The following is a 57,671-nucleotide window of genomic DNA, read 5'->3' as shown; positions in this document are numbered from 1 at the left end:
CGGCCGGCCGGGGCCGCCATCCGCGTCGCGGTTCGATACCGTGCCCGAACCGATCACCGTGCCGGCCGACAGCGGCCGCGTCTTGGCGGCATGGGCGACCAGATCGGCCAGGCTGAACGTCGCGTCCACGCCCGCCTCGGCCCGGCCGAACGGCTGGCCGTTGTAGTCGATCAGCAGCGGGCGATGCACGCGCCCGTCCGCCCATGCCCCTTCCAGCTCGTCGGGCGTGACCGCGACGGGCGAAAAGGCCGAAGGCGGCTTCGACTGGAAGAAGCCGAAGCCCTTGGCCAGCTCGGCCGGGACCAGGTTGCGCAACGACACGTCGTTGCACAGCATCACCAGCTTGATGTGGCCCAGCGCCTCGGCCGCGCCGACGCCCATCGGCACATCGTCGGTGATCACCGCGATCTCGCCTTCCATGTCGCAGCCCCAGACTTCGTCGCGCAGCGGGATCGGGTCGCGCGGGCCGAGGAACGCGTCGGAGCCGCCCTGGTACATCAGCGGATCTTCGTGGAAGCTGGCCGGCAGTTCGGCCCCGCGCGCTTTGCGCACCAGCGCGACATGGTTGATGTAGGCGCTGCCATCGGCCCACTGATAGGCGCGCGGCAGCGGCGAGGCGGCATCGTGCTCGTGGAAGCGGATGCAGGGCACCGCCTCGTGCTCGACATCGCGGTAAAGCGCTTCCAGCCGGGGCGCGACATTCTCCCAGTCGTCGAGCGCGGCCTGCAGGGTCGGCGCGATGTTGTCGGCCGCGCAATAGCGCGTGATGTCGCGCGAGACGACGACAAGGCGGCCGTCACGGCCGGATTTGAGGCTGGCCAGTTTCATGCGGGGGCTCCTTGGGTCGGGCTGTCGGGCTGGTTGTCGGGATGGGCGGCGATGAAGGCGGGATGGGCGAGGCACGCCGCCTCGATCCGGCCCAGGCACGGCATGGCCGACATATCGAAGGCGAAACGCCGCGCGTTGTAGAGCTGGGGCACCAGCACCGCTTCGAACAGGCCGGGCGCGCCGAACGGGAAATCGCCCGCATCGCGCCCCGCCACGCGCGCCGCGACTTTGGCCTCGACCGGGCCGAGCGTGCGGGCGAGCCAGTGGCGATACCAGGTGTCGATCTCGGCCTGCGAATGGCCCAGCTCGCGTTTCAGGTATTGCAGTACCGGCAGGTTCAGCGGCGCGTGCAGTTCGGTGGCGATGGCATAGGCCAGCTCGCGCACGGCGAAGCGATCCTCGATATCGGCGGGCAGCAGCGGGCGATCGGGATAGCGATCGTCCAGCCATTCCATGATCGCCAGCGATTGCGCGTGGACCTGGCCATCCGTTTCCAGCGCGGGCACGCCGCCGAAGGGATTGAGCGCGCGATAGGCATCGCCGCGCTGCTCGGCCACTTTCAGGTCCACCGGCACGATCGCGTAGTCGAGGCCCTTGAGATTGAGCGCGATGCGCACGCGATAGCTGGTCGAGCTGCGGTAATAGGCATGAAGGCGCATGTCAGCTTTCCCTTGCGATCGTTTCGTGCAGCCAGGCCGCGTGGCGCGGCGCCCGGCGCGTGCGGGCCCATTCCTCCAGCATGTCGTCGGCCACTTCCTTCAGCATCCGCATCTGGTCCGCCGTGCCGAAATCCCAGGCCAGTTCCAGCCGGTGGCCATTGGGATCGAAGAAATAGATCGACTTGAACACGCCGTGATGCGTCGGTCCCACCACATCCAGCCCGCGCGCCTCGGCCCGCGCCTTGGCGGCGAGCAGGCTGGCCTCGTCCGCCACCTTGAAGGCGATGTGCTGCACCCAGGCCGGCGTCGCCGCGTCGCGCCCCATCGCCGGCGCATTGGGCAGTTCGAAGAAGGCGAGCACGTTGCCGCCCCCGGCATCGAGGAACACATGCATGTAAGGATCGGGCTCCCCGGTGGAAGGCACGCGATCCTCGGCGATGGCGAGCTTGAAGTCCATGCCCAGCACGTCGCGATAGAAATCGACCGTCTCCTTCGCGTCCTTGCAGCGATAGGCGACGTGGTGAATGCCCGAAAGGGCGGGGGCTGCCGGTTCCATTGTCATCCTCTTGGCGGGTATCCTGCCTTCAGCCTGCCGGCGCGTCCACCCGCAACACGCCGCGCCGCACCTGATCGCGTTCCATGCTTTCGAACAGCGCCTTGAAATTGCCCTCGCCAAAGCCTTCGTCGCCCTTGCGCTGGATGAATTCGAAGAACACCGGGCCGATCGTCGCTTCGGCGAAGATCTGCAGCAGCAGCCGCTGCGTGCCGCCTTGGGTGCTGCCGTCGAGCAGGATGCCGCGCGCCTGCAGATCGCCCACCGGCTGGCCGTGGCCGGGCAGGCGCTCGTCCAGCATCTCGTAATAGGTTGCCGGCGGCGCGGTCATGAACGGCACGCCCGAGCGCTTGAGGCTGTCCCATGTCGCCAGGAGATCATCGCAGATCAGCGCGATGTGCTGGATGCCCTCGCCATTGAACTGGCGCAGGAATTCCTCGATCTGGCCCCCCTTCTTCATATTGGCGCCGCCTTCGCCCTCTTCGTTGAGCGGAATGCGGATCTTGCCGTCGGGCGCGGTCAGCGCTTTCGAGGTCAGGCCGGTATATTCGCCCTTGATGTCGAAATAGCGGATCTCGCGGAAGTTGAAGAGCTTCTCGTAATAATCGGCCCAATAGGCCATGCGCCCGCCATAGACGTTGTGCGTCAGGTGATCGATCAGCTTCAGCCCCGCGCCCGCCGGATGGCGATCGACGCCGGGCAGGTATGCGAAGTCGATATCGTAGATCGACAAAGCCCTGTCGCCGTCACGCTCGTAGCGGTCGATCAGGTAGATGATCGAATTGCCGATGCCGCGAATGCCGGGCAGGCGCAGTTCCATCGGCCCGGTCTCGACCGAGACCGGCTCGGCCGAACGCGCCAGCAGCTCGGCATAGGCGCGATGCGCGTCGTGCACGCGAAAGCCCATGCCGCAGGCGCTGGGGCCATGCTCGCGGCTGAAGAACCAGGCCGGCGAACGCGGCTCGTAATTGGTGATGAAGTTGATCCCGCCCTGCCGCCACAGCTCGACATCCTTCGAACGGTGGCGCGCGATCCGGGCAAAGCCCATCGCCGCGAACACCGGCTCCAGCACGCCCTTTTCGGGCGCGGAGAATTCGACGAACTCGAATCCGTCAAGGCCGATCGGGTTTTCGAACAGGTCGGTCATGCAATGGGGTCTCCGGTGGTGGCGCGAGGGGTGTAAGGGGTTTCGCCCGGCTGCAGCGCGCCGGCGGCAAGCGCCGGCCGATCGCGCCAGGCTTCGTAGATCGGCCCGAAATCGAGCCCGCCCAGCCCGTCGATCAGCTGGTCGAGGCTTGCGAGCACGAAGTAGTTCTTCTGGAAGCTGTCGATGCTGTAGGCGGTGCGCATGATCCGCACCGGATCGAACGGCAGGCGCAGGACATCCGCGTCGGTCACGCTGTAGACCGTTTCGCCGGCCGAGGAGACGATCCCGGCGCCGAACACCTTCAGCCCGCCCCCCTGATCGAGCAGGCCGAACTCGATCGTGTACCAGTAGATCCGCGCCAGCATGTCGAGCGCGCCCATCGCCATCGCCCGCTCGCCCGCCCGGCCGTAAAGCTCCAGGAAATCGGCGATCGCCGGGTTCAGCAGCATCGGCACGTGGCCGAAGAAATCGTGGAACACGTCGGGCTCGACCAGATAGGCGAACTCGTGCTCCTCGCGCAGCCAGCGCGTCACCGGAAAGCGGCGGTGCGCCAGATGATCGAAGAACACCGCATCGGGGATATAGCCCGGCACCGCGACCAGGCGCCAGCCGGTCGCCGGGCCCAGCACGGCATTGGCATCCTCGAACCGGGGAATCGCATCGGCGCAATCGAGCCGTCGCAGCCCCTCGATGAACTGCGGCGCGGCATGGCGCCGGGCCAGCCGGCTCTGCGCGGCGTAAAGCCGGCGCCAGCGATCGTGCATTTCGGGGGCATAGGCAGGCCAGTCCTGCGCGACGGTGAAGTCGGCGGCGGCGCCTTCGTACTCTCCCCGAAGGCCGCTGGTGCTGGTTTCGGTGCGCGGCGTCTTCATGCCATGGGATATACCACGGCGGCCACTTCAGTTCCGTGCGTTTCGTGCCGGCGCAATCGGTGCTATTGGCGGATTCCACCACGGATAAGCCAAAGGACGCGCGTTTCATGCCGCTTGACGAATTCGATCGCGGAATCATCTCGTCGTTGCAGGAAGACGCGCGGATGCCGGTGGCCGCCATCGCCGATCGCGTGGCGCTTTCGCCCACCCCGGTCAGCCGGCGGATCAAGCGGCTGGAGGACGACGGGATCATCCGCGGCTATGCGCCCGTGCTCGATCCCCGCAAGCTGGGCTTCGAGCTGGACGCCTATGTGCTGATCAACCTGGCCGCGCACAGCGACGACAATATCGAACGCTTCGAAAGCGCGATCCAGGCCAACCCTTATGTGATCGCCTGCCATGCCGTGACCGGCGACATGGACTATCTGGTCCACGTGATCGCCCGCGACGTGGAGCACCTGAGCGAGATCACGCTGAAATCGCTGGTGCGCATCCCCGGCGTGCGCGATGTGAAATCGATCATCGTGCTGGAAACGATCAAGGAAAAGCGCGCATTGCCGCTGGACTGAAGGGTGTTCGGGGATGCGCCTGCCTGCGCGCTTCCAGACCGGCCCTCAGATCCCCGGCACGGTCCCCGCGCGCAGATAGCTGCGGTCCAGCTCGTCCAGCCGGGTCACGCCCAGCATGGCCATGGCCACGTCGATCTCGTTGGCCAGCAGCGCCAGCGCATGCGCGGCGCCCGCCTGTCCGCCGGCCGCGCAGCCATACAGCGTGGCGCGGCCGATCAGCACGGCTTTCGCGCCCACCGCCAGCGCCTTGATCACGTCCGCGCCGCGCCGCACGCCGCTGTCGAACAGCACGGTCATGTCCTTGCCCACGGCATCGACCACGCCGGCCAGCATGGCGATCGCCGGCGGCGCGGAATCGAAGTTGCGCCCGCCGTGATTGGATACGGCGATGCCATCCACCCCGTGGTCGAGCGCTATGCGCGCGTCCTCTGGCGAGAGCACGCCCTTGAGCACCAGCTTGCCCGGCCAGCGGCGGCGCAGCTCGGCCACGTCCGCCCAGCAGACCGAGGCCGAATTGGCCACCCGGCTGACCGTGCCGGTCAGCTTGCCGCCCACTTCGGGCGGGTAATTGGCGAACTGCGGCAGCCCGCCTTCCAGGTAATAGCGGCAGATCACCGAAAGCAGCCACGCCGGCCGCCGCAGGAAATCGCCCACCAGCACCGCGTTGGGCCGGATCGGGTTGGCCATGCCGGCGCGCTTGTTGAATTCGCGCAGCGGCCACATCGGCGTATCAACCGTCAGCACGATCACCTCGGCCCCGTTGTCGCGCGCGGCATCCACCACTTGCCACGAAAGGTCGCGCCGTTCCCACAGGTACATCTGCATCCAGTGCCCGCTGGTGGCGACCCGGGCGATATCGGCGAAGCTGGTGGTGGAACTGGTGGTCTGGGTAAAGGGAATGCCCGCCCCGGCCGCGGCGGCGGCGATCGCCCGCTCGCCGCGATAGGACAGCAGATCGGAAACCCCGGTGGGCGCGATCACCAGCGGCAGCGGCTGCCTGCGCCCGAACAGCTCGACCTCGCCCGACCGGCGCGACACGTCGCGCAAGGTGCGCGGCACGAGCTGCGCCGCCTGCAACGCGGCCACGTTGCGGTGGATCAGCAGGTCATCCTCGGTCCCGCGCTCGATGAACTCGAAGATGGCGCGCGGCAGGCGGCGGCGCGCCAGCTCGCGCATCTGGGCGATATTGTGCGCGCGTCGGGCGATCGTTGCCAAGGTTCAGGCCAGCTCCAGGTTTTCCGCGAAAGTCCTGCCTTCGTACTCGGTGCGGAACACGCCGCGCTTTTGCAGGATCGGCACGACTTCGTCGACGAAGGCCTCGATCGAGCTGGGCATGACGTTGGGCGTCATGTTGTAGCCATGGCAGCCGGTCTCGCGCCAGATCGATTCGAGCTGGTCGGCCACCTGCTCGGGCGTGCCGACCAGTTGCGGCATCCCGACCGCGAGGCCCCACTTGATCGCCACTTCGCGCAAGGTGAACGGCCGGTCGCCCAGCACCGAGGTGAAAGCCTTCATCAGCCCCTGCGAGGCATTGGTCGCCTGCTCCTGCATCGGCTTGTCGAGATCGATGCCGGCGAAATCCACGCCCATCGTGCCCGAAAGCCGCGCCAGGCAGCCATCCAGCGGCAGGCGATCGACCAGATCGTCCAGGTTCCGGCGCGCTTCTTCCTCGGTCCCGCCCAGGATCGGCTGCACGCCGAACAGCACGCCCGGCGCCTTGCGGCCCAGCGACGCGGCGGCATCCTGAAGCTGGCCCATGTAGCGCTTCATCCCCGGCAGGTTCGGCTGGATCGAGAAGACCACGTCGCCATGCTCGATCCCGAATCGCAGCCCGCGCCCGGACGTGCCCGCCTGGAACAGCACCGGCCGCCTCTGCGCCGAGGGCAGCACCGGGCCGACCGTCTCGCAATTGAAGAACTCGCCGTGGTAATCGACGAAGGCCACCTTGTCGGGATCGGCGAACACGCCGCTTTCCCGGTCGGCGATGATCGCGCCCTCGCCGATCGAGCCCCACAGGCGATAGCAGATCTCCATGAACTCGTCGGCCGCGTCATAGCGGCGATCGTGCTCCATCACCTCGCTATAGCCCAGCGCGCGGTGCTCGCCGCGCAAGTGGCCGGTCACGATGTTCCAGCCGACCCGCCCGCCCGACAGATAGTCGATGGTCGAAAGCTGGCGCACGATCGACCACGGCTTGTATGCGGTGGTCGACATCGTCGCGGCCAGGCCCAGGTTCTCGGTCGAGGCGGCAAGCGCCGACAGCAGCACCACCGGATCGTGCGAGGGCCAGCACACGCCATACTTCACCGCGTCCTCGTGGCTGTCGCGATAGCGGTCGAACACGCCGGGGGTATCGGCGAAGAACAGCCCGTCGAACTTGCCGCGCTCCAGCGTGCGCGCCAGATCCTGCCATTTCCTGAGGTCGCCCAGCGCATCCAGGCGATTGTCGCCCGGCGCCGCCCAGCTCAGCACGGTGTGGTTGATCGGCGAATGGATCTGGAAGCTGACGAGATGGATCTGCTTGCTCATGGCGTGCCTTCGGCCTTTTTTCAGGTTTCCTCTGGCTTTCGCCTTTGTCCTTTTGCCGGCGAGCCGACAAGCCCCATTCTGTAAAAATGTATCCAATCCAGTGGACGACGTGCACCAGGGCACCCGGCGCTGTCCTACAACCCCCGACCTGAGGCATATTCGCGCGGCTCCATCCTCGAAAGGCCCGCCGATGATCGACAAGAAGCCCCGCAAGCGCAAACGCGGCACCCTGCCCGCGTTCACCCCCGTGCCCCGCCGCTGCCAGCGCCACGATGGCTGGACGCCCGATCGCCAGCGCCGCTTCATCGAGGCGCTGGCGGACCTGGGCAGCGTCGATGCCGCCGCGCGCGCGGTGAACATGTCCCCCGAAGGCGCCTATCTCCTGCGCCGCCATCCCGAAGCAGGCGAGTTCCGCAAGGCGTGGGAAGCCGCGCTGGCGCTGGGCGTGCAGCGGCTGGAAGACATCGCCATGGACCGCGCGCTCAACGGCGTGGACGTGCCGATCTACCACTTCGGCGCCGTGGTCGGCACGCGCCGCGTCTACAACGACCGGCTGCTGATGTTCATGCTGCGCAACCGCGCGCCCAAGCGCTTCGCCGCCGACAGCCTCGCCAACCTCAACGCGGTGGAACGCGGCAACCTCGAACGGCTCAAGGCCCAATGGCGCAAGGAATGGGAAGCCGAACGCGCCGCCGAAGACAAGGTCCGCGCCGAACAGGCGCTGGAAACGCTGGACGCCAAGCTCGACCTGATCGTCCAGCGCCGCCGCGAGGCCGAGCAACGCCAGATCGGCTGGGACGGCGAGGGAGGGGAGGAATAGGCGGCGCGTCACGCGGCCCGCCATCGTTCCACACTCACGCGGCCCTGACAAACGCGACGACGCAAAATACCCTGCCCCCGTCAAATGCGTCCTCGCCATTCACAGATGACTGCCGCGTAGAGTTGCGACGGATAGCCGGACAGGCAACATCCGCGCTCCTGATCTTCGCTTTACAAAATGGCATATTGACTTAAACGTGAAACCATTCACTCATCAACATAATTGACGCAGAAACGGTTTTGCTATGCCTGATTTTTCACAAGATGCTCTAACTGGAGAAGCGTTTGAAACTTCCGTACGTCAAGTCGCACATCAACTTTTCCGAGGATCAGAGTTTACAGGTTCCATTAAGGTTAGCGGACGCGAGCGAGATGAAATTATAGACACGGGGACGGAGCTTATTATTGTAGAGGCAACCAAGATCAAAGCGAAGAAAAAAACAATATATGATCTCGAGAAGAGCGCCTCTCTGGTAAAAGAACTGAAGAAAAACTCAAAATTTTCCGAATATAATTTCCGAATTCTCCTTATTACGCTAGAAGAGCCCACTGCCGATCAATCAGAATATGTTAGATTAGCAAGAACCGGATGCCCAAAAGAGATAATTTCATTCTCAACTCTATTTTCTAGATTATTCAATGCCCGTCACTACATTAGAATACGAGGTGACTACGCATTTGGAAGCATCCGGAATCCAGCCGACGATCTAGATTTTAGAGTACCTCAATCAAGCTATATACCCACCGCACTAAGCGATACAAATTCGGGAAACGCTGTAAAAGCTGCTGATTTAGCATTTTTAAGTCAAGAAGGTGGAGTATTTGCCATCTTCGGTGACTATGGCTCAGGAAAGAGCATGACAATGCGGGATATATATTTCCGCGCCAGAGATCAGTTTATTGCGGCACGTTCGACTAGATGTCCGATATACCTTAATTTAAGAGAGCACCTTGCTCAAGGCGAACCCGATGAAGTTTTATACAGCCACGCCAGAAAGATCGGCTTTGAAGGTCCGCAAAACCTCATTTCCGCGTGGAGAGCTGGATTTACAACTTTATTTTTAGACGGATTTGACGAGCTTACGCCTCCTCAATTTGCTGTCTCGGTCCAAAATCTTAGACATGCTCGTCGTTTTGCCGTCGAAATCGTGAAGAAATTTATTGAGCAAACTCCTAGAACGGCGCCCATTTTTATTGCTGGAAGAGCAAACTATTTTGATGATCGAGAAGAGGCAAAGTTGGCACTTGGCTATGCTGACATAGCTCATGTTTATGATCTCGCTGGGTTTACAGATGCGGACATCCAAAAATATCTGAAAAAAAATGGATGCGCCTTTACCAATCTGGCTTCCTACGCGCCCTTTGTTGCTTGGTTACATTGCCAATAGTGGCTTGCTATCAGATGACATTGAATTAGGAAGCTTGGATCCAGCATCTGGCTGGGATGAAATGCTTGGAAAAGTCTGTGAACGTGAGGTCAAACAAATCTGGGGCGCTGGCTTTGAGCCCTCTGAGCTTCGTCGTTTCATTGAAGGCCTTGCGACGGAAGCGAGGCGAGTGGAAGCCCGCAAGGGACTTCAAGAAAGTGAATTGAGAGCAGTATTCCATCGAGTATTCGGCAGGGATGCTGACGAACCTACAAATCTGCTTACGAGCCGCCTGCCGGGACTTGGTGCGGTTCCAGGAAAAGCAGGCGCAAGAGAGTTCATTGACGCCGATTTCGCCGATGCTGCCGCCAGCGGTGATATTTGTGAATTTGTGGATTCACCATTTGGCGACAATCTAAAATTGAAGGATATAGAAATTGCTATCGGATATTTGGGCAGGGAAATTTTAATTAAAAAAATAGGCAGTAATTATAAAAAGCTTTCAATTGCGTTAAAAAAAGCATCAGATTCGGAAAGATTAAACATCACTAGTATTGATTTAATTTGCACAATGATTGATTCATCTATTTCATACGAAGGAGATTTTATTGATATTAGAAATGGAGTTTTTGGAAATCTAGAAATTACCACAGAAATAGACATCTCCAAAGTCAATTTCAGAAATTGCTTGTTCTCCACACTTTCGTTGAGTCGAGATTCATCGCATTCTGAGAAAGTAAGGTTTCCAAAATTCTGGAAATGTGAGATCGACAAGGTCATTGGAGCTGTGTCGGAAGATGACATTCCAACCGGAATATTCAACAATGGCACAATAATAAAATCCTATGACGATCAATCCTCTACCAACGACGCTGTAATGTCTTCAAATATGCAAGAGTCCGTCAAAGTACTAGTTACGATATTGCGAAAGCTATTTTTACAAAGAGGCAGTGGTAGATTGCACAGCGCACTAAAGCGAGGCCTTCCCTTGCGATCGACGAAGTTTGTCGACCCCTTAATCGAACTAATAAAGAGTCACAAATTCGCCGACGATGTTAGTTTGGATAGGAGGGTAATACTCGTACCTTTCAGAACGAAAAGCGCAGAGGCACTGAGTATTATAAACGGCCCAAACAACAACGACAGCCCATTGATTAGGGACGCGAGAAATTTGAGTTAGTGCTCCGCAGGTGATATCGTAAAACTGGTAGCCTCAAGAGGTCTGCGTCTTTCTCGTCGGATCAAGCTACGCAGCAAACACCAATTCCGATCACTCCTCACCCATCCGCAACGCCGCGATGAATGCCTCCTGCGGGATGCTCACGTTCCCGTACTCGCGCATTTTGGCCTTGCCCTTCTTCTGCTTTTCCAGAAGCTTCTTCTTGCGGGTGATGTCGCCGCCATAGCACTTGGCAGTCACGTCCTTGCGCATCGCGCTGATCGTTTCGCGGGCGACGACCTTGCCGCCGATCGCGGCCTGGATCGGGATCTTGAACAGGTGCTTGGGGATGAGCTCCTTGAGCCGCTCGCACATGTGGCGGCCGCGGCTTTCGGCGACCGAGCGGTGGACGATCATCGACAGCGCATCGACCGGCTCGTTGTTGACGAGGATGCTCATCTTGACGAGATCGCCTTCGCGCAGGCCGATCTGCTCGTAATCGAAGCTGGCATAGCCGCGGCTGATCGATTTCAGCCGGTCATAGAAATCGAACACCACTTCGTTGAGCGGCAGTTCGTAGGTCGCCTGCGCGCGGCCGCCGACATAGGTGAGATCCTTCTGGATGCCGCGCCGGTCCTGGCACAGCTTGAGGATGGCGCCGAGGTATTCGTCAGGCGTGTAGATCGTCGCCTTGATCCACGGCTCGTCGATCTGGGCGATGCGGCTGGGATCGGGATAGTCGGCCGGGTTGTGCAGCAGGATCTCGCGCGCGTCGTCGGTCTTCGATTTGTTGAGTTGGATGCGGTAGACGACCGATGGCGCGGTGGTGATGAGATCGAGGTCGTATTCGCGCGTCAGCCGTTCCTGGATGATCTCCAGGTGCAGCAGGCCGAGGAAACCGCAGCGGAAGCCGAAGCCCAGGGCGGCGCTGCTCTCGGTCTCGAAGCTGAAGCTGGCGTCGTTGAGGCGCAGCTTGCCGATCGATTCGCGCAGCTTCTCGAAATCGGCGGCATCGACCGGGAACAGGCCGCAGAACACCACCGGCTGCACTTCCTTGTAGCCGGGCAGCGCCTGCGTCGCGCCGTTCTTCACCGTGGTGATGGTGTCGCCGACCTTGGCCTGTTCCACTTCCTTGATCTGCGCGGTGACGAAACCGATCTCGCCGGGGCCGAGTTCGGGCAGGTCGATCCGCTTGGGGGTGAAGCAGCCGACGCGGTCGATCAGGTGCTCGGTGCCGCCCTGCATGAACTTGACGCTGAGGCCCTTGTTGATGACCCCGTCGATCACGCGCACGAGGATCACCACGCCGAGGTAGGGATCGTACCAGGAATCGACCAGCATGGCCTTCAGCGGCCGGTCACGCTCGCCCTTGGGCGGGGGAATGCGCTCGACAATGGCTTCCAGCACGTCTTCGATGCCCAGGCCGGACTTGGCGCTGGTGAGCACCGCGTGGCTGGCGTCGATGCCGATGATGTCCTCGATCTCGGTGCGGACTTTTTCCGGCTCGGCGGCGGGCAGGTCGATCTTGTTGATGACGGGGACGATCTCGTGATCGTGCTCGATCGACTGATAGACGTTGGCGAGCGTCTGCGCCTCGACGCCTTGCGCGGCGTCCACCACCAGCAGCGCGCCTTCGCAGGCGGCAAGGCTGCGGCTGACCTCATAGGCGAAATCGACGTGGCCGGGGGTGTCCATGAGGTTCAGCTCATAGGTCTGGCCGTTCCTGGCGGTGTAGTTCAGGCGCACCGTCTGCGCCTTGATGGTGATCCCGCGCTCTTTCTCGATATCCATGTTATCAAGGACTTGCGCGCTCATCTCCCGTTCGGAGAGGCCGCCGGTGAGCTGGATCAGCCGGTCCGCCAACGTCGACTTGCCATGGTCGATGTGGGCGATGATGCTAAAATTGCGGATATTCGCGAGTTCGGTCATGCTCGCGCCGTTAGCAGCGCGTCATCCCGCTGTCAGCAGGCCAAAGCCGCGCATGGCCCCACTTGCCAACGGCAGCGCGCCCGGCCGCATCAGCCGGTCTGGCGCAGGAGCGGCGCGTCGGGCCGATCGCGGCGCCCGCGCGGGGGCACGAAGGCGACCGCGCCGGCCGCGTCAAGATCGAGCGGGCGGGCGAATTCCACGCCCATCCGGTCTTCCTTGCACCAGCGCGCCACCGCCTCCACCACGTAGTCGTCGCCCAGCTGCACGCCGAACGGCGTACCCGGCGGCACGTTCCACAGCCCCTCGATCATCGCGCCGGTCTGCGAGATGTTGCGGATGGTGCCGTCATAGCGGTGGCTGCCGTGCTGCAGCATGACCTTGCGCAGCATGGTCTGGCGCTGGGCCCGGGCGGAGCGCGGTCCCTTGGCGATCGCGGTGAGGCCCGAATGCATACGAATGGTCGCCGCGTCGGCGTTCAGCGCCTTTTCGTAGATGTAGCCCTGGATATGGCTGCAGCCGAGCATACGGACCAGATCCAGCTCGTCGAGCGTCTCCACCCCTTCGGCGGTGGTTTCCATCCCCAGCGCTTCGGCCAGGCTGACGATCGAGGCGATGATCGCGCCGTTGCGGCTGCCTTCGACCGTCGCGCCGCGCACGAAGCTCTGGTCGATCTTGATCTTGTCGAACGGCGCCTTCTTCAGATAGCCGAGCGAGGAATAGCCCGTGCCGAAATCATCCAGCGCCAGCCGCACGCCCACGCGCTTGAGCGCGGCGAACATCGCCTCGGTCGACTGGTCATCGTTGAGGAAGACGCTTTCGGTGATCTCCAGCTCCAGCCGCGCGGGCGAGATGCCGGCGGCGGCGATGGCATTGGTGACGATCGCGGGCAGCGCCGGATTGGCGAACTGCAACGGCGAGACGTTGACCGCGACGCGCACTTCCTCCGGCCAGCGGGCCAGATCGTGGCAGGCGGTGCGCAAGGCCCATTCGCCGATCGCCGCGATCAGGCCGGCATCCTCGGCGATGGGCACGAACTTGGCGGGGGAGAGATAGCCGTCGCGCGGATGCTTCCAGCGCAGCAGCGCCTCGAAGCCGGTGATCTTCTCGGTCGTGGTGCGCACTTGCGGCTGGTAATGCAATTCCAGTTCGCCATGCGCGATCGCATCGCGCAAGTCCTGTTCCAGCTGCTGGCGCTCCTGCGCCTCGCTGTGCAGATCCTTGGCGTAGAAGTGGTGGCGGCCGCGTCCGCCGTCCTTGGCGGCATACAGCGCGAGGTCGGCGTTGCGGATGATCTCTTCGGATGTGGTGCCGTCATCGGGGCACAGCGCGATGCCCACCGACGCGCCGATGGTGACACGGCTGCCCTCGATCGAATAGGGGTGCGAAAGCGTTTCGATGATCCGCCGGGCCAGATTGGCCAGGCTCTCGCGTGGGGCGTGGCCCGGCAGGATGATCTGGAATTCATCGCCGCCCAACCGCCCGACGCGGCCGGCATTGCCCACCGTGGTGCGCAGCCGGTCCGCCACTTGCTTCAGCAGGACATCGCCCGCCGGATGGCCCATCGTGTCGTTGACCTGCTTGAAGCGGTCGAGATCGAGCAGGAATACCGCGCAGGCCCGGTTCTCCACGCGCGGCGCGTTGAGGATCTTGTCCAGCCATTCCGCCATCTGGAAACGGTTGGCCAGCTTGGTGAGCGAATCAAACCGCGCCAGCTCGGTCACATGGCGCTGCGACTTGCGCGTCTCGGTCAGATCGGTGCCCGACCCCCGAAAGCCCAGGAAGTTGTTGAACTGGTCCAGCACCGGGCGTCCGGTGATCGACCACCAGCGCTCTTCCTGCTCGCCGGTCGCGGCCTGGACCGCCAGATCCTGGAACGAGGAGCGGGTGGAAAGATGGAAAACCAGCGTGCGTTCGCTTTCCTGCTCGCGCGCATCCAGCACGAACAGTTCGATGAACGGCCGGCCTTCCAGTTCGTCCTGCGTCTTGCCCAGGAGCCTGGCGATGCGCGGCGAGACATAGGAGATCTGGCCGCGCCGGTCGGTCTCCCAGAACCAGCCCTGCCCGGTCTGCTCGTATTCGGCCAGCAGTTCCTCGGCGCGGCGCTGCTCGCGCTCCCGGTCGGCGCGGCGCACGCCTTCGCGCGCGGCCTGCAGCGCGTGACTATAGGCCAGGAACAGGCCGATCGCCCCGGCCGTCAGCAGCAGCGCCATGCTGACCATCGAGCCGCCGTAGATCGACGCGCCCACCCACAAGCCGACATTGGCCGCGATGATCGAGGTGAGCCGGCCATTGAGCAGCGCGGTGGCGATCAGGCCGACCACGCCCAGCACTGCGACCGTCATCTCCCAGGTGACGCTGTCGACGCGCCAGGTCCAGCGCGAGGCGGTAAGGCCGAACAGGAACATCGGCAGGAATACCATGGCCAGCATCAGCGGATAGCGCAGCCAGCTTGCCGGATCGAGCGAGGCTTCGAACCGCGCTGCGATGCGCGATCCGGCGGTGATGACGATGCCACCCAGCGCGATGCTGGCCGAAACCAGGCTGGGCAGCGAAAACGAGACGAGCCCCATGACGGCCAGCGCCGCCACCAGGCATGGCGCCATCAGCGCCCATTCGGGAGCGACGAAGAAGTGCAGCGGATCGCTGACGTGGGTGCGGGCCGGTGCCATGCCGCGCCCGCGCGCCACGGTGCCGCGCGCGATCCCGGCCTGGCCCGCGGGCTTCGCCCCGGCCGCGGCCGGCGCGCGCGCGGGCGCCGAGCGCGCCCGCTCCCCGTCACGATCCGGTCGATCACCATCCATCACCATGGACGCGTCATGCGCCAGCGCCGCTTGCGAAACGGTTAAACCCGGCCGTTTATTGCGATTTCGTTTCAGATCAAATGCTTGATGGCACCCGCCCGCGCCCGTTCGCACCGCAACGACGATGCCACGCGCCTGCGGGTATTTTTCCTTGCGGGACTCGCCGCGAGCGTGCTTGCTAATCGGCAAGGAGCTGGAACGCTCCAGACAAACGGCCACGCAAGTGGCCAGAAAGACGGAAGGTCTTCAGGGTGAGGCAGATTGCGATCGTCGGTTCCGGGCCGGCCGGATATTACACGGCCGAAGCCGCACTGAAGGCATGGGGGGACGATGTCCATGTCGATATCATCGATTGCCTGCCGGTTCCCTATGGCCTGATCCGCAGCGGCGTGGCGCCCGATCACCAGTCGATCAAGGGCGTGTCGCGCCGGTACGAAGCCACTTCGCTGGCCGAAAACGTGCGGTTCGTCGGCAACGTGCTGGTGGGCCGCGATGTCTCCGTCAGCGAGTTGCGCGGGCTTTACGATGCGGTGATCCTTGCCACCGGCGCGCCCAATGACCGCAAGCTGGGCCTGCCGGGCGAGGATCTGGCCAATGTTTTCGGCAGCGCCTCGTTCGTCGGCTGGTACAACGGCCATCCCAATTTCGCCGACCTCGATCCCGCGCTGTCGCACGATACGGCGGTGGTGATCGGCAATGGCAATGTCGCGCTCGACGTCGCGCGCATTCTCGCCAAGGCCCGCGCGGAATTCGACGGGAGCGACATCGTCTCGCACGCGCTCGATGCGCTTCATGCCTCGCGGATCAACCGGATCGTCATCCTGGGCCGGCGCGGGCCGCACCAGATCGCGATGACACCCAAGGAACTGGGCGAGCTGGGCCATCTCGAACGGGCGGCGCCGCGCGTCGATCCGGCCGATCTGCCGCCCGAAGCCGAGGATGGCGCGCTGGAGCCGGGGCAGCGCAAGTCGGTGGGCCACTTGCGCGCGTTCGCCGCGCTGGCCGACGCGGAGCGCGCGGCCCGGCCGATCACCGTCGAGTTCGATTTCTTTGCCTCGCCCAAGGCGATCATCGGCACCGGCCGGGTCGAGGCAATCGAGGTGGAACGCACCCGGCTGGAAGACAATCGCGCCGTCGGCACGGGCGAGACCTATACGATCCCGGCCGGGCTGGTGATCGCCTGCATCGGCTACCAGACCTCGCCGATCCCCGAAGTGCCGTTCGACGAACGCGGCGGCCGCTTCGCCAATGACGAAGGGCGCATCGGCCCCGGCCTCTACTGCGTCGGCTGGGCCCGGCGCGGCCCGACCGGCACGATCGGCACCAACCGCCCCGACGGCTTCGGCGTGATCGAGAAAGTCGCCGAGGACATCACCGAAGGAGCGGGCAAGCCCGGCGCCACCGGCCTCGATGCGATCGTGCGCGAACGCGGCATCAGCGTGGTGGAATTCCACGACTGGAAGAAGATCGAGGAAGCCGAAGTCGCCAACGCGCGCGAAGGCGCCCCGCGCGAGAAATTCGTGATGGTCGAAGCGATGATCGCGGCCGCCGGCAAGGGCTGATCAGGAGCCCAGCCTCGTCCGAAAGCCAGCGGGCCGGAAGCCAGCGCAGGCCCCGCGATCACACCCGCATGGGCATCAGCACGTAAAGCGCGGGGCTCTTTTCGTCCTGCCGGATCAGCGTCGGCGCGCCGGCATCGGCCAGATGCATCTCAACCGTGTCGCCTTCGATCTGGCCCAGGATATCCTTGAGATAATTGGCGTTGAAACCGATCTCGAACCCGTCCGAGGCATATTGCGCCGGCACTTCCTCGGCCGCCGTGCCGTTGTCGGGAGACGTGACCGAAAGCGTCACGCGGTCCGGCTCCAGCGCCATCTTGACCGCGCGGGTCTTTTCGGTGGCGATCGTCGCGACGCGATCGACCCCTTCCCAAAAGCTCTTGGGATCGACCTTAAGCAGCTTGTCGTTCCCGGTCGGGATGACGCGCGTATAATCGGGGAACGTGCCGTCGATCAGCTTGCTGGTCAGCACCACGCCATTCTCCCCACCCAGCGTGAAGCGAATCTTCGAGGCGGACAGATCGACCAGCACATTAGTATCGAGCGCTTCTTCCAGCAGCTTGCGCAGTTCGGCCACGCATTTGCGCGGTACGATCACGTCGGGCATCCCCTGCGCGCCGTCGGGACGCGGCAGGGTGAAGCGGGCAAGGCGGTGGCCGTCAGTCGCCGCGGCTTTCAGCTCCTCGTCCGAGACGTGGAGGAAGATGCCGTTGAGATAGTAACGCGTTTCCTCGGTCGAGATGGCGAAGCGCGTACGGTCGATCAATTGCGCCAGCGTCGCGGCGGAGATCTCGAAGCTGGTGGGCAGTTCGCCCTCGGCGATCATCGGGAAATCGTCACGCGGCAGCGTGGGCAGCTGGAAACGGCTGCGGCCGGCCTTCACGATCAGGCGATTGTCGGCGACCTCAAGGCTGACCTGGCTGCCTTCGGGCAGCTTGCGCGCGATATCGAACAGCAAGTGGGCGGATACCGTGATCGCCCCCGGCGCCTCCACCGAAACCGCGCCCAGCGATTCGATCACTTGCAGATCAAGGTCGGTCGCCATGATTTTCAGCGCCCCACCCGAGGCCGCCTCGATCAGCACGTTCGAGAGAATCGGAATAGTATTACGCCGCTCGACGACAGACTGGACGTGGGAAAGGCATCGCAGGAGTGTGGAACGTTCAATCGTGGCCTTCATGGTAGCCTCATGTTCCCCCTTGGTCGGCCGGGAGTCGATTTACCCTATAATTCGGACCATCTTCTCTAACGCGGGGATGCAACGCGGCAAGCGCGAAGTGCCGGAACCGGGGCGAATCTGGGGATAAAGACGGCCTCCGCCGGCAATTCGCGCGGAGCCGGCGGGGGGAAGGTGTTGGGAAATGCGCCTCGCGGCGCAAATGCGCGCTCCCGCGCATTTCCCAACAACCCCTCAAACCATCACCATGCCGCCATTGACGTGGATGGTCTGGCCAGTGACGTAGCCCGCTTCGCGCGATGCTAGATAGACGCAGGCGGCGGCGATATCCTCGCCCTCGCCCATGCGGCCCATCGGGATGCGGCCGTTGAGCGCGTCCTTCTGCGCGTCGGGCAGCACTTCGGTCATCGCGGTGCGGATGAAGCCGGGGGCGACGCAGTTGACCGTGATGTTGCGGCTGGCCAGTTCCTGCGCGAGGCTTTTCGACATGGCGGTGAGACCGCCCTTCGACGCGCAATAGTTCATCTGGCCGGGATTGCCGGTGGTGCCGACGACCGAGGTGATGGTGATGATGCGGCCGAAGCGCGCCTTCATCATCGGCCGGGTGACGGCGCGCATCAGGCGGAAGGCCGATTCCAGGTTCACGCGGATCACCGCGTCCCATTCCTCGTCCTTCATCCGCATCGCCAGATTGTCGCGCGTGATGCCGGCGTTGTTGATCAGGATGTCGATCTTGCCCAGCGATTCGAGCGCGGCCGGAACCAGCTTCTCGACCTGCTCGGCACTCGACAAGTCGCAGGCGATGGCGACGTGATCGACTTCCTGAACATGCTGCGGCGTGTGCTCGTCCAGCTCGTCGCGAAACGCGCGCAGCTTGGTGGCGTTCGATCCCGACACCGCCAGCCGCGCGCCGCGCGCCGCCAGCGACCGCGCAATCCACGAGCCGATTCCGCCCGAGGCCCCGGTTACGAGGGCGGTCATTCCGTGCAGGTCGAACATAGGAGACTCCGTTGCCATCACATCACTGGGTTTCGCGCGATCTTCCTACAGGCTTTTCGCCAGCGCCTCGATATCGTCCATGCCGACGACGGAAGCGATCGCCACTTCGCCCACGCTGCGCTTGATCATCGGGCCGACCACCTTGCCGCCGATCTCGACGAAGTGCTCCACACCGGCCGCGTGCATGGCGATGGCGCTTTCGCGCCAGCGGACGCGGCCCGTGACCTGTTCGACCAGCAGGCGGCGCACTTCGGCCGGATCGGAGACCATCGCGGCCGTGACATTGGCGAAAAGCGGCAGGCGCGGCGCGCCCGGCGCGATCCGCTCCAGCGCTTCGGCCATGGCATCGGCGGCCGGAGCCATGAGCGCGCAATGGAACGGGGCCGAGACCGGCAGCATCATGCCGCGTTTGATGCCGAATTCCTTGACCAGCGCGATCGCCCGCTCGATCGCGCCCTTGTGCCCCGAAAGCACGACTTGCGAGGGATCGTTGTCATTGGCGACGCTGCATACCTCGCCTTGCGCCGCAGCTTCGGCCAGCGCCTGCGCCTTGTCGATATCGGCGCCGAGCAGCGCGGCCATCGCGCCCTCGCCCACCGGCACGGCGGCCTGCATCGACTGTCCGCGCAGCTTGAGCAGGCGCGCGGTATCGGCCAGGCTGAACGCGCCCACCGCGCACAGCGCGGTATATTCGCCCAGGCTGTGTCCCGCGACGAAATCGCATTTCTCCGCGATCGCCACACCGCCCTCGCGTTCCAGCACGCGCAAGGTGGCGATGGCATTGGCCATGATCGCGGGCTGGGCATTCTCGGTGAGCGTCAGCGCATCCTCGGGCCCTTCGCGCATGATGCGCGAGAGCTTCTGGCCGAGCACGTCGTCCACTTCCTCGAAAACCTCGCGCGCGGTCGCGCTTGCATCGGCAAGGTCGGCGCCCATGCCGACTTTCTGGCTGCCTTGCCCCGGAAACACAAAAGCACGCATTTTTCGTCCACTCCCGTCGCCGGCGGGAGCGCCGGCAGCGACGCCACAAAAACGTCACGCGTCACATCGAATGTGGCGCGGCGGACTATTGCGCTTCGGCCCGCTCCGCAAGCCCGAAAGGGACAATCCTGTTCGCACCGTCATGCCCGATGTCGGCGGGGCCGAGATAGGCGATGGCATGGCGGGCGCACCAGAACCGCGCGATCTCCTCGGCATCCGCACCGAACGGGCGGTCATTTTCGGGGACATCGCTGACCCGGCCGAGCCGCAACCCGGCAATGCCGCCAAGGTGCGCGGTGACGTGGAAGAACAGCCGGTCGATCGCATAGAGATGCTCTGACACTTCCTCGACCATCACGACATGGCCGGCCAGCCCCGGCATCATCCGCGTGCCGCACAGCATGGCCAGCGTCATCAGGTTGAAGGCGACGGCCGGCTGCCGGCCCCGCGAAGGCTCCAGCCCCGAACGCTCTCCCGCCAGGAAGCCCAGGGTGCGGCGCACTGCCGCCTCCCCCCCTTCGCGGCGCACGCAGGCAAGCATTGGCGCGTGCACCGGATGGCCGATCCGTTCACGATAGAGCGCCCCCAGCAGGTAGCCGGCGTCCGAATAGCCCAGCCAGGTCTTGCTCATCGCCGCCGCCGAGAACCGCGCCACCGCCTCTTCGGCGATGCGGCACGCGCCATAGCCGCCGCGCGCGAACCACACCGCGTCGAACGCGGGATCGTTGGCGCATTCCAGCAGCGCGGCGAGGCGCACCTCGTCACTGCCGGCGAAGTGCCCCTGGGTGGCGAAGCACTGCGGATGGATGTGCAGCTCGATCCCCGGAAATTCCGCCGCGGCAAGGGCCAGAACGCGATCGGCATCCTCGCGCGTGATCGGCGTGGAAGGCGCGCAGACGGCGATGCGAGTCATGCCCGGTCTCTTGTCATCATGCGCATGGCTTAGAGTCTAATCCCCCGCCGGGGAAGCGGGCGCGGCCCGTACGGATTGAGCCACCGCGGACCAAACGCCCGCCCCATCCGTCAATCCGGCGCGGCCCGGCAGGACGATGTTGTGTTCCGGCGCCGGGCGGAATACCCGATGCGACATGACCACGCCCGCCACGCTCACCGATCATCCCTGGTTCTTCTGCGGCATCGGCGGATCGGGCATGTTGCCGCTCGCGCTGATCCTCAAGGGCCATGGTGCCCGGATCGCCGGTTCCGACCGCAGCCGCGACGATGGGCGCAGCCCGGAAAAGTTCGCCTGGCTGGAGCGCGAAGGCTTCGCCCTGTTTCCGCAGGACGGCAGCGGCATCACCTCGTCCAAGCAGATCCTGGTCGCTTCGGCGGCGGTGGAAGACACCGTGCCCGAAGTGGTGCGCGCGCGCGAACTGGGCTGCGGGCGGATGAGCCGTGCCGAACTGCTGGCCACGCTGTTCAACGCGGCGCCGGTGGGCGTGGCCATCGGCGGCACCAGCGGCAAGTCCACCGTCACCGGCATGACCGGCTGGATCATGACGCAGACCGGCCGCGATCCCACGATCATGAACGGCGCGGTGATGAAGAACTTCGCGCGGCCCGATGCGCCTTTCGCCAGCGCGCGCATCGGCAAGGGCGGCCTGTTCGTTTCCGAAGTCGATGAAAGCGATGGCTCGATCGCGCTCTATCGTCCCCGGGTGGCGGTGCTGGGCAATGTCAGCCTCGATCACAAGAGCCTGGAGGAACTGCGCGCGCTGTTTGGCGATTTTCTGTCACACGCGCACATCGCGGCGGTCAACCTGGACGATGCCGAGGCCGCCGCGCTGGCGAGCCGGGCGCGCGCGCTGGTCAGCTTCGGCATCATGAGCGAGGCGGCGATGATCGGCGTGGTCCCCGGCAGCGTGGCCGAAGCGCCGACCGCGATTTCCGCCACGATATGCGATCGCCGCGACGGCACCGCGCATCGCCTGGCCTTGCGCCAGCCCGGCCGGCACAACCTGTACAACGCGCTGGCCGCGATCGCCGCCGCCAGTGCCGCCGGCGTGCCGGTGGGCGAGGCGGTGGCCGCGCTGGGCTCGTTCGCGGGGCTGGCGCGCCGCTTCGACATCATCGGCACCAGCCCTTCGGGCATCACCGTGATCGACGATTTCGGGCACAACCCGGACAAGGTCTCGGCCACATTGGCCACGCTGAAGGCGCATCCCGGCCGGGTGATCGCCTTCTTCCAGCCGCACGGCTATGGCCCGCTGCGCCAGATGGGCGCCGAACTGGCCGAAGTCTTCGCCCGCAAGCTGGACCCGGACGACGTGACGATCCTGTGCGATCCGGTCTATTTCGGCGGCACGGTCGACCGCTCCGAAGGCAGCGAGCGCATTGTCGGGCTGATCGCGAAGGCGGGCGGAAACGCGGAATATATCGCCCGGCGCGAGGATTGCGGCGCGCGGATCGCGGCGATCGCGCGGGCGGGCGACCGCATCGTGGTGATGGGCGCGCGCGACGATACCCTGACGACCTTCGCCAGCGGATTGCTCGCCCGGCTGGGTTGAGGGTTTGTCTGGAGATGCGCCAATTGGCGCATTCCAAAAACCCTCAATACCGCGCCCGGGCAGCCGTCACGATGTGGATGGCAACCGCGATCACCGCGCCGATCGCCAGGCCGACGATCGCCGAGGCCAGCGCATAGGCCAGCCAGCCCATGATTCCCCCCAGCGGCCCCGTCGCGTGCGCCACGCCGTGCTCGATGGCGTGGGCCACGTGCGCGGGGCCCGCGACGCCCAGTTCCTCCAGCCCATGCAGCAGGATGCCGCCGCCGACCCAGAGCATCGCCACCGTCCCCACCGAGGCCAGCACGGCCAGCACCACCGGCATCGCCAGCAGCAGGAACCGCCCGACCGCCTGCGTCGCCGCGCCGGCCTTGCGCGCGAGATGCAGCCCGACATCGTCCATCTTCACGATCAACGCGACCGCACCATAGACGGCGATGGTGATCGCGATCCCGACAAGCGCGAGAATGGCCGCGCGCGCGATCAGCCCTTGCCCGGAAACTTCCTCGATGGTCGCGGCGATCACCATGATTTCGGCCGAAAGAATGAAATCGGTGCGGATCGCGCCCGAAACGCGCGCCTGCTCGAAAGCGACCGGATCGGCGATCGGATCCTCCAGCGTTTCGCCATGCTTGGCCCCGCCCAGCTTCTCGATGACCTTTTCGGCCCCTTCGAACGACAGGTACAGCCCGCCGACGATCAGCAGCAGGTTGATGGCGAAAGGCAGGAACGCGCCCAGCAGCAGGATCAGCGGCAGCAGGAACACCAGCTTGTTGCGCGCCGATCCCTTGGCGATCTTCCAGATGATCGGCAATTCGCGCTCGGGCGTGAAGCTGGTGACATAGGACGGCGTGACCGCGGCATCGTCGATCACGACGCCCGCCGCCTTGGTGCCCGCCTTGGCGACGCCGACGCCGACGTCGTCGATCGAGGCGGCGGCGGCGCGGGCGATGACGGAGATATCGTCCAGCAGGGCAACGAGACCGGAGGGCATGGGCCGTTGTGATCCTTGTTTGCGAGAGCGGTGGGTTGAAAACGCCGATCAGGCGATCGCGCAGCCATGCGGGCGATCGCCGATCGGTTCAAGAGCCGATGCGCGAAGCGCGCCGTCTGAACCGACCCAAAGACCCTCTCGGGGAACTACCTTTAGCGATTTTAACCATAGGGCTTAATCACGTTTGCGACCTGCCGTTCTTCTGGCTGATCGGTGCGCCCAGGGTAGGTGCGTCGTTCATCTTAACTGGGGAAACGACATGGCTGTTATCAACACGAACATGAGTGCGATACGCGCGACGAATGCTTCGATCGCCGCCGACAAGATGCTGGGCACCGCGATGGAGCGCCTTTCTACCGGCAAGCGTATCAACAGTGCCAAGGACGACGCCGCCGGCCTGGCCATCACCACCACGATGACCACGCAAGTGCGCGGCATGAGCCAGGGCATCCGCAATGCCAACGACGGCATCTCGCTGGCGCAGACCGCCGAAGGCGCGCTGTCGGAAGTGGCGAACATGCTGCAGCGCGTACGCGAACTGGCCGTCCAGTCCTCGTCGGGCACGTACCAGACGTCGGACCGCACCTACATGCAGGCTGAAGTCACCGCGCTGACCGAGCAGGTCGGCGATGTGCTGGCCAACACCAAGTTCAACGGCATCACGCTGTTTTCGACCACTTCGGGCACGGACGTCACTTTCGACATCCAGACCGGCGCGAATTCCAGCGACACGATCACGCTGACCTCGACCTCGATCGACGGCACCGCGGTCGACGCGACCGCGCTCGACGTGACCACGGCAGCACTCGCCGGGACCACGATCGACAATGTCGACACCGCGCTGAGCGACGTCAACGCGGCGCGCGCCTCGCTCGGCGCCGGCCAGAACCGGCTCGAATCGGCGATCAACAACCTCACCAGCAATGTCGCCAATCTTTCCGATTCGCGCTCGCGGATCGAGGATACCGACTATTCGGTGGAAACGACCAACATGGCCAAGGCCCAGATCCTGAGCCAGGCCTCCACCGCGATGATCGCGCAGGCCAACCAAAGCGTGCAGAACGTCATGTCGCTGCTGCGCGGCTGACGCGAAAGACTCCGGTCCTGCTCCTTTCCGGCGGGCCGGCGGGCGATCGTTCCCGCCAGCCCGCCGCAAAGCGGCGCCCGGCCAGACGTGCACCGGACGTTTGCGGCGGCTGTTCAGTATCGTCCGCCGTCAACAAAGATCTTCTGGCCCGAAGTGAAGCTCGATTCGTCGGAAGCGAGATGGATCGCTGCGCCCAGGCATTCGGCATTGGTGCCCACGCGGCCCAGCGCGGTGCGATCGAGTACGCCAGTCTTGCGCACCACTTCGGTATGTTCGGCCAGATTGCCCGCCGTGGCGACAAGGCCGGGGCTGAAGGCATTGGCGCGAATCCCGCCCCTGCCCCATTCCACCGCCATATAGCGTGTCATCAGCCAAAGCGCGCCCTTGGCCATGCCATAAGCGTCATAGCCGGGCATGGGATCGATCCCGGTGGACGAGATCACCGTCACCACGCTGCCGCCGCCCGCCGCCATCATGCGCGGGGCCAGCGCGCGCATCAACCGCAATGGGCCCCAGACGATGGTCTGGAACTGCGCCTGCCAATCCTCGTCGGCGGTGGTCAGCAGGTCGCCCAGGCGCGGCTGCGGCGGCTGGCTGGACAGCAGCACCACGTCGATCCCGCCGAAAGCCTGCCAGGCCGCCTCGGCCAGCCGATCGACCTCGTCGGCGCGGGTGAAGTCCGCCGCGACGCAAGCGGCACGCCGGCCCATCGCGCGCACTGCATCGGCCAGCGGTTCCAGCTTGGCGGCGGTGCGCGTGGTCATCACCAGATCGGCGCCCTCGGCCGCGAAGGCGCGGCACAAGTCCGAACCGAGCAATCCGCCCGCGCCCGTCATCAGCGCGCGTTTTCCCGCCAGTCGTCCCATGCCTAGCGAATCTCCCTTGCGCATCCTGTCCCGGCGACAGGATGCGCAAGCGCGGGAGCCATGCAAGCAGCTTGTGCGGGTCGGTGGCCACGCGCCGACAGGCGCGGCTTCGAGCCAATGCTCAGAACTCGACGTCGAGTTCTTCCATTTCCTCCGGCTCGGCCAGCGCGGCCTCGACCCATTCGGCCATCGGCGGCCAGGCCGCGATAGTCCGGCAATAGGCCGCGCTTTCAGGCGACAGCGCGACGGCATAGCTGATGAAGCGGCGCGTCACCGGCGCGTACATGGCGTCCGCGATGGTCGGCCGCGCGCCGAACAGGAACGGCCCGCCATAGCGCTGCAGGCATTCCTTCCAGATCGTCTCGATCCGTTCGATATCGGGCCGGGCGCCGGAGAACACCGGGAACTTCTCGTGCGTCACCTTGAGGTTCATCGGCAGCGCGGAACGCAAGTTGGTGAAGCCCGAATGGATCTCGCCGGAGATCGAGCGGCAATGCGCGCGCGCGATCGGATCGGCGGGCAGCAGGCCGGCATCGGGAAACTGCTCGTTGAGGTATTCCGCGATCGCCAGCGTGTCCCACACGCTCGCGCCTTTGTGGGTGAGGCGCGGCACCAGCACCGAAGGGGAGAGCAGCAGCAGCTCGGCCCGGTTCGCCGCGTCGTTGGGCACCGTGCGCTCCTCGACATCGAGGCCGGCCATGCGGCACATCAGCCAGGCGCGCAGCGACCATGCCGAATAGGTCTTGCTGGAAATGGTCAGCGTGGCCTTTTCCGGCGCAGCCTTTTCGCCGGTGGCCTTTGGGGCCGGGGGTTTTGCCATGATCGCTGCTCCGGCGGCTGTTTGACTTCGCCCGACATATGATGCAGCGCAGCATTAATCCATAGGCGATAGCGAGCGCGTGCCGAATCAGCGCAGCGATCAGGCGGAAAACAGGCGCGCGGGGGAACAGGCGAATGTTGTACCAGGCCTATCAGGCGTATTGCGACATGCTGGCACCGGCGCGCTTCGCCGCGCGCACGGCGACACGCTGGCGCGATGCCGCGCTGGCCGGCGCGACCGACCGGCCGCTGGCCCGCCGCCTGTTCGCGCTGTGCGAAGTGTTCGAGGCCGCAGCGATCACGCATCATCGCCCGGACTTCGCCATCGACGAAGTGCTGTCGGGCAACCGCATGGTCAAAGTGCGCGAGGAGGCGGCGCTGCGCTTGCCCTTCGGCGATCTGCTGCACTTCGCCAAGGACGATGTCGCCACGCCGCAGCCGCGCGTTCTCGTCGTCGCGCCGCTTTCGGGCCACTTCGCGACATTGCTGCGCAACACGGTCGAAACCCTGCTGCATGATCATGACGTCTATATCACCGACTGGCGCAATGCCCGCGACGTGCCGCTGTCCGCCGGGCGTTTCGATCTGGAGGATTACACCGATTACGTGATCCGCTTCCTGCGGGAACTGGGGCCGGGCGCGCATGTGCTTGCGGTGTGCCAGCCCTGCGTGCCGGTGCTGGCGGCCGTGGCCGTGATGGCGCAGGATCACGATCCCTGCCAGCCGCGCAGCATGTCGTTGCTGGGCGGGCCGATCGACACGCGCGAATCGCCCACCGTGGTCAACACGCTGGCGACCGAAAAGCCGCTGGCCTGGTTCGAGGACAACCTGATCCACCATGTGCCGCTGCGATATGCCGGCGCCGGGCGGCAGGTCTACCCCGGCTTCGTCCAGCTCAGCGCCTTCATGTCGATGAACCTGGGCCGTCATTTCGGCCAGTTTCGCCAGCTCTACCAGCACCTGGCCGATCTGGAGGAAGAGGAAGCCGCGAAGATCGAGGATTTCTACGAGGAATACCTCGCCGTGCTCGACCTGACCGCCGAATTCTACATCGACACGATCGACAAGGTGTTCCAGCGCGCGCTGCTGGCCCAGGGCGAACTGATGCACCGGGGCCGCAAGGTCGATTGCGGGGCGATCCGCCATACCGCGCTGCTCACGGTCGAGGGCGAGCGGGACGATATCTGCGCGGTCGGCCAGACGGCGGCGGCGCATTTCCTGTGCTCCAGCCTGCGCCCGCACCTCAAGCGCCACCACTTGCAGCCGGGCGTGGGCCACTACGGCATCTTCTCCGGCTCGCGCTGGGAACGGCAAGTCTATCCGCAAGTGCGCAACCTGGTGCTGGCGATGAGCTGAGAGCGGGTCTGGTCATGTGCCTTTCGGGGGGCGCATTTCCAGACAGACTCCAAGCCGGCCGCCGCCCGGCCCGCCTGTCCGCTTATCCCGCCTCGCGCCATTGCCCCGGCGCGATTCCCTCCAGCGACCACTCTCCGATGCGCCAGCGCACGAGCCGCAACGTCGGGTGGCCGACGGCGGCGGTCATCCGCCGGACCTGCCGGTTGCGCCCTTCGCGGATGGTCAGCTCCAGCCAGCAATCGGGCACGCTCTTGCGAAACCGCACGGGCGGATCGCGCGGCCACAGCTCGGGCGCGGCGATGCGCTCGACTTGCGCGGGAAGCGTGGGGCCGTCGTTCAGCGTCACGCCCCGCCGCAGCCGTTCCAGGCTGGCCGGATCGGGATCGCCTTCCACTTGCACCAGATACGTCTTCGGCAGCTTGAATTTCGGGTCGGCGATCCGCGCCTGCAGCCTGCCGTCGCCGGTCAGCAGCAGCAGGCCCTCGCTATCGCGATCGAGCCGGCCCGCGGGATAGACGCCGGGCAGGTCGATGAAGGCCGAAAGCGTCGGCCGGCTGGTCTCGGTGCCGCGATCGGTGAATTGCGACAGCACGCCATAAGGCTTGTTGAACAGGATCAGCCGCGCCATCGCCCCTCATTCCTCGCCCTGGTCAAGCTCCAGGCTGCCCTGGTTGTACAGCGCCACGAGCAAGGCCATCGCCGCCTCCGAACCGAGCAGGTCGGGCGCGATGGCGATGCGATCCTGCCCGCAAAGGCATTCGGCCAGCGCCATCTCGCGCCCGGCACAGGCAAAGCGTTCCCCATCGACGAACAGGGCCAGGCCATCGTCCGGCGTGCGCGCGCCGGGCGTCCTGATGAAAGCGAAGCGGCTGGCCGGATTGCGGCACAGCGCCATTCCGTCCGCGAGCAGGTGCCGCAAGTCATCGGCCCGCACCGGCGTTTCCGGTCGCCAGTCGGCCTCGGGATACTTGGGCGCGGTGGTATATTGCCCGAACCACAGCGCGAACCCCTCGCGATCGAGCAATCGCTCGGCGACCATGGCGTGGAGCCGGTCGAGCGCGGGCGCGCGGATCTCACCCGGATTGGGCTGCGCGCGCAAGTCCGCGTCGCCATAGCGGTCATCATCGTCCAGCCCCTCGAGCAGATGGTCGCCCCAGTGCGAGACGAGTTCGCCGCGCGAAGGCGCGCGAAAACCGATCGAATAGGTCATGCAATCCTTGCCCACCGCGATCCCGTTATGCGCCACGCGCGGCGGCACATAAAGTATGTCGCCCGGTTCGAGCACCCATTCCTCGATCGCCTCGAACCGGGCCAGCAGGCGCAAGTCGCCATGCGGCAGCAATTCGGTGGCCGCATCGCACACCGCGCCCACTTGCCAGCGCCGCCGCCCCTGCCCCTGGATCAGGAATACGTCGTACTGGTCGAAATGCGGCCCGACGCCGCCCCCGTCGGTGGCATAGCTCACCATCACATCGTCGATCCGCCAGTTCGGAATGAAGCGGAACGGCGTCACCAGCGCGGCGACATCGGGCATGAAATGGTCGACCGCCTGGACCAGCAGCGTCCAGGGCTTGTGGTCGATCGCGCCCAGCCGCGCTTCGGCCAGCGGGCCATGCTCCACGGTCCACGGCCCGCGCGGGTTATCGCTCATCTGGCCGATCAGGCGGGATTCGACATCGGGCTCGCAAGCCAGTCCGGCAAGCTCGTCGGGCGCGATGGGGTTGGCCCATGCCTGCCAGGGATCGCGGATCAGCAGGGGCTTCTTCTGCCAGTAATCGCGCAGGAAGCCGTCGATATCGAAATCACGAAATTGCATAGGGACTCGCGGCGCAGATATCGCCCCCGTGCCGGGGACATGGCGGAAAGACCCGGCGGCGCCTTGCCCCCCGAACCGTTCGATCAACCGCGCCCTGGCCCTGTTCCCGTCGCGACTTTGCGGGTATCGCGGGAAAGCGGCGCACGCTTGTCGCGGCGCAGTGCGCCCTGAAGGCGCCGCTGTCAAAGCCCGACGCGCGGCCTCCCGCTGCCGGTGCGCCCTTGCGTTTCGCGCGCAATCCGTTATGGGCGCCCCTTCGCGTGCGCCACGGCGTGCGTAAAAAAGGAAAGAAAGCCGGAGGGGCCCCGCAATGGTGCGGATCAGCCAGCGATCGGTTGGATAGAGAAAAGGAAGCTGCCGTGCCGCTTTATGAGCACGTGTTCCTGGCGCGCCAGGATCTGAGCCAGAGCCAGGTTGACGCTCTGGCCGCCACCGCGACCGAGATCGTCGAGACCCATGAAGGCAAGGTCCTGAAGACCGAGACCTGGGGCCTCAAGAATCTCGCCTACAAGATCAAGCGCAACCGCAAGGCGCATTTCGTGATGCTCAACATCGAGGCTTCGGGCGACACCGTCGCCGAGCTGGAGCGCCAGACCTCGATCAACGAGGACGTGATCCGCTGGATGACGATCCGCGTCGACGAGCACGAGGCCGGCCCCTCGGTGATGATGCGCAAGACCGACCGCGACCGCAGCCGTCGCCGCGAACGTGAGGGGAACTGATCCATGGCCCGTGCATTCTTCCGCCGCCGCAAGTCCTGCCCGTTTTCGGGCAAGAACGCGCCGCAGATCGATTACAAGGACGTGCGTCTGCTGCAGGGCTTCATGTCCGAGCGCGGCAAGATCGTTCCCAGCCGCATCACGGCCGTTTCGGCCAAGAAGCAGCGTGAGCTGAGCCAGGCGATCAAGCGCGCCCGGCACATCGGCCTGCTGCCCTACATCGTCAAGTAAGGGAGGCTAGCCCCATGGACATCATCCTCCTCGAACGCATCGAGAAGCTCGGCGCCATCGGCGACGTCGTTTCCGTCAAGGACGGCTACGCGCGCAACTATCTGCTGCCGAACAAGAAGGCGCTACGCGCCAACGAAACCAACAAGAAGGTCTTCGAGGCCAACCGCTCCCGGATCGAGGCCGACAACGCCGAACGCCGCAGCGATGCCGAAAAGCACTCGCAGAACGTCGATGGCAAGCAGGTCGTCCTGATCCGCGCCTCGTCGAACTCGGGCCAGCTTTACGGCTCGGTTTCGGTGCGCGACATCGTCGATGCGCTCAATGCCGACGGCGCGGGCGTCGCCAAGCACATGATCGTGCTGGAACGCCCGATCAAGACGATCGGCGTGTTCGACGTGCGCGTGAACCTGCACCCGGAAGTCTCGGTGAACGTCAAGGTCAACGTCGCCCGCTCGCCCGACGAGGCGGACCTGCAGTCGCAGGGTGTCGACGTCATGGCCGCAATGTTCGAACAGGATACCGCCGGCTTCGTCGAAGCGTTCGATCCCAATGCCGAGCCCGGCACGATCGCCGCCGACGACGAGGAAGCGGAAGGCGAAGCGCAAGCCTGAGCTTCGCTTCCCCCAACCCGGGAAATTCAGGCCCTCGCTTCCTCGGGAAGCGGGGGCCTTTCCGTTTGCGCTTGTCTCTTTTGTCCACCGGGCCGGGGCAAGGCTGAACGGGAGCCGAAATCGGGCCGGAGGAAGCTCCCCCTGACGGCTGACCGTCATGAGCCTGTCACGAGGATTGTCTTTGGCGGCGCCACCTCATCCGCCCGCGATTCGGCGGGCGGCCACCCCCGGGAACCTGAACGGCTGCGTCGAATGGACGATGAGAGCGACATAATCGCCGCCTGGATCGCCAGGGAGATCGTCCCGCACGAAGGGCGCATCCGCAACTGGCTGTCGCGCCGCTGGCACCATGTGATCGACATCGAGGATGTGATCCAGGAGGCCTATTGCCGCATCGCCAGCCTGGCCTCGGTCGATCACATCGACAATCCCGCCGGCTATTTCCACCGGACGGTCAACGCCGTGGCGACCGACATGATGCGCCGTGCCGGCATTATTAATTTCACTTCGATGACCCAAATCGAATGGTCGAACGTCATAGATGGTAAACCCTCCGCCGATCGGGCGCTGGAGGCGTGCCAGGAGCTCGAACGGGTGGACGGGCTGCTGGCCAGACTGTCCGATACCTACCGCAAGGTGATCGAACTGCGACGCATTGAAGGCCTTTCGCGCAAGGAAACCGCCGAACGCCTGGGAGTGAGCGAGAACGACGTGAAGAATTACCTGGTGCGCGGCCTGCGCAAGATCATGCAGACAATGGCGGAGCAGGACGCGCGCATGGATGGTGACGACGACGAACGAGAGGCGAATGACAAGAAGGTGGAAGTGATTGGCACGCACCGGCCCCGCTAACAGCATCAACGATCAGGCTGCCAGGTGGGCGGTGGAAGCGGCGCATGGGGAGATGACGCCCGCGAACCGCGCCGAACTGGAAGCTTGGCTGGCGGCGGACAGGCGCCATCGCGGGGCCTTCGCGCGCGCGCGCGCGTGGCTGCGCGCGACGGAAGAGGCCGTGATCGAGGCGCATTCGCCGCCGGCTTCGCCAAGGCCCGCGTCCCCGGCGCCCGCTTCGGACAACGACAACGGCCATGGGCAGGAGGCAGTCGAGCCGGCCCCCTTGCGCGGGGGCCTGTTCCGCTGGAGCGCAAGGGCCGTTGCCACCGGCGCCGCGCTGACCGTGTCGGTAGCGGCGCTGGTGGCGATGGGCGTGCCGGTGCTGGCCCCCTTCCGGCAGAGCGAACTGGCCGCCGCCGAGCAGGTGGTGCAGCTCAAGGACGGCTCTGTCGCCACGCTGCGCGAAGACGCGCAGATCCAGGTCGTGCTGTCGGACAATATCCGCCGGATCAAGCTGCTGCGCGGCGAAGCCACCTTCAAGGTCGCCAAGGACAAGGCCCGGCCCTTCGTCGTGCAATCGGGCGACGTCTATGCGCAGGCGACCGGCACGGTCTATTCGGTCCGGCGCGTGGGCCTGACCGGCGGCATGGTGAAAGTGCGCGAAGGCAGCGTGCTGGTCTGGCCGCATGACGAGCGCGACCAGGCGGTCCTGCTGCACGCGGGCGGCACGGTGACGCTCGATCCGGGGCCGAACCGGGGCGGGCCCGAACCCACGGCCTCCACCGCGCCGCGCTTGCCACCGCCCGAACTGGCGCAGATCTCGCTCGACAACGTGCCGATCCGATCGGCCGTCGTCCGCTTCAACCGGGTCAACAGCACCAAGATCATCATTGCCGACCCGGAGATCGGCAACATCAGGATCATCGGCTTGTACCGGGCCAATAATCCCGAACAGTTCGCCCAGGCCGCCGCCGCAATATCGGGTGGCCATATCTCCCGCGAAAACGGCACTATTGTAATAAAAATGAAATAGAATTGCCGCTGAACATTAATTTTTTTGCTTTGATCCGAAAGTGGATTTGCCCCGTCAATATGTTCGAAGACATCGAACACAGGGGTAATCCGAATGCATTCTTCCTTCTCGCGACTGTCTGCTTCCGTGATGGCCGTCGCGGTGGCCACCTGCCTTCCCGCCGTGGCGCAAGCGCAAATGCGCAACTTCGCGATTCCCGCGCAGGCCGCATCGAGCGGGGTGCGCGAATTCGCGCGGCAAGCCGGGATCCAGGTCACTCTCGCGGGGCGCGATGGCCAGGGACGCACGACCAACGCGGTCCAGGGCAACCAGGACGTGCGCGAAGCGCTGGACCGGCTGCTGGCGGGAACCGGGCTGACCGTGCGCTCCTTCGACGGGCAAGTGGCCATTCTCGGCGCGAACGCGGCGCCCGAGGAGGAGAACGTTGCCGAAACCATCACCGTCACCGGATCGCGCATTGCCCGGCCCGAACTGGAATCGGCCATGCCGATCGGCATCGTCAGCATGGAAAGCGCGATGAAGGCGGGCAACACCTCCGCTTACGAAACCATCCTGCGCGACGTGGCCGTGGGGCCCGGCAACGGCCCCTACAACAGCGCGCCCGAAGGCCAGTATGACGGCGGCATGGCCACGATCGAGCTGCGCAACATGGGCGTCAGCCGTTCGCTGACGCTGGTCGACGGCCGGCGCCGGGTGTCCGGCGCGGCTTCGTCGTCCGCCGTCGATATCAACATGATCCCGTCCGGCATGATCGAACGCATCGAGATCGTCACCGGCGGCGCCGCCGCGATCTATGGCGCGGACGCGGTGACGGGCGCGGCCAACATCATCACCCGCACCAATTTCGAAGGGCTGGACATCTCCGCGACGACCGGCACCACCCAGCATGGCGGCGGCAGCAAGTCGCAAGTCTCGCTCGTCGCCGGCACGAAGTTTGCGGACGATCGCGGCTCGATCACGATCGGCGGCACCTGGATGAAGAACGATCCGATCTACTTCTACCAGCGTTTCTCCAAGGATACTCTGGTCAGCTACCAGACCAATCCCGCCAGCACCGGCCCCAAGGACGGCATCCCCGACCGGACGATCCGGTATCACATGACGAACATGTACCTGCAGCCCAACGCCAACATCTATGTCGGCGGCAAGACCTATCTGCTGGCGCCCGATGGCTCGGCCTATCTGGGGCAATACGCCAATGGCTGCATCTCGGGTTGCGGCACCTCGCGCGATGGCGGTGACGGCGGCTTTCCGCAAAGCCAGTACTGGAGCGACTTCCTGATCGCGCCGATCGAAAGCTATGCCTTCATCGGCCGCTTCGATTACAAGCTGGCCGATTGGGTCAGCTACAACTTCCGCGTCGATTACGGCCGCTCGAAATACGATGCCTATCGCCGCCCCTATCGCGACGATGACCGCCTGACCTGGCTGAACGGCGCGGGCGGCGCCACCGCCTATCTCGACAATCCCTACCTGCCCGATTCCTTTCGCCAGATCATGGTCGGCAATGGCCTGACATCCACTCCGGTCCGCCGCAGCTATGAGAACTTCGGCCAGATGACCGACTATAGCGACCGCCAGAGCCTGACGGTCAGCACCGGCGTCAATGGCCAGTTGCCCGGCGGGTTCGAATGGGAAGCCTTCTGGCAATATGGCCGCAGCACCAACGATATCCACGCGGACAACGTACCGATCGCATCGCGGCTGATTGCCGCGCGCGATGTCATCGCCGATCCCGTCACCGGCCAGCCCGTCTGCCGCGATCAGGCGGCCCGGGCGATCGGCTGCGTGCCGTTCAACATCTTCAGCGAAGACCCGCTGACCGCCGAGCAGCGCGGCTGGATGATGGCGACACGGCGCAAGCACCGCGAGCAGACCCAGACGATCTATGGCGCCAGCATCAACGGCAGCCCGTTCTCGCTGCCCGCCGGCGACATCCAGGCCGTCGTCGGCTTCGAGCATCGCCGCGAAGCGATCCACAACGTGGACGACAACGGCGCCGCGCCGCCGGAAAAGGAATTGTCGCACCTCGGCACCTGGGCGCCTTACGAGCCCGAGCTGCGCGCGTCGAACGACGTGTCGGAAGTCTATGGCGAGCTGGTGGTACCGGTGCTGCGCGATCTGCCCTTCGTCCACCGGCTGACGCTGGAAGGCGCCTATCGCTATTCGGACTACAGCGATTTCGCCTCGACCAACACCTGGAAGGCCGGCGGCACCTGGATGCCGTTCTCGCAATTGACGTTGCGGGTCGTGCGATCACGCAGCGTGCGCGTGCCCAACTTCGGCGAGCGCTATTCCTCGCGCGCGGTCCAGGAAATCGGCGTGCGCGATGCCTGCCTGCAGACGACCTACAACGCCAACCCCACGCGCGAGGCGAACTGCGCGGCGCTGATGAAACAGCTGGGCGTCGCCACGCCTTATCTGCCCAGCGAGATCGGCACCGGCTATGTCGTCACCGGCGGCAGCATGGACGTGACGCCCGAAACCTCGAACAGCCTGACCGCCGGCCTCGTCTGGCAGCCGCGCTTCCTGCCCGGCTTCGACCTGACGGTCGATTACTGGAACATCACGCTGGACAACATGATCGCCGCGATCGCCCAGCAGGACATCCTGAACCTGTGCGTGGACCTGCCCACCACCGAAAACCAGTTCTGCGACCGGATCGAGCGCGATTCCAGAGGCTATGCCGAAGGCGTCGACACCAGCTACATGAACGTGTCCGAATCCGAGGCCAAGGGCATCGACATCGGCGCGAACTACCGTTCGAACCTTGGGGCGGGCCGCATCAACCTGGCCTTGCGCGCGACTTATCTGCTGAAGTTCGAGACCACGACCCTGCCGGGCGTGGACACCAGCCGGATCATCTATGACGGCGGCTACCAGAACCCGCGCATCCGGGCCAACCTGTTCGCCAGCTATGACATCGGCGATTGGGACATCGGGCTGAACACGCGCTTCTGGGGCAGCGCCGTCAACTACACCAACGTGTCGGACGAGGCTTACGAGAAGAACGACCTGCCCGCCAGGATCTACAACGACCTGAACGTGGGCTGGCACATGAACGAGAACGTCACGCTTCGCATCGGTATCAACAACCTGTTCGATGTCCAGCCGCCTTACCGGCCGCGGACGTATTACCAGGGCGGTGGCGGCGTCTATGACGTCTATGGCCGCTACTTCTTCGGCAACGTCAACTTCAAGTTCTGAGGAAGGGCCGCGTCATGAGGAAAATCACGCAATCACGCGCCTGCCGCCGTCATCTGACGGCGGGGCTGGCGGCGGCGGCCGCGCTGCTGGCCGCCGGCCACGGCTTCGCCCGGGACGATGCCGGCGCGGGCCAAGCCGCGCCGGCCGCTCCGCCGATCATGGTCATCGCCCATCGCGGCGGCGCGATGGTGCGCCCGGAAAACACCATGCCCGCCTTCCGCCACGCCGCCGATCTCCACGCCGAATACCTGGAATTCGACATGGAGATGACCGCCGATGACCGGGTCGTCATTCATCACGACGCGAACATCAACCCGGACTTCTGCACGCCCGATGCCGGATCGGGCTTGGTCCCCGGCCCGATCCGCGCGCTGACTTTCGCGCAGACGCAGAAGTTCGATTGCGGATCGGGCGCGCGGCCGGCCTATGCCGGAGCACGCCATGTTGCCGTTCCGGGCGCGCGCATCCCCACGCTGGACGAAGTGCTGCGCACATTCCGGGGCAGCGACGCGCGGTTCTTCGCCGAAACCAAGATTCCCAGGGGCGCGGACATCGACCCGGTCAAGTTCGCCACGCTGATCGACGCGGCCGTGCGCGAACATGGGCTGGAGGACAGGCTTGTCCTGCAATCCTTCGACTTCCGCACGATCGATGCGCTGCACGCGATCAACCCGCGCATCCGCACGTGCCTGCTGGGCGTGCCGCAGCAGACCCGCGACTACCTTGCCATGCTGCGCCAGCACCATGCCACGTGCATCGTGCTCGACCATGACGAGATCGATGCGGCCGGCGTGCGCCGGTTGCGCGCGGCCGGCGTGCTGGTGTTTTCCGGCGTGGCCGACAAGCCGGAAGACTGGCGCGCATATGCCGATCGCGGCGTCGATGCCATCTTCACCAACGATCCCGAGGGGCTGATCGGCTTCCTCAGGCAAGCGGGCCTGCGGGCCGGAACGCAGGACTGACGCCGTCCCCCTCCTGCCTTTGGCCGGTCATGCGCGGGTGGCACAGCCTTTTCCGCGCAGGGCCGGCCACGGCGCTCCCTTTCCCATTTCCCACGCATGGACAGGTGCAGGAACATGAAACCGATCATTCGCATGGATCGCCGCGATCTCATCAAGGCCGCCGGCGGCATCGCCTTGCTGGCGGGCTTTGCCCGCACGCCGCTGTTCGCGCAGGCGCTGGGCGCCAATCCGTTCACCCTGGGAGTCGCGGCCGGCGACCCCTGGCCCGATGGCTTCGTGATCTGGACCCGGCTGGCGCCGCGCCCGCTTGAGGAACATGGCGGGATGCCCACCGCGCATGTGCCGGTGCGCTGGGAAGTGGCCGAGGATGAAGGCTTCGCGCGTGTCGTCCGCAAGGGCGAAACGATGGCCCTGCCCGAACTGGCCCATTCGGTGCACGTCGAGGTCGAAGGGCTGCAGCCGCATCGCCCCTACTGGTACCGCTTCGCCGTCGCCGGCTCGGACGTCAGCCCGGTCGGCATGGCCCGCACCGCCCCGGCCCGCGATGCCCTGGCGCAGCGGCTGCGCATCGGCGTGGCCGGCTGCCAGCATTACGAGATGGGCTTCTACGACGCCTGGGCGCATCTGGCCGACGAGCCCGACCTCGACCTGATCTTCCACTATGGCGACTATATCTACGAAGGCGCCGGCACCCCGCCGGGACAGGCCGCCGCCACCTGGACGCCAGTGCGCCAGCATATCGGCAACGAGATCTACAGCATCGAGGATTACCGCCGGCGCTACGCCCAGTACAAGAGCGATCCGGCCTTGCAGGCGGCCCATGCGGCTTGCGCTTTCGCCGCCTCGTTCGACGATCACGAGATCGACAACAACTGGGCCGGCGATTTCGACCAGGACGGCACCAGCCCGGCGATCTTCGCCCTGCGCCGCTATGCGGGCCTGCAGGCGTGGTACGAACATATGCCGGTGCGCAAGGCGCAGTTCCCCACGACCGGCGGGCTGACCGCCTATCGCCGCCTCGATTATGGCCGGCTGCTGCGCACCCATGTGCTCGACACGCGTTCCTACCGATCTGACCAGCCGTGCAACGACGGCAAGATCACGCCTTGTCCCACGCAGGCGCACAACGCGCCCGAGATGCTGGGCAAGGCGCAGGAAGCGTGGCTGGACGCCGGGCTGGGCAACCAGGCGACATGGAACCTGCTGGCCCAGCAGGTCATCGTCATGCCGGTGGACTTCCGCGCCAGCGACGCGGCCGAAGCCCGCTTCGCCACCGACCTGTGGGACGGATACCGCCCGGCGCGCGCGCGGCTGATCGAATCGATCCGCAAGCACGACCTGACGAACGTGATCATCGCCACGGGCGACCATCACCGCCACCTCGTCGGCTCGGTGCCCGAAAGCGACGATCGACCGGACGGCCGCAAGGTCGCGGTCGAATTCCAGGCCGCCTCGATCACCTCGAACGGCAACGGCAAGGGCGAAGCCGGGCTGGAGCACATGATGCGCAACAACCCGCACTTCGCCCTTTATACCGACCGGCGCGGCTACCAGCTGTTCGACATCACCGCGAAAGAGTGGACCACCTCGGTCAAGGTGATGGACCAGGTGGAAAAGCCGGGCGGCAAGATCACGACACTGGCCAAGTACGCGGTGACACCGGACGCGCCCGTGCTCCACCACGCCTGACGGCCGACGGAGCCGGTGGCGGCGCCCCGCCGCCGGCTCCGATCAGTCGGCCACGGGCCGCGCCGCAAGATACTGGGTGATCGGCGCAATATCCTGCTCGGCGATCGGCGCGTGATAGACATCGCGCATCTTCAGCACGATCTCCTGCCACTTTTCGGCCGGGAACGCTGGCTGCGTCAGCACCATGCTGGGCGAATGGCAGGCCGAGCAGCGGGCGTTCACCAGATCGGCATTCGGCCCGTCGGGATAAGTCGCATCGTCCGCCGGCAAGTCCATCGTCGCCGAAGTCAGCGTGAAACCGTTGGCGCTGACGCTGCTGGGCGGCGGGCCTGCGGACACGGGCGGGGGCGGCGCGGGCTTGCGCGATCCGGGTGGCCCGACCACGATCAGCACGAATGCGGCAATGCCGATCAGCCCGGCGGCGAGCGGCGCGAAGCCCTGCGTCCGACCCGCCATCACCGCGTCGCCAGGATGGTGGTGACTTCGACATTGGCGCGCATGAAGCCGCTGGGGTTCCACACCGGCGCCATCGGCTGCGTCACGCCCGCGGTGCTGGTGCATCGCGCCATCAGCCGGATCCGCCCCGGCCGGGCCAGCGGCACCCGCGCATCCCAGCGGCGGAAGCTGTACTTGCCGTGATCGGGCCCCAGCGTGGCCGGCCGCCAAGAGTGCCCGCCATCGCTGGAGACATCAACGCGCGCCACGCCATGATCACCGCCCATCGCGATGCCGCCCAGCGGGATCGACGGCTCGAACGCGATTTCCTGGCCTTCGCCCAGGCTCGTCACCCAGCTGCGCGGCACCATCGCGCCGATCGGCACGGTGGGAAAACCCTTGGCGCCGGGCACCACGTTCGCGCCGGGGGTGGTGGGGATCTTGTAGGCTTTCTCCATCCAGTACCGGTCGTCAGGCGCGGCCAGCACCTCGATATCGTTCAGCATCTTGACCCAATAAGTCGAATACCAGCCCGGCACCACCAGCCGCAGCGGAAAGCCGTTCAGCATCGGCAACTGCTCCCCGTTCATGGCGAAGGCCAGCATCACCTCGCCATCGCGGGCATGTTCGATGACCAGCGATTTCTCGAAATCCGGCGCTCCGGCGACCAGCGGCTGATCGAGCCCGCCGAAACGGACCGCCACCGCATCGCCCCGCACCCCGGCCAGATCGAGGACATGGCGCAGGCTGACGCCAAGCCAGCGGGCATTGCCCATCGCGCCGTGCGCCCATTGCGCGCCGGGCACGCGCGGCTGGAACAGTCCGCGCGAATTGCCCGAGCATTGGTTGACCGCCGCGATCTCGACACGCGGCATGTGCAGCAACTGCGCCAGGCTGATCGAGATCGGCTGCCGCACCGCGCCGCGCACGGTCAGGCGGAAGCTTTCGACATCGATCGAGGTGGGCATGTCGGCCCAGTGCCAGCGCACGAAGAACTGGTCGGCCGGCGTGAACACGTCGCGATCGAACACGCTGAACGGCGTTTCCAGCAAGGGCGGGCGCACCCGCTGCACGATCATCTCCCCCTTGCCGGGAAAGCCCGACGCCAGTGGCCGCCGGGAAGGGCCGCCGGGCAAGCGCAAGTCGGCCAGCGCCTGCGCCAGCACCGGCGTGGCCAGCGCGCCCGCGCCCACCGCGGCGGCCTTCAGCAACCGCCGGCGACTGACGGCCAGCGCGGCCCGTTCGTCCAGATAGTCCATCGTCGTCTCGGTCCCCGTATCGCTCGTCTTTCCGTGCCGCCGGTCTTCGCCCCGTTTTCCGGCCCGGCCGCGCGCGGCCCGCCGATGGAGCGGACGCGGCGTCAGGCCAGGCCCATCATCCGCAGCGTCGCCAGCGCCATCGCGCCCAGGATGGCCAGCGAAGCCGTGACGACGAACACCACGCGCGGCCCGGCGGCCGAAACGCTGCGCAGATCAACGCCCAGACCAAGACCCGCCATCGCCAGCACTGTCAACAGCCCGCTCAGGACATGCGCCGGCGCGGCCACCATGCGGGGCAGCAGCCCGAGCGAATTGACCGCCGCCAACGCCAGGAAGGCCAGGATGAATGGTGGCATCAAGCGCAGGATCGAATGATGCGCGGCCGTGGGCTGCTCGCTGGCCCGGTGCCGCGCGCGCAGCAGCGACAGGCCAGTGACGAGCGGCCCCAGCATCAGCACGCGCACCAGCTTGACCAGCGTGCCCGCCTGCACCGCCGTGGCGCCCAGCGGGCCGGCCGCGGCGATGACTTGCGGCACGGCATAGACCGTCAGCCCCGCCAGGATGCCGCCCGCCAGCGGCGTCAGGTGCAAGGCATAGGCGACGAAGGGAAGCGCGATGACCACGACGATGCCGAGCACGGCGGTGAAGGCGATCGAGGTCGCCACGTCATCGCTTTTGGCATCGATCACCGGCGCGACGGCCGCGATCGCCGAATTGCCGCAGATCGCGTTGCCGCAGGCCACCAGCAGCGCCATCTTGCCCGGCAACCCGACCATGCGCCCGATCAGGAAGCTGGCGATGATCGCCCCGATCACGGTGGCGACGATCGAGGCAATCAGGGGCAACCCGGCCGCCGCGATCGCGCCGAAGCTGATCGTCGCGCCCATCATCGCCACCGCCAGTTCCAGCATGGTCTTGGCCGCGCAATGGATGCCGGGGGCAAAGGCGCGCGACGGTGCCCGCACCGTGCGGATGATCGCCCCCAGCAGGATGGCGATGACCAGCGCTTCCAGCCAGGGCTTGCCCACCAGCGCGATCTCCAGCCGCTCCAGCACAAGCGCCGCCGCCGCGACAGCCCCGCTGAGCGCCAGACCGGGAACCAGCGAGCGCGGCAGCAGCCTGTCGGGAAGCAACGACGGAGAGGCAAGCTGAGCTTTCATCGCTTCAACTTCAGCTTTCCATCACAGAAATCCAATCGATTGATTTTGGAGATAGAATAAGGAATATCTATGGTATGACGCTCGAACAGCTGCGCATCTTCGCGATGGTCGCCCAAACGCTGAGCATGACACGCGCGGCCGAGCGGCTGCACTTGTCCCAGCCGGCGGTCAGCGCGGCGATCGCCGCGCTGGAGCAGCGCCATGCCACGCATCTGTTCGACCGGGTCGGCCGGCGGCTGGAACTGACCGAGGCCGGACGCCTGTTCCTGCCCGAAGCGCGCACCGTGCTGGCCCGGGCGGACGAAGCCTGCCGGGTGCTCGATGAGCTGGGCGGCCTGATGCGCGGCGAAGTGCGGATCGCCGCCAGCCAGACGGTGGCGACATACTGGCTGCCGCGCCGCATGGCGCGCTTCGCCGCGACCGCGCCGCATGTCAGGCTGCACCTGTTTGTCGGCAACACCGCGCAAAGTGCCGCGCGCGTGCTGCAAGGCGAAGCGGACATCGGCTTCGTCGAGGGCGAGGTGGACGAGGCGCTCCTGTCCCGGCAAGTGGTCGACCACGATCGGATCGGGCTTTATGCCGCCCACGATCACCCGCTGGCCGGCCGGCCGCTGACGCGCGTGGACCTGGAAGCGGCGCAATGGGTCATGCGCGAGCCGGGATCGGGCACGCGCGACCATGTCACGGCCGGGCTGGTCGAATCCGGCCTGGCGATCGAGCATCTCCAGATCCTGCTGGAACTGCCGTCAAACGGCGCGGCGCTGGAAGCGGTCGAGGGCAGCCAACTCGTCACCGCCGTGTCGGAGCTGGCCGCCGCCGCGCGCGTCGGCGTCGGGCTGATCCGCCCGCTGGAATGGCCGCTGCCCCCGCGCGAGTTCACAATGCTGCTGCATCGCGCCCGCCGGCCCAGCCGCGCCACGGCCGCGTTTCAGGCCTCGCTGTAAACGCCGGTTCGGCGCCCCACCACCGCTCGAACATCGTGGCTGCGGGCCATGGCGAAAGCCGCTATGATGGGCCGGTCTTGCGGCTTTCCCCGACCCGCTGCACGGAGCCCTGCCATGATCGCGGCTTTCCCCTTGCCCGCCACTCGGTTCCGCCGCTCGGTGTCCGCCACCCGGCATGCCGCGCCAGCGGTGATCCGCCCTCGCCTTTTCACGCCCCCCACCCTGCGCAACCAAAGGATGCAGTGACATGCCCACGATCACGACGAATGACGGCACCGAGATCTATTACAAGGACTGGGGGCCCAGCGACGCCCGGCCGATCGTGTTCCATCACGGCTGGCCGCTTACGGGCGACGACTGGGACAACCAGATGATGTTCTTCCTGCTGCACGGCTATCGCGTGATCGCGCATGACCGGCGCGGGCACGGCCGCTCGACCCAGACCTGGACGGGCAACGAGATGGACACTTACGCCGCCGACGTCGCGACGCTGACCGACCGGCTCGACCTGAAGGATGCCGTCCACATCGGCCATTCGACCGGCGGCGGCGAAGTGGCGCGCTATGTCGCGCGCGCGAAACCGGGACGCGTCGCCAAGGCGGTGCTGATCGGCGCGGTGCCGCCGATCATGGTCCAGTCCGATGCGAATCCCGGCGGCCTGCCGATCGCGGTGTTCGACGGCTTTCGCGCCGCGCTGGTCGCCAACCGGGCGCAGTTCTTCCGCGATGTCCCTTCCGGGCCATTCTACGGCTATAACCGGCCGGGGGCGCAAGTCAGCCAGGGCGTGATCGAGAACTGGTGGCGGCAAGGCATGATGGGCGGCGCCAAGCCGCATTACGACTGCATCAAGGCCTTTTCCGAAACGGACTTCACCGATGACCTGAAAGCGATCGCGGTCCCTACCCTGGTCATGCATGGCGATGACGACCAGATCGTGCCTTACGCCGATTCGGCGCCGCTATCGGCGCGGCTGCTCAAGAACGGCACGCTCAAGACCTATCAGGGTCTGCCGCACGGAATGTGCACCACGCATCCCGAGGTGATCAATCCCGATCTGCTTGCCTTCATCGAGGGCTGACCGGCGAAGATCGCTATGCGGAACGGGGATGTGAGCCGCGCCCCCGCCGACACCGGCGGGGAAACGCGGTGGGGGGAGGGAGCGGCTCGTCCGACCGCTCCCTCCCCGGCCCTTACTCGGCGCGTTGTGGGGCAGTGGCGCCAGTCGTCAGGGCCGCGGTCTGTCCTTTCATGCTGGGCCCGTAGAAGAGCCCGTTGAACAGGAACTTGAACGTCGGATAAGGCTGGCCGCGCTGCGTCACTTCCGGGGCGAGCAGCAGGACGTGGCCCTTGCCGAGCGAGGCATCGACGATCGTCGCCTTGCCATTCAGCAGCTTCTGGCCCCAGGCCCAGCCCGAAACCAGCGGATCGTCATTGTAGAACCCGCCGACCTTGCGCACCGCGGGGCTATCGCCCGCGCCGGAGAAGACCGGGTTGTTGTTGTAGAAGATGTTCACCGTTTCCGGCACGCCATAAGCGAGCGGATCGCTCGGATTGACCCGCGTGGTAAGGATCGAGCCGGGCACGTAGAACTTGGTCGAAGGCAGCGGCGTCGCCTTGCCGTCGGGGCCGGTGGGGTTGAGCACGTTCGTGACCGGCAGGCCCAGATCGACGCCCAGCTGCGCGGCATTGCCGACCGCGATCACGGTGCCGCCCGCCTTGGCGAAAGCGGCGATCTGCGGATAGCTCTTGTCCTTGGTGATCGTGCCCAGGCGCGCGCGGAACTCGGCCGGGATGTCCGCCGCGGCCGGCTGCCCGCGGCCACCGCCTTCGCGGCCCAGCACGTCGCTCTGGAAGACCAGCACGTCGTACTTCTTTTCGAGCCCGCCCTTGTCCAGCTCCTGCGGGAACACGAGCGTATAGGGGAACTCGAAATTCTCGAAGATCCAGCGCGTCCAGCCCGACGCCATCGAGCCGCCGTAGAGATCGACCAGGCCGATGCGGACCGGCTTGACCGCCATCGTGTCGCCGGCCGGCTTCGCCCCCACCGCATAGGCATCGATGCCGAGCGGGCCGACGCTTTGCGCGACGATCGCCTGCGCCTTGGCCGATGCCGGAATCCACAGCGCGCCCGGCGCCATCGTCTGGTCGCCGACGCTGGCCTGGTCCTTCAGCCAGAACACCGGCAGCCCGGCCTTCAGCAGACGGTTCGACAGGATGAAGCTGTTGTTGGTCGCGTGGCTGACGACATAGCCGGCCGATCCGTCACCGATCACGCGGCCCGCGGGAGGCGCGTCCATCACGTCGGACACTTGCGGGAACGGCTGGGGCGCGCCGTCGAGCATCCGGTCGAACTTCACGTTCATCTGAAGCGCGAGGGTGTAGCCGGTGATGTCATAAGGCTTGATCGGCGGGCCGCCCGGATAGGAGAAATCGTGCGGGTGGTCCTGCGGCTCGAACATGTCGAGCACGTGCGGACGGAACGCCTGGTCGGTGCGTACCACGAAGGAGCCCGCCGGATAGGATTTCCCGCCGAAGCTGAACGGCGCCGGTGCGCGTTCCACCTCGACGCCGGTCTTGATCAGGGCGTTCAGGAACTTGACCGTGGTGGGCATGTCCGGCTGGCTGTCGGCCGGCAGGATATAGGCGCGCGGCATACGCTTCGCCGGGTCCTGCAGCACGCTGGTGTAAAGGCTGGAGGGAACCGGCCGGGCGCCGCGACCGACGACCGTGGGGCCAGTGGTTTCCGGCCCCTTGTCGCCGCCGGCCATCTTGTCGGCCGCTTCGCGCACGGCTTCCAGCCCCTTGGGCGTGATCACCCAGCTGTCCTGGCTGCCCTTCTCGATCTGGTTGCGGCCCATGACGTAGCGATTGTACAGCACCACCTCGCGATAGCGCGACGCGTAGTCGAGGATCGCGCGGCTCATTTCCTTCACGTAGTCGATCGACTGCTGGAAGTGCCACTTCTGCGGTGCGATCGGCAGCACCTCGTCCTGGCGCGGCAGCGCCTTGTCGAGCACGAGGGGGATCTCCATCGGCGTGGGATTGCCGATGATCTCGGTCAGGATGCCGATCTGGTTGTGGAAATAGCCGATCGTGCGGATGCCGCCGTTGAACCAGGTGGAATACGGCGCGCCCGAACGCATCACCGAGCCGCCCTTGCCCTGGCTGACCAGGCGCGCGTGCATCATCTCGCCGACGACATCGGTCTGGTTGATGACGAGCGGCTCGTTGTTGAAGTTGTAGGGATCGCGGAACGGCGGGATGAACACCACCGCGCCTTCAGGGCCGGTCTGGTGCTGGTTGTAGAGGATCTGCGGGAACCATTCGCGATAGCCCGCGCGGTTCATGTTGGTGGTTTCGGGCTGGGTGGAGGCAAAGCTGTCGCGGTTGTCGTCGTGGCCGATATACTTCTGGTAAAGCACCGGGATCGAATCGGTCTTGCGCTTCTGCGGATCGGTCGGCCGCATGTACCAGTTGGCCACCAGTTCCAGACCGTCCGGGTTGGCGAAGACGAACAGCATGATGTCGTCGTTCAGCAGCCGCAGCGTTTCGGGATCATTCTTGGTCAGCATTTCGTGAATGATCTGGATATGGGTCTGCGCGTTGACGATTTCGGTCGCGTGCAGGCCCGCGTCGATCCAGACGACGGCCTTGCCTTCACGGGCCAGCGCGTGCGCCTGATCGTCGGTCAGCCCCTTGGCCAGCGCCAGCTTCTGCGAAATCTGCCGGTAATGCTCAAGATTCTTGATGTTCTCGGGCGATGACACGATCGCCATGTACTGCTCGCGGCCTTCCGCGGTCTTGCCGATGCTGATCAGCTTCATCCGGTCGCTCTCGGTGGCGATCTTCTGCAGCCAGGCCGAGATCTGCGTGTAGTTGGCCAGGAAGTAATCGCTGCCGGGCTTGGCCGGAAGCATCGCCTCGGGCGCCGTGACGGGCGCGCTGGTGGCAGGAGCGAGCTGGGCCTGGGCGGGCGTGATCGCAAAGGCGGCAAGTATCGTGGTAGTCAGCAGAAAACCGCGCATTTCTGTTCCCCTTCAGTGGGCCACGACCGTGGCCGGCAAGCTTCAGGTGTCCCGCCAACGCGGCGGGACACCCTTATTCAACTTCATTCATTCGCAGTCGTTATCCGGGGATCAGCCTCCCAGATCGAACCGGAGACCGATCCTGAAGGTGCGGCCCAGATAGTCGTAGAGCGAGCGGTTGGTGCCCGGATCGGGGCTCGACGTGTCGGACGGACCCGCGCCGACCAGGGCCGGATCCTTGTTGAACAGGTTGTTGATCTGCAGGTACAGATCGCCGTTCACACCGCCCAGCCCGAACTTGTGCGACAGATAGGCGTCGACATAGAAGGCGCCGGGCAAGTGGTTGTCCGAGATCGTCCGGTTGATGCTGGTCGACGCCGGGCAGCCCGAGGTGCATTCAACGTAATTGTTGTTGAACACGCCGCCGCTGAAGCCGCGGCCGGTAAGCTGCATCGTGAAGTCATCCACCACGTAGTTGGCCGTGACGCGATACTTCCAGGTCGGCAGCGAGCCGGTGTTCTGGCCGACGATGTCGGTCGGCGCCTGGGTGCCGTTGTCGGTGATCCGGTCGATCGCGCGGTTGGCCAGGCCCCGGATGCTGAGCGTGCCAGGCAGGTTTTCCGAAATCCGATCCAGCGGCGTCTGGTAGCTGACTTCGAAGTCCAGACCTTTCGCGCGCAGGCCGACATAGTTGTACTGGACGGTATAGACCCAGAAATCGGCAAAGCCGGGCACGGGGCCGGTGGTCCGGTTCCAGCCGTCGCCATAGGCATAGCGCGGCGCGGCCAGGTTGTCGGGCATGGACAGCGCGATCTGCTGGCAGAGGTCCTCGTTCCCTTCGAAGCAGCGATCGACGATCTGCTGCGCGCTCAGCGAATCGATCGCGCCCTTGATCTTGATGTCATAGAAGTCGACCGACAGGCCGAAGCCCGGCACGAAGGAAGGCCGGTAGACGACACCCAGGCTCCAGGTATCGGCCTTTTCGGGCTTCAGGTTGAGGTTGCCCTGCGGCACGCCGCGATAGCGGGCATTGGCGCCCGACCACGGATTGAGCAGCGCGTTGGTGTTGCCGCCGCCGGCCACGAACAGTTCCGAAAGGTTAGGCGCGCGGATATCCTTGGACCGCACCACGCGCACGCGCAGATCGCTGATCGGGCTCCAGGTGAAGCCGGTCTTCCAGGTCACCACTTCGCCGGCGAGCTGATAGCTGGTCAGACGCGCGGCGCCGTTGAACTCGACGTTCAGCGGCAGCGAGACCAGGGTTTCGACATAGCCTTCGTTGACGTTGTAGTGGCCCACCGTGTCGGCGAAGTTGCCGCTGTACCAACCGCTCTTGGCGAATTCGGGCGTATAGCCGGAGACTGCCTCGCGCCGGTGCTCGAAGCCGAAGGCCAGCCCGATCGGCTTGAGCCAGGGATTGTCGATCTCGGTGCTGAAGTTGATCGCGCCGACATCCTGCTGCAGCCGCTGCTTCGTCCAGGGATTGCCCATGACGTAATCGAGGGCGTCCTGCGAGTTCACGCCGATGCCGAAGCGATTGTAGGGCACGCAGCCATCGGCCAGCGGATCGGTGCTGCCGTTGCGCGTGACGCGGCAGACGATCTGGCTATGATCATCGTTCCACACCGCGTCCTGCGCGTAGCTGAGCTTCACGCGGTTGGCCGAGATCAGCGAGATGCGGTTCTTGGCGATGCCCTTCTGGTAATAGGCATCCCATTTCCAGTTGGTCTTCAGCAGGTTGAAGTTGCCTTCGGCGCCCACGACGTAGCGATAGACCTGGCGCAGGTTGTCACTCTCGCGCGTGGGATAGTCCGCATTGTACGAACCCATCGAGAACGAGGTGGTGCCGGGCGCGCGCGTGCCGCAGGCCAGCGAGGGATACTGGGCCAGCAGCGCCGTCGGGATGAAGGCGTTGTCGCAGGCGATCGGGATATTGCCGCGATCGGTCTGGCGGCCGCCCCAGTTCAGGCCATAGCTGCGGTTGTACGAGAATTCGCCGTAGACATTGACGTTGTCGAAGATGTCATAGCTCAGGCGGCCATAGATGCCGCGCATCCGTTCGGCCGGCTGCAGCGAGGTGCCGTCGATATGCTGGTTGACCTTCCAGTCACCGCCGATCGTCCATTCGCCGTTGCCCGCCGGATTGTAGTTGTCGCCATAGTCGTAGTGGTTGAGCGTACCGCCCTCGCCGAAATAGACGCCCCGGGCCGGGCCGTTCACGATGATGCCGCCCCCGGTCACCACGTTCAGGCCGGCATAGTTGGCGGGCATGTACTGCGGCTGCCCGTTGCCCGGCACGTAAGCCGGATTCTGCGTCAGGTAGCGGCCCTTGTCCGCCCATTCGCGCGGCACGCCGTTGATGCCGTCGCGCTGGATGATCGTGCCGTTGAGCAGGAAATGGCCGCGTCCGCCGCCGAACTTCATGCCCGCCGTCAACGTCGCGCGGTAGGTGTTGTCATCGCCATAGGTGGTCTCGCCATAGCTGAGATCGCCCTTGATGCCGGTGTAGTCGCGGTCGAGGATGTAGTTGACGACGCCGGCGACGGCGTCCGAGCCATAGACCGACGAAGCGCCGCCGGTGACGATTTCGATGCTCTTGATCAGGCCCTGCGGCACCAGGTTGGTGTCCACCGCGCCGTCCATCGTGGAGGCGACCGTGCGGTGCCCGTCGATCAGGACCAGCGTGCGGCCGCTGCCCAGGTTGCGCATGCTGACGGTGTTGAGGCCCGCCGCGCCGCTGGTCAGGCCGCGCTGGTTGTTGGCCGGGGTGGAACTGCCCGAAATGGCCGGGAGCTGGTTGACGTAGTCGGCGACGTTGGCCGGGGCCGATGCCTGAAGATCCTGCGTGCTGACGACCGTGATCGGCGTCGGCGTGTCATAGCCGTTGCGCACGATGCGCGAGCCGGTGACGGTGATTTCACCGGCCGGTTCGGCCGCGCCATCGGCCGCCACGGACTCTTCGGCCGGCGCGGGCGCTTCCTGCGCATGGGCAGGTGCGATGACGGCGAACTGGATAGCCAGGGCAAGTGCCATGCTACTGCCACCAAGGAGGGATATCCGCTCGCTCGAGCGACTGGATCGACTAGGCTGAATGATTGACATCGAGTTCCCCTATTTTTGAACGTTAGTGCGGCGAATGACCGCACTGCCCCCCTCCCGACATCTCACGGTCCCGCTTATCAGGTATCTGCGGAGTGCCTTGTTGCGACCCGCGCGTGCCGACCGTTGAGAAGGCCAGCATATGGCTGCTTACCTGTCATGAAGCTGTCGCTGTTCCACGTATCCCGACGGGGCATCCTCCTTCGCCGCCGGGCGCGCGACGGCGCGACCCCGGCGGGGCGACTCGCGACGCCGCGATGCGAAAGGAATGCTTGACTCCTGATTCGCAATGCCCTGTCTTCTGGCCGACATGCTTGTGTGCCAACGTGCTCGATTCGAGGACGGGTCGGTAACGGTCCTTCGGTTTGCCAGAAATTCCAGAAACATAAGAAGATACAGGGATGAGGGATGCCGCAACCTCGATCGGGAGGGACAATTGCGGATCATGATTGTTGAAGATGACCGCCGTCTCGCACGTGGGATGGAAGTGTTGCTGAACGCCGCCGGTTTTGTCGTGGACATATTGTCATCGGGGGAGGAGGCCTTGCAGATCGCCGAAAGCGTGCCTTATTCCGCCATCGTGCTCGATCTTGGGCTGCCCGATCTGGACGGGCTGGAAGTGCTGCAACGGCTCAGGCGCCGCAGCGTCAACACCCCGATCCTGATTTCGACCGCGCGGGATTCGCTGGCCGATCGCGTCAACGGGCTGGACCAGGGTGCCGATGACTATCTGGCCAAGCCCTTTCACCTCAGGGAGCTGGAATCGCGCGTGCGGGCACTCGCGCGCCGGGGGCAGGGCACGCCCGATCCGGTGCTGAAGATCGGCGAGCTGACGTTTGATCGGCTGAGCCGCACCGCCTATCTCAACGATACCGCGATCGAGCTGCGCCGCCGCGAACTGGCCGTGCTGGAAACGCTGCTGAACCGTCCCGGCAAAGTCGTGACCAAGGAACGGCTGGCGGCCGAAGTGTTCAACTTCAACGATGCCGTGGCGCCCAATGCGCTGGAGGTCTACGTTGCCCGTCTTCGGCGCAAGCTTCTGCCAAATGGCCCCGTGATCCGCACGATCCGTGGCCTGGGCTACATGATCGACGCGAAGTGACCATCGGCGTGAGAGTCGGCGCAAACAGGTGAGAGGAATGTTCGGTTCGCTTCGCGCCCGCCTGACGGGCGCCGTCATGCTTCCGTTGGCCGCGCTGGTCGTGATCTTCGGCGGCATCGCCTGCTGGGTCATCGCCAAGACGATCAACGTGACTTCGGACCGGGTGCTGGTCGGATCGGTGCGGACACTCAGCGTCGCGCTCGATGCCGAGCCCGACATGCGGCCGCGTCTCGTCCCGCTCGCGGTCCATCTTCTGCAGCGGCGCTCGCAACCGGCGACGTTCTACAGCATCCATCACGGCGACAAGCTGGTCGCCGGTCTGCCCGCGCTCACCCCGCCGCCGGGCTATGACGCCACCGCCCCCAGGGCCGACCACCGCCAGCCCGCCGCCTTTCCCGATTCCTATCGCAAGACCAGGATGTACAGCGGCTATGGCGACCCGGACGACGCGAAGACCGTGATCCAGGCGGCCTATCTGCGGGACGGCAAGGTGGGCGGCAAGGCGGCGCGGATCGCCACCGAGATCCGGCTGATCGAGGGCGACAAATACCCCTTCGTCGTCCAGGTCGGCGATTATACCGACGATCGCAGCACTTATATATTCAGCCAGTCCTTGCAGGTCATCGGCGGCGGCGTGCTGATCCTGATGATCGCCATGCTGCTGTTCTACCAGGCGATCATCTGGGGGCTCAAGCCGTTCTCGGTCCTGACCGAGCAAGTCGAGGAAGCGCGGCGGGAGCCGCCGGCCCATTTCCGGCTGGTGCAGTCGCCCGATACCCCGCGCGAGGCGGTTTCGTTCATCCTGGCGTTCAACGCCCTGATGGAGCGGATGGAAAAGGCCGCCGAATCGCTGCGGCAGTTCACCACCAATGCCTCGCACCAGATGCGCACGCCGCTGGCGATCGCCCGCGTCCACCTGGGCCTGCTCGATCGCTTCGGGCCGAATTCGCCGCAGGGGCAGACCGCGCTGCAGGATATCTCCCACGCCATCCAGTCGCTCGAACGCCTGCTGCAGCAACTCATCTCGCTGGCGCGGACCGACGAGCAGGCGATCGACCCGACCATGTCGTTCGATCTCGCGGCCACCGCCGCCACCGTCCTGGGCGAGCGAATCGGCCATTTCTCCGAATTCGATATCGACGTGATCTACGAACAGGACGAGGATGGCGCGATCGCGGTGAAGGGCCATCCGCTGCTCGCCGCCGAACTGATCAGCAATCTGGTGGACAACGCGATCCGCTACAACCGGCCCGGTGGCTCGGTCGTCGTCCGGCTCGGCCGCCACGACGGCCGCGGCCGGATCGAGATCGAGGATGACGGCCCCGGGATTCCCGAGGAATACCGCGAACGGGTGTGGGAACGCTTCTATCGCGGCGTGGCCGAGAACGACCAGGTCGGCAGCGGGCTGGGCCTGTCGATCGTCAGCTCGCTGGCCGAGCGCATGGGCGCCAGGGTTTCGCTGAACAATGGCGCGAACGGTTGCGGCGTGTGTGCGACCGTCGAATTCCAGGAAGCCGCGTGACAGCTTTGCGACAGATATTTCTCTTAACCTGAGCAACAATCAAACAGAGCAAAGAATGCGAGGGCTCCGTGAACACCGTCAGGCGATTGGCCCCCAACAGCGGGTTCCGCGCGCGAAATCGATAGACCCGCCGTGTTTTCAACACTCACGTCGAACCGCTGGTCGGATCTGTCATCACACATTTCGGTGCTCGCCGGGTTCGCGGTGGGCGTTGGCGGAGGGCTGATCGTCAATCTCACGATCGGCCGCACCGCCTGGGTGGTCGGCTTCATGGCGAACGTCACCCGGCCGATCGAGAACCTGTTCCTGCGCCTGCTGTTCGTTCTCGTGCTGCCGCTGCTGTTCTCGGCACTGGTGACGAGCATCGCCGGGCTGCGTGACGTCAAGGCGTTCCGGCGGATGGGCGGGCTGATGCTCGGCTTCATCCTGGCCGCCTCGGCCCTGGCGACGCTGATCGGGCTGGCCACCGTCAACCTGTTCCAGCCCGGCGAGGGGATCGATCCGGTGACGGCCGAAGCCCTGCTCAATTCGGCGGGCAGAGCGGGCGACATCGTGGTCAGGGATACCCACCCGACGATCCTGGGAACCATCGTCCAGCTCGTGCCGGCCAACATCGTCTCGGCGGCATCGCAGAACAACCTGCTGGGCATCATCTTCTTCGCCCTGCTGTTCGGGGTCGGGCTGATGCTGGTCAGGACCGAAGGCAGCAAGCAGCTGCTGATGGTGATCGAAGGGCTGTTCGATGTCGGCGTGTGGCTGATCGGCATCGTCATCCGCCTTGCCCCCATCGCCGTCGCCTGCTTCATGTTCGATCTCACGGTGATGTTCGGCTGGACGCTGCTGGCGCATCTCAGCGCTTATGTCGGCACGGTGCTGCTCGCTTTCGCGCTGCACATCGGCATCGTCTTCTCCTCGTTCGTGTGGATCGTGGGCGGGATGCGGCCGCTGGTCTTCTTCAAGGCGGTGCAGGAAGCGGCCTTCATCGCCTTTTCCACCTCCTCGTCCAACGCCACGCTGCCCACCGCGCTTAAGGTGGCGCAGGAAAACCTGGGCGTGCCTTCGCAAGTGGCGCGCTTCGTGCTGGGCATCTGCACGGTCGCCAACCAGAACGGCACCGCCATCTATGCGGCGGTGACCATCCTGTTCCTGGCCCAGTTCTTCGGGGTCAACCTGGGCCCGACCCAGCAGTTGACCGTGTTCGCGATGTGTATGCTCAGCGGCATCGGCACGGTCGGCATCCCGGCCGGCGCCCTGCCCCTGGTCTCCGCCGCGCTCGGCATCATCGGCGTTCCCCCCGAAGGCATCGGCCTGGTCATCGGCGTCGATCGCCTGCTCGACATGTGCCGCACCAACCTCAACGTCGTCGGCGACCTTGCCATCGCCGTCGCCATCTCGCGCCAGGAAGACGTGCGGGCGACGGTCGTGGAAAACGCCTGACCGGCGGGCGCGGTCAACGCTCCAGCTTGGTGGCCAGGATCACGCTGGTGGTCGTGCGCTCGACCCCTTCGAGCAGGCCGATCTCGTCGATGACGTCGTTGAGCTGGCGCCCGTCCTCGGCCTCCAGCATGGCGATGACGTCATATTCGCCGCTGATCGCATGGATCGCCTGGACCAGGCTGATCCGTTCGAGCGCCGCTTCCACCTCGCGGTGGAAACGCGGCAGCGTCTTGATCATCATGTGCGCGCGGATGCGGCTTGCCGCGAAGGCTTCGCCAAGCCGCACGGTATAGCCCACCACGATCCCGCTCTCCTCCAGCCGGGCAAGGCGCGAGTAGAGCTGGCTGCGCGGGATGTTCAGCCCCTTGGCCAGCTGCGCGATCGGCTGGCGCGCGTCCTGCCGCAGCAGCGCCAGCAGCTGGTCATCGATATCGTCCAGCCTGCCGGTGGGTTGCAAATCAGTCCCTCGGTCGCTCGTCGGCATAGATCGCGGTTGCCGGGGCCTGGCCGGCGGCGATGTGGCCACGATACATGCCAAGGTCGTTGATGGCAAAGGCCGGAACGCCCTCCAGCCCCATGGCGATCAGGCCCCCGTCGCCGCCGATCGCGCCCACCGCCATGATCGTGTCCCGCGCGGCCTGCGCCAGCGGCTGTCCCAGGAAGGTGACGCGATCGCAGACCTGCCGGGCGGCGCTTTCGCGGATGAAGTATTCGCCCGATCCGGTGGCGGACACCGCGCATTGGCCGTTCTTCGCATAAGTGCCCGCGCCGATGATCGGGGAATCGCCCACCCGGCCCCAGCGCTTGCCGGTCATGCCGCCCGTGGAGGTGGCGGCGGCCAGATTGCCCTCCGCATCGAGCGCCACCGCGCCGACCGTGCCGAACAGGTGGGTGCGATCGAGCACCGCCTGATGATCCCGCTGCCATTCCTGCAATTGCCGCCAGCGGGCCTCCGTGCGGAACCATGCGGGATCGACCTGTTCAAGGCCCTGCTCCCTGGCGAAAGCATCCGCGCCCGCGCCCGTCAGCATCACGTGCGGGCTGTGATCCATCACGGCGCGCGCCGCGTCGATCGGGTGGCGCGTGCGGGTGATGCCCGCGACCGCGCCGGCCTTCATCGTACGCCCGTCCATGATCGCGGCATCCAGTTCGTTGCGCCCTTCCGCGGTGAACACCGCGCCGCGCCCGGCGTTGAACAGTGGATTGTCTTCCAGCACGTGGATCGCGGCCGCCACGGCATCGAGCGATGCCCCCCCCTTGTCGAGCACCGCCGCCCCGGCCCGCAGCGCTTCGTCAAGGCCGGCCCGATAGGCTTTCTCCTGCTCGGGCGTGAGCGAGCCGGGCGCGATCACGCCGGCGCCGCCATGGATGGCCAGCGACCACAGCGGCACTTCGACGGGCTGGCCATCGCGCACCGCATAGTTGCGCACGAAGGCCGGCCGCTCCACCGCGCCGTCGGGCAAATGGATGCGCGAGGACGCATCCACCCCGGTCACGCGGATATGATCCACCCTGAGCGGCCCCGGACGCGCCGGCAGACGCAGCGATGCGCCATTGACCAGCCAGGCGCTGCCCGCCGGATCGGTGGCATAAACGCGGCCGCTGCCATCGGCTTCCACCGCCAGCGCCGCGCTTTCATCCACCCCCAGCCCCAGCAGGGCCAGCGCATCGGCCGGCCGATCGGCCTGCGCCTTGGCAAGAAAGGCGAACAGCCGGCCCAGACGCTCACGCTCCTTGAAATGCGTGTCGGTGACGATGCCCTTTAGCGTGGCCAGGTGCAGGAAATCACCCTCGATGGTGTTGGCCGGGCCGAACGGATCGGCCAGCGCCTCGGGCGTGGTCAGGCTGCCGCCGTCCATGGCGCCGTAAAGCTTCTCGCCCAGCATGGCGAGGCCGGCGCTGGTGCCGCCAAGCGGCTTGCCGGCCGCGACATGGGCATCGAGCGCTTCGGCCACCGGCGTGCCCCGCCAGTAGCGGACATAGCGCGACTGGTCGCCGCCGGCGATGAAGATCCCGTCCGCCTTGCGCAAGGCCTTCAAGATCTTCGGGTCATAAGCCGCCTTGCGATCCTTGAACACGAAAGTCTCGGCCGAAAGGATACCGCCGATGTCCTTGTGGAACTCCTGGCCGATTTCCGGGCCGAGCGAGGCGCGCAGGATCACGATGTGGCCGTGTCCGGCATGGGCGAAGAACCATTTCATCGCGTCGATATTGCGATCGCCGCCACCCATCAGCAGCAATCCGCCAGAAACCGCTTCGGTGCGCGGGGCTTGCGTATCGCCCTCCACGAAATGGCGGTAGCCCCCCTTCGCCCAGGCGGGAGAAGCGGCCAGCCCCAGTGCCATGGCCAGCACGGCCAGCAGGGACATCCCCCTCTTGCGCGATGCACCTTGCCCCATCGTGTTCTCCTTGCGGTTGCGCCGGCCGCCGCGATTCCGGCGGGCTGTGACATTTTGTATACTCTTCAGGATAATGTGCAGTTCTATTTCGTCAAAATGATTGATCACTTCCGCAACATGTGCACTGTTGCAGTGCAGCAGGCCCCGCTCGCCATGGCACGCGCGGGGCTGGCGGGCAATCGAGGGGGCATCATGGGTTCACATCAATTTCGCGGTCGCCGGGCCTTGTCGCTTGGCTGCGCGCTCGCGGCACTGGCCGCGCCCCAGGCCGTGTTCGCGCAGGACAGCGATCCGCAGGAGAATGGCGACGCGATCGTCGTCACCGGATCGCGTATTCCGCGCGTCGCCACCGAAGGCCCGGCGCCCGTCACCGTCATCGATTCCGCGATGATCCGCGAGAACGGCTATGCCAGCGTGCCCGACATCCTGCGCGCGGTCACGCAGAACGGGGGCGAAACGCAGAGCCAGCAGTCGTTCAGCGGCGCCAGCTTCACCCCCGGCGCGCAGCAGGTGGACTTGCGCGGGCTTGGCCCCAACCACACGCTGGTGCTGGTGAACGGCCGGCGCATCGCCGATTTCCCGCTGCCCTTCCAGGGCCGCAGCAACTTCACCGACATCTCGAACATCCCGGTCAGCATGATCGAGCAGGTCGAAGTGCTGAGCGGCAGCGCCTCGGCGATCTATGGCTCGGACGCGATCGCGGGCGTCATCAACTTCAAGCTCAAGGACAAGGTGGACGGCACCACCATCGACTATCGCCACGGCCGCACCGAGCATGGCGGCGGCGCATCGCACCGCCTGGCGGTGACGAGCGGCTGGTCGACCGACCGCTTCCACGTCGTCGGCGGCGTCGAATACCTGCTGCAACGGCCGATCTGGGCCTATGACCGCAGGATACAGGACAGCGTTGCCGACAATCCGACCACGCCCAGCCCGATCGCCCGGCGCACCTTCCTGCGATACGATCCCGATGCCGACGAATATGTCGATCCGGGCGCGGCGACTTGCGCGGGGCTATCGTACCTCAACGGCGGGTCGACCTATCATGCCACGCGGCCGCGCTACGGCGCCTATGACCCCGATCTCGATGACTACGGGCCCGGCTACTTCTGCGGCAGCGACACCTCGATCGGCTATGGCACGGTGATCTCGCGGCGCGAGGGCTTCAACAGCTTCGCTTCGGCCGGCTACGAGATTTCGGACGCGCTGGAACTGTTCGTCGATGCTCAGTTCGGCATCAGCAAGGTCGCGCTCATGCCCGACGTGCTCGAATGGGGCTTCCAGGACGCATCGGGCAGCAGCGACACCACGTTCTACAACGCTTTCGACGAACGCCTGGATGACTGGTACCGCCAGTTCACGCCCGAGGAATCGGGCGGCTTCGGCCAGGTGAAGACGCGCAACCGGCAGACCACTTTCAGCGTCACGCCCGGCGTGCGGGGCACGCTGTCGGACAAATGGGCCTACGAGGTTTCGTTCAACCACAGCGAATACCGCGCGAAAGTGGAATTCCCCGAAGTCATCGCCGCCAAGGCCAACGCGCTGTTCCTGGGCCCGCAGACCGGCTCGGACGAGGGCAGCGGCTATCCGGTGTTCGATGCCGATCCGGCGCG

General features: G+C 65.5%; 47 protein-coding genes (2 of these 47 only partly in view). 22 read left to right on the top strand and 25 right to left on the bottom strand.

Translation table 11 applies throughout. The annotated features are described in order from the left end of the window. The 5 genes in view from PYV00_RS05895 to phhA are tightly spaced (at most 28 nt apart) and all read right to left on the bottom strand, a layout consistent with a single transcriptional unit that may run on beyond the window. Positions 1-828, bottom strand: the 5' portion of a protein-coding gene (locus PYV00_RS05895) for a fumarylacetoacetate hydrolase family protein (RefSeq protein WP_275227346.1). Its footprint begins 180 nt before the window's first position; 828 of the gene's 1,008 nt are visible here — the first part of the coding sequence; its start codon is at positions 826-828; its stop codon lies beyond the left edge, outside the window. Beyond that, entirely contained in the window at positions 825-1,487 is a 663-nt protein-coding gene (gene maiA / locus PYV00_RS05890) for a maleylacetoacetate isomerase (protein ID WP_275227345.1), read from the bottom strand. Before maiA ends, PYV00_RS05895 begins: the two co-directional genes overlap by 4 nt. Before the next feature lies 1 nt (position 1,488). Next, positions 1,489-2,043 carry a VOC family protein gene (locus tag PYV00_RS05885; RefSeq protein ID WP_275227344.1) on the bottom strand — a complete coding sequence of 185 codons (555 nt, stop codon included), beginning with the start codon at positions 2,041-2,043 and terminating at the stop codon, positions 1,489-1,491. 28 nt (positions 2,044-2,071) lie between these two features. Beyond that, entirely contained in the window at positions 2,072-3,187 is a 1,116-nt protein-coding gene (gene hppD / locus PYV00_RS05880; RefSeq protein WP_275227343.1) for a 4-hydroxyphenylpyruvate dioxygenase, read from the bottom strand. After that, positions 3,184-4,059 (bottom strand): phenylalanine 4-monooxygenase, encoded by an 876-nt coding sequence (phhA, locus tag PYV00_RS05875; RefSeq protein ID WP_275227342.1) that lies wholly within the window; start codon positions 4,057-4,059, stop codon positions 3,184-3,186. The genes hppD and phhA overlap by 4 nt, the downstream gene beginning before the upstream one ends. A gap of 107 nt (positions 4,060-4,166) precedes the next feature. On the opposite strand from phhA, the gene PYV00_RS05870 reads away from it, so the two are divergent. Beyond that, on the top strand, positions 4,167-4,628 hold the full coding sequence (locus PYV00_RS05870) for an Lrp/AsnC family transcriptional regulator (RefSeq protein WP_275227341.1): 462 nt from the start codon (positions 4,167-4,169) through the stop codon (positions 4,626-4,628). Between the two features lie 45 nt (positions 4,629-4,673). On the opposite strand, the gene PYV00_RS05865 is transcribed toward PYV00_RS05870, so the two are convergent. After that, a complete protein-coding gene (locus PYV00_RS05865; RefSeq protein WP_275227340.1) occupies positions 4,674-5,843 on the bottom strand; it encodes an alpha-hydroxy acid oxidase in 1,170 nt (389 codons plus the stop codon). Positions 5,844-5,846: 3 nt separating this feature from the next. Then, positions 5,847-7,157, bottom strand: coding sequence for an NtaA/DmoA family FMN-dependent monooxygenase (locus tag PYV00_RS05860; protein WP_275227339.1), 1,311 nt, complete (start codon positions 7,155-7,157; stop codon positions 5,847-5,849). A 190-nt stretch (positions 7,158-7,347) separates the two neighbouring features. Between PYV00_RS05860 and PYV00_RS05855 the strand changes: the two genes are divergently transcribed. The 3 genes from PYV00_RS05855 to PYV00_RS05845 all read left to right on the top strand — a co-directional run bounded on the left by PYV00_RS05855 (position 7,348) and on the right by PYV00_RS05845 (position 10,523). After that, entirely contained in the window at positions 7,348-7,977 is a 630-nt protein-coding gene (locus tag PYV00_RS05855) for a hypothetical protein (RefSeq protein WP_275227338.1), read from the top strand. Between the two features lie 244 nt (positions 7,978-8,221). Further along, positions 8,222-9,364, top strand: coding sequence for an NACHT domain-containing protein (locus tag PYV00_RS05850; RefSeq protein ID WP_275227337.1), 1,143 nt, complete (start codon positions 8,222-8,224; stop codon positions 9,362-9,364). Beyond that, positions 9,342-10,523 (top strand): hypothetical protein, encoded by a 1,182-nt coding sequence (locus PYV00_RS05845; protein ID WP_275227336.1) that lies wholly within the window; start codon positions 9,342-9,344, stop codon positions 10,521-10,523. The genes PYV00_RS05850 and PYV00_RS05845 overlap by 23 nt, the downstream gene beginning before the upstream one ends. A 90-nt stretch (positions 10,524-10,613) precedes the next feature. Here PYV00_RS05845 and lepA read toward each other — a convergent pair whose 3' ends face one another. Both lepA and PYV00_RS05835 read right to left on the bottom strand, forming a co-directional pair. Then, on the bottom strand, positions 10,614-12,431 hold the full coding sequence (gene lepA, locus PYV00_RS05840) for a translation elongation factor 4 (RefSeq protein WP_275227335.1): 1,818 nt from the start codon (positions 12,429-12,431) through the stop codon (positions 10,614-10,616). Between the two features lie 89 nt (positions 12,432-12,520). Continuing rightward, the gene (locus PYV00_RS05835) at positions 12,521-15,238 is read right to left on the bottom strand and encodes an EAL domain-containing protein (RefSeq protein WP_428981608.1); all 2,718 of its coding nucleotides are present in this window, start codon (positions 15,236-15,238) and stop codon (positions 12,521-12,523) included. 245 nt (positions 15,239-15,483) lie between these two features. Here PYV00_RS05835 and PYV00_RS05830 point away from each other — a divergent pair, with 245 nt between their 5' ends. Continuing rightward, positions 15,484-16,794 carry an FAD-dependent oxidoreductase gene (locus PYV00_RS05830; protein ID WP_275227334.1) on the top strand — a complete coding sequence of 437 codons (1,311 nt, stop codon included), beginning with the start codon at positions 15,484-15,486 and terminating at the stop codon, positions 16,792-16,794. Between the two features lie 58 nt (positions 16,795-16,852). Here the strand turns inward: PYV00_RS05830 and dnaN are convergent, their stop codons facing one another. The 4 genes from dnaN to PYV00_RS05810 form a co-directional block, all read right to left on the bottom strand. Next, positions 16,853-17,971: a DNA polymerase III subunit beta gene (gene dnaN / locus PYV00_RS05825; RefSeq protein WP_275227333.1), complete on the bottom strand. Its 1,119-nt coding sequence runs from the start codon at positions 17,969-17,971 to the stop codon at positions 16,853-16,855. Between the two features lie 231 nt (positions 17,972-18,202). Beyond that, positions 18,203-18,967 carry a 3-oxoacyl-[acyl-carrier-protein] reductase gene (gene fabG, locus PYV00_RS05820; protein ID WP_275227332.1) on the bottom strand — a complete coding sequence of 255 codons (765 nt, stop codon included), beginning with the start codon at positions 18,965-18,967 and terminating at the stop codon, positions 18,203-18,205. 45 nt (positions 18,968-19,012) lie between these two features. Further along, positions 19,013-19,948, bottom strand: a complete 936-nt coding sequence (gene fabD, locus PYV00_RS05815; RefSeq protein ID WP_275227331.1) for an ACP S-malonyltransferase — start codon at positions 19,946-19,948, stop codon at positions 19,013-19,015. An 85-nt stretch (positions 19,949-20,033) separates the two neighbouring features. Further along, complete coding sequence (locus PYV00_RS05810) at positions 20,034-20,861, bottom strand: LD-carboxypeptidase (RefSeq protein ID WP_275227330.1); 828 nt, start codon at positions 20,859-20,861, stop codon at positions 20,034-20,036. Positions 20,862-21,036: 175 nt separating this feature from the next. On the opposite strand from PYV00_RS05810, the gene PYV00_RS05805 reads away from it, so the two are divergent. After that, complete coding sequence (locus PYV00_RS05805) at positions 21,037-22,455, top strand: glutamate ligase domain-containing protein (protein ID WP_275227329.1); 1,419 nt, start codon at positions 21,037-21,039, stop codon at positions 22,453-22,455. 43 nt (positions 22,456-22,498) lie between these two features. Here the strand turns inward: PYV00_RS05805 and PYV00_RS05800 are convergent, their stop codons facing one another. Further along, complete coding sequence (locus PYV00_RS05800) at positions 22,499-23,446, bottom strand: DUF808 domain-containing protein (RefSeq protein ID WP_275227328.1); 948 nt, start codon at positions 23,444-23,446, stop codon at positions 22,499-22,501. A gap of 259 nt (positions 23,447-23,705) precedes the next feature. Here PYV00_RS05800 and PYV00_RS05795 point away from each other — a divergent pair, with 259 nt between their 5' ends. Continuing rightward, positions 23,706-24,533, top strand: a complete 828-nt coding sequence (locus PYV00_RS05795) for a flagellin (RefSeq protein ID WP_275227327.1) — start codon at positions 23,706-23,708, stop codon at positions 24,531-24,533. A 113-nt stretch (positions 24,534-24,646) separates the two neighbouring features. Here the strand turns inward: PYV00_RS05795 and PYV00_RS05790 are convergent, their stop codons facing one another. Beyond that, positions 24,647-25,399: an SDR family NAD(P)-dependent oxidoreductase gene (locus tag PYV00_RS05790; RefSeq protein WP_275227326.1), complete on the bottom strand. Its 753-nt coding sequence runs from the start codon at positions 25,397-25,399 to the stop codon at positions 24,647-24,649. Between the two features lie 121 nt (positions 25,400-25,520). Next, positions 25,521-26,219: a glutathione S-transferase gene (locus tag PYV00_RS05785; protein ID WP_275227325.1), complete on the bottom strand. Its 699-nt coding sequence runs from the start codon at positions 26,217-26,219 to the stop codon at positions 25,521-25,523. A 134-nt stretch (positions 26,220-26,353) separates the two neighbouring features. Here PYV00_RS05785 and PYV00_RS05780 point away from each other — a divergent pair, with 134 nt between their 5' ends. Beyond that, positions 26,354-27,574 (top strand): polyhydroxyalkanoate depolymerase, encoded by a 1,221-nt coding sequence (locus PYV00_RS05780; protein ID WP_275227324.1) that lies wholly within the window; start codon positions 26,354-26,356, stop codon positions 27,572-27,574. 82 nt (positions 27,575-27,656) lie between these two features. On the opposite strand, the gene PYV00_RS05775 is transcribed toward PYV00_RS05780, so the two are convergent. Together PYV00_RS05775 and PYV00_RS05770 are read right to left on the bottom strand one after the other, a co-directional pair. Then, on the bottom strand, positions 27,657-28,202 hold the full coding sequence (locus tag PYV00_RS05775) for a pseudouridine synthase (RefSeq protein WP_275227323.1): 546 nt from the start codon (positions 28,200-28,202) through the stop codon (positions 27,657-27,659). A gap of 6 nt (positions 28,203-28,208) precedes the next feature. Beyond that, on the bottom strand, positions 28,209-29,390 hold the full coding sequence (locus PYV00_RS05770; RefSeq protein WP_275227322.1) for a cupin domain-containing protein: 1,182 nt from the start codon (positions 29,388-29,390) through the stop codon (positions 28,209-28,211). Between the two features lie 359 nt (positions 29,391-29,749). Between PYV00_RS05770 and rpsF the strand changes: the two genes are divergently transcribed. The 8 genes from rpsF (at position 29,750) to PYV00_RS05730 (ending at position 38,676) form a co-directional block, all read left to right on the top strand. Beyond that, on the top strand, positions 29,750-30,112 hold the full coding sequence (gene rpsF / locus PYV00_RS05765; protein ID WP_275227321.1) for a 30S ribosomal protein S6: 363 nt from the start codon (positions 29,750-29,752) through the stop codon (positions 30,110-30,112). Between the two features lie 3 nt (positions 30,113-30,115). Continuing rightward, on the top strand, positions 30,116-30,340 hold the full coding sequence (gene rpsR, locus PYV00_RS05760) for a 30S ribosomal protein S18 (protein ID WP_275227320.1): 225 nt from the start codon (positions 30,116-30,118) through the stop codon (positions 30,338-30,340). Between the two features lie 14 nt (positions 30,341-30,354). After that, complete coding sequence (gene rplI, locus PYV00_RS05755) at positions 30,355-30,951, top strand: 50S ribosomal protein L9 (RefSeq protein WP_275227319.1); 597 nt, start codon at positions 30,355-30,357, stop codon at positions 30,949-30,951. Positions 30,952-31,203: 252 nt separating this feature from the next. After that, complete coding sequence (locus PYV00_RS05750) at positions 31,204-31,803, top strand: RNA polymerase sigma factor (protein ID WP_275227318.1); 600 nt, start codon at positions 31,204-31,206, stop codon at positions 31,801-31,803. Next, positions 31,781-32,818: a FecR family protein gene (locus tag PYV00_RS05745; protein ID WP_275227317.1), complete on the top strand. Its 1,038-nt coding sequence runs from the start codon at positions 31,781-31,783 to the stop codon at positions 32,816-32,818. The genes PYV00_RS05750 and PYV00_RS05745 overlap by 23 nt, the downstream gene beginning before the upstream one ends. A gap of 129 nt (positions 32,819-32,947) precedes the next feature. Further along, the gene (locus PYV00_RS05740; RefSeq protein ID WP_275227316.1) at positions 32,948-36,025 is read left to right on the top strand and encodes a TonB-dependent receptor domain-containing protein; all 3,078 of its coding nucleotides are present in this window, start codon (positions 32,948-32,950) and stop codon (positions 36,023-36,025) included. 14 nt (positions 36,026-36,039) lie between these two features. Continuing rightward, positions 36,040-36,987 (top strand): glycerophosphodiester phosphodiesterase, encoded by a 948-nt coding sequence (locus PYV00_RS05735; RefSeq protein WP_275227315.1) that lies wholly within the window; start codon positions 36,040-36,042, stop codon positions 36,985-36,987. Between the two features lie 114 nt (positions 36,988-37,101). Continuing rightward, the gene (locus PYV00_RS05730; protein ID WP_275227314.1) at positions 37,102-38,676 is read left to right on the top strand and encodes an alkaline phosphatase D family protein; all 1,575 of its coding nucleotides are present in this window, start codon (positions 37,102-37,104) and stop codon (positions 38,674-38,676) included. Between the two features lie 42 nt (positions 38,677-38,718). On the opposite strand, the gene PYV00_RS05725 is transcribed toward PYV00_RS05730, so the two are convergent. From PYV00_RS05725 to PYV00_RS05715, 3 genes are all read right to left on the bottom strand, one after another. Beyond that, complete coding sequence (locus PYV00_RS05725; RefSeq protein WP_275227313.1) at positions 38,719-39,132, bottom strand: hypothetical protein; 414 nt, start codon at positions 39,130-39,132, stop codon at positions 38,719-38,721. Next, a complete protein-coding gene (locus PYV00_RS05720; protein WP_275227312.1) occupies positions 39,132-40,370 on the bottom strand; it encodes a molybdopterin-dependent oxidoreductase in 1,239 nt (412 codons plus the stop codon). Before PYV00_RS05720 ends, PYV00_RS05725 begins: the two co-directional genes overlap by 1 nt. Before the next feature lie 101 nt (positions 40,371-40,471). Then, positions 40,472-41,530, bottom strand: a complete 1,059-nt coding sequence (locus PYV00_RS05715) for a YeiH family protein (RefSeq protein WP_275227311.1) — start codon at positions 41,528-41,530, stop codon at positions 40,472-40,474. Positions 41,531-41,604: 74 nt separating this feature from the next. Here PYV00_RS05715 and PYV00_RS05710 point away from each other — a divergent pair, with 74 nt between their 5' ends. Continuing rightward, positions 41,605-42,474, top strand: coding sequence for a LysR substrate-binding domain-containing protein (locus PYV00_RS05710; RefSeq protein WP_275227310.1), 870 nt, complete (start codon positions 41,605-41,607; stop codon positions 42,472-42,474). 247 nt (positions 42,475-42,721) lie between these two features. Next, positions 42,722-43,552, top strand: a complete 831-nt coding sequence (locus tag PYV00_RS05705) for an alpha/beta fold hydrolase (protein ID WP_275227309.1) — start codon at positions 42,722-42,724, stop codon at positions 43,550-43,552. Positions 43,553-43,664: 112 nt separating this feature from the next. On the opposite strand, the gene PYV00_RS05700 is transcribed toward PYV00_RS05705, so the two are convergent. After that, entirely contained in the window at positions 43,665-46,499 is a 2,835-nt protein-coding gene (locus PYV00_RS05700; protein WP_275227308.1) for a M14 family metallopeptidase, read from the bottom strand. 111 nt (positions 46,500-46,610) lie between these two features. After that, the gene (locus PYV00_RS05695) at positions 46,611-49,532 is read right to left on the bottom strand and encodes a TonB-dependent receptor domain-containing protein (RefSeq protein WP_275227307.1); all 2,922 of its coding nucleotides are present in this window, start codon (positions 49,530-49,532) and stop codon (positions 46,611-46,613) included. Positions 49,533-50,034: 502 nt separating this feature from the next. On the opposite strand from PYV00_RS05695, the gene PYV00_RS05690 reads away from it, so the two are divergent. The 3 genes from PYV00_RS05690 (at position 50,035) to PYV00_RS05680 (ending at position 53,659) form a co-directional block, all read left to right on the top strand. Beyond that, a complete protein-coding gene (locus tag PYV00_RS05690; protein ID WP_275227306.1) occupies positions 50,035-50,700 on the top strand; it encodes a response regulator in 666 nt (221 codons plus the stop codon). 37 nt (positions 50,701-50,737) lie between these two features. Beyond that, on the top strand, positions 50,738-52,222 hold the full coding sequence (locus PYV00_RS05685; RefSeq protein WP_275227305.1) for a sensor histidine kinase: 1,485 nt from the start codon (positions 50,738-50,740) through the stop codon (positions 52,220-52,222). A gap of 132 nt (positions 52,223-52,354) precedes the next feature. Further along, entirely contained in the window at positions 52,355-53,659 is a 1,305-nt protein-coding gene (locus tag PYV00_RS05680) for a dicarboxylate/amino acid:cation symporter (protein ID WP_275227304.1), read from the top strand. A 13-nt stretch (positions 53,660-53,672) separates the two neighbouring features. On the opposite strand, the gene PYV00_RS05675 is transcribed toward PYV00_RS05680, so the two are convergent. Beyond that, positions 53,673-54,116 carry an Lrp/AsnC family transcriptional regulator gene (locus PYV00_RS05675; RefSeq protein ID WP_275227303.1) on the bottom strand — a complete coding sequence of 148 codons (444 nt, stop codon included), beginning with the start codon at positions 54,114-54,116 and terminating at the stop codon, positions 53,673-53,675. A gap of 1 nt (position 54,117) precedes the next feature. Beyond that, positions 54,118-56,028 (bottom strand): isoaspartyl peptidase/L-asparaginase, encoded by a 1,911-nt coding sequence (locus PYV00_RS24350; RefSeq protein ID WP_342803799.1) that lies wholly within the window; start codon positions 56,026-56,028, stop codon positions 54,118-54,120. A gap of 147 nt (positions 56,029-56,175) precedes the next feature. Between PYV00_RS24350 and PYV00_RS05660 the strand changes: the two genes are divergently transcribed. Then, positions 56,176-57,671: the 5' portion of a TonB-dependent receptor plug domain-containing protein gene (locus tag PYV00_RS05660; protein WP_275227302.1), read on the top strand. 1,381 nt of this gene lie beyond the right edge of the window; 1,496 of the gene's 2,877 nt are visible here — the first part of the coding sequence; its start codon is at positions 56,176-56,178; its stop codon lies beyond the right edge, outside the window.

Origin of the sequence: Novosphingobium album (ex Liu et al. 2023) (assembly GCF_029076845.1) — a bacterium.
Taxonomy (GTDB): domain Bacteria; phylum Pseudomonadota; class Alphaproteobacteria; order Sphingomonadales; family Sphingomonadaceae; genus Novosphingobium.
The sequence above is the reverse complement of the archived record's forward strand: the minus strand, read 5'-3'. Positions and strand labels throughout refer to the sequence as shown.

What these genes read in the sequence shown, in the direction of transcription:
- maiA (WP_275227345.1), bottom strand. Translation starts at nt 1,487, where the DNA reads ATGCGCCTTCATGCCTATTACCGCAGCTCGACCAGCTATCGCGTGCGC.
- PYV00_RS05885 (WP_275227344.1), bottom strand. Translation starts at nt 2,043, where the DNA reads ATGGAACCGGCAGCCCCCGCCCTTTCGGGCATTCACCACGTCGCCTAT.
- hppD (WP_275227343.1), bottom strand. Translation starts at nt 3,187, where the DNA reads ATGACCGACCTGTTCGAAAACCCGATCGGCCTTGACGGATTCGAGTTC.
- phhA (WP_275227342.1), bottom strand. Translation starts at nt 4,059, where the DNA reads ATGAAGACGCCGCGCACCGAAACCAGCACCAGCGGCCTTCGGGGAGAG.
- PYV00_RS05870 (WP_275227341.1), top strand. Translation starts at nt 4,167, where the DNA reads ATGCCGCTTGACGAATTCGATCGCGGAATCATCTCGTCGTTGCAGGAA.
- PYV00_RS05860 (WP_275227339.1), bottom strand. Translation starts at nt 7,157, where the DNA reads ATGAGCAAGCAGATCCATCTCGTCAGCTTCCAGATCCATTCGCCGATC.
- PYV00_RS05855 (WP_275227338.1), top strand. Translation starts at nt 7,348, where the DNA reads ATGATCGACAAGAAGCCCCGCAAGCGCAAACGCGGCACCCTGCCCGCG.
- PYV00_RS05850 (WP_275227337.1), top strand. Translation starts at nt 8,222, where the DNA reads ATGCCTGATTTTTCACAAGATGCTCTAACTGGAGAAGCGTTTGAAACT.
- lepA (WP_275227335.1), bottom strand. Translation starts at nt 12,431, where the DNA reads ATGACCGAACTCGCGAATATCCGCAATTTTAGCATCATCGCCCACATC.
- PYV00_RS05835 (WP_428981608.1), bottom strand. Translation starts at nt 15,238, where the DNA reads ATGGTGATGGATGGTGATCGACCGGATCGTGACGGGGAGCGGGCGCGC.
- dnaN (WP_275227333.1), bottom strand. Translation starts at nt 17,971, where the DNA reads ATGAAGGCCACGATTGAACGTTCCACACTCCTGCGATGCCTTTCCCAC.
- fabG (WP_275227332.1), bottom strand. Translation starts at nt 18,967, where the DNA reads ATGTTCGACCTGCACGGAATGACCGCCCTCGTAACCGGGGCCTCGGGC.
- fabD (WP_275227331.1), bottom strand. Translation starts at nt 19,948, where the DNA reads ATGCGTGCTTTTGTGTTTCCGGGGCAAGGCAGCCAGAAAGTCGGCATG.
- PYV00_RS05810 (WP_275227330.1), bottom strand. Translation starts at nt 20,861, where the DNA reads ATGACTCGCATCGCCGTCTGCGCGCCTTCCACGCCGATCACGCGCGAG.
- PYV00_RS05805 (WP_275227329.1), top strand. Translation starts at nt 21,037, where the DNA reads ATGACCACGCCCGCCACGCTCACCGATCATCCCTGGTTCTTCTGCGGC.
- PYV00_RS05800 (WP_275227328.1), bottom strand. Translation starts at nt 23,446, where the DNA reads ATGCCCTCCGGTCTCGTTGCCCTGCTGGACGATATCTCCGTCATCGCC.
- PYV00_RS05795 (WP_275227327.1), top strand. Translation starts at nt 23,706, where the DNA reads ATGGCTGTTATCAACACGAACATGAGTGCGATACGCGCGACGAATGCT.
- PYV00_RS05790 (WP_275227326.1), bottom strand. Translation starts at nt 25,399, where the DNA reads ATGGGACGACTGGCGGGAAAACGCGCGCTGATGACGGGCGCGGGCGGA.
- PYV00_RS05785 (WP_275227325.1), bottom strand. Translation starts at nt 26,219, where the DNA reads ATGGCAAAACCCCCGGCCCCAAAGGCCACCGGCGAAAAGGCTGCGCCG.
- PYV00_RS05780 (WP_275227324.1), top strand. Translation starts at nt 26,354, where the DNA reads ATGTTGTACCAGGCCTATCAGGCGTATTGCGACATGCTGGCACCGGCG.
- PYV00_RS05775 (WP_275227323.1), bottom strand. Translation starts at nt 28,202, where the DNA reads ATGGCGCGGCTGATCCTGTTCAACAAGCCTTATGGCGTGCTGTCGCAA.
- PYV00_RS05770 (WP_275227322.1), bottom strand. Translation starts at nt 29,390, where the DNA reads ATGCAATTTCGTGATTTCGATATCGACGGCTTCCTGCGCGATTACTGG.
- rpsR (WP_275227320.1), top strand. Translation starts at nt 30,116, where the DNA reads ATGGCCCGTGCATTCTTCCGCCGCCGCAAGTCCTGCCCGTTTTCGGGC.
- rplI (WP_275227319.1), top strand. Translation starts at nt 30,355, where the DNA reads ATGGACATCATCCTCCTCGAACGCATCGAGAAGCTCGGCGCCATCGGC.
- PYV00_RS05750 (WP_275227318.1), top strand. Translation starts at nt 31,204, where the DNA reads ATGGACGATGAGAGCGACATAATCGCCGCCTGGATCGCCAGGGAGATC.
- PYV00_RS05740 (WP_275227316.1), top strand. Translation starts at nt 32,948, where the DNA reads ATGGCCGTCGCGGTGGCCACCTGCCTTCCCGCCGTGGCGCAAGCGCAA.
- PYV00_RS05735 (WP_275227315.1), top strand. Translation starts at nt 36,040, where the DNA reads ATGAGGAAAATCACGCAATCACGCGCCTGCCGCCGTCATCTGACGGCG.
- PYV00_RS05730 (WP_275227314.1), top strand. Translation starts at nt 37,102, where the DNA reads ATGAAACCGATCATTCGCATGGATCGCCGCGATCTCATCAAGGCCGCC.
- PYV00_RS05725 (WP_275227313.1), bottom strand. Translation starts at nt 39,132, where the DNA reads ATGGCGGGTCGGACGCAGGGCTTCGCGCCGCTCGCCGCCGGGCTGATC.
- PYV00_RS05720 (WP_275227312.1), bottom strand. Translation starts at nt 40,370, where the DNA reads ATGGACTATCTGGACGAACGGGCCGCGCTGGCCGTCAGTCGCCGGCGG.
- PYV00_RS05715 (WP_275227311.1), bottom strand. Translation starts at nt 41,530, where the DNA reads ATGAAAGCTCAGCTTGCCTCTCCGTCGTTGCTTCCCGACAGGCTGCTG.
- PYV00_RS05710 (WP_275227310.1), top strand. Translation starts at nt 41,605, where the DNA reads ATGACGCTCGAACAGCTGCGCATCTTCGCGATGGTCGCCCAAACGCTG.
- PYV00_RS05705 (WP_275227309.1), top strand. Translation starts at nt 42,722, where the DNA reads ATGCCCACGATCACGACGAATGACGGCACCGAGATCTATTACAAGGAC.
- PYV00_RS05700 (WP_275227308.1), bottom strand. Translation starts at nt 46,499, where the DNA reads ATGCGCGGTTTTCTGCTGACTACCACGATACTTGCCGCCTTTGCGATC.
- PYV00_RS05695 (WP_275227307.1), bottom strand. Translation starts at nt 49,532, where the DNA reads ATGGCACTTGCCCTGGCTATCCAGTTCGCCGTCATCGCACCTGCCCAT.
- PYV00_RS05685 (WP_275227305.1), top strand. Translation starts at nt 50,738, where the DNA reads ATGTTCGGTTCGCTTCGCGCCCGCCTGACGGGCGCCGTCATGCTTCCG.
- PYV00_RS24350 (WP_342803799.1), bottom strand. Translation starts at nt 56,028, where the DNA reads ATGTCCCTGCTGGCCGTGCTGGCCATGGCACTGGGGCTGGCCGCTTCT.